Origin of the sequence: Psychroflexus salis, assembly GCF_014640175.1 — a bacterium.
In the GTDB taxonomy this organism is placed as follows: Bacteria; Bacteroidota; Bacteroidia; order Flavobacteriales; family Flavobacteriaceae; genus Psychroflexus; species Psychroflexus salis.
This window is the reverse complement of record NZ_BMGL01000004.1, coordinates 173,014-225,382: the sequence shown is the minus strand read 5'-3', so window position 1 is coordinate 225,382 and position 52,369 is coordinate 173,014. Positions and strand designations below refer to the sequence as shown.

General features: G+C 32.6%; 52 protein-coding genes, 1 tRNA gene and 1 riboswitch (1 of these 54 cut by a window edge). Of the genes, 26 read left to right on the top strand and 27 right to left on the bottom strand.

Features of this window, described 5'->3' with window-relative positions:
- Nucleotides 1-275 precede the first annotated feature (275 nt).
- The 3 genes from murA to IEV63_RS04690 are packed head-to-tail and all read right to left on the bottom strand — an operon-like array spanning nt 276 to nt 2,540.
- Nucleotides 276-1,589, bottom strand: coding sequence for a UDP-N-acetylglucosamine 1-carboxyvinyltransferase (gene murA, locus IEV63_RS04700; RefSeq protein WP_188405632.1), 1,314 nt, complete (start codon nt 1,587-1,589; stop codon nt 276-278).
- Nucleotides 1,589-2,218: a DUF4290 domain-containing protein gene (locus IEV63_RS04695; RefSeq protein ID WP_188405631.1), complete on the bottom strand. Its 630-nt coding sequence runs from the start codon at nt 2,216-2,218 to the stop codon at nt 1,589-1,591. Before IEV63_RS04695 ends, murA begins: the two co-directional genes overlap by 1 nt.
- 31 nt (nt 2,219-2,249) lie before the next feature.
- On the bottom strand, nt 2,250-2,540 hold the full coding sequence (locus IEV63_RS04690) for a DUF493 family protein (RefSeq protein ID WP_188405630.1): 291 nt from the start codon (nt 2,538-2,540) through the stop codon (nt 2,250-2,252).
- A 68-nt stretch (nt 2,541-2,608) separates the two neighbouring features.
- On the opposite strand from IEV63_RS04690, the gene IEV63_RS04685 reads away from it, so the two are divergent.
- The 5 genes from IEV63_RS04685 (at nt 2,609) to IEV63_RS04665 (ending at nt 7,112) form a co-directional block, all read left to right on the top strand.
- Complete coding sequence (locus IEV63_RS04685; protein WP_188405629.1) at nt 2,609-3,148, top strand: AAA family ATPase; 540 nt, start codon at nt 2,609-2,611, stop codon at nt 3,146-3,148.
- 1 nt (nt 3,149) lies between these two features.
- Nucleotides 3,150-5,054 (top strand): RecQ family ATP-dependent DNA helicase, encoded by a 1,905-nt coding sequence (locus IEV63_RS04680; protein ID WP_188405628.1) that lies wholly within the window; start codon nt 3,150-3,152, stop codon nt 5,052-5,054.
- Nucleotides 5,051-6,007, top strand: a complete 957-nt coding sequence (gene fmt, locus IEV63_RS04675) for a methionyl-tRNA formyltransferase (protein ID WP_188405627.1) — start codon at nt 5,051-5,053, stop codon at nt 6,005-6,007. Before IEV63_RS04680 ends, fmt begins: the two co-directional genes overlap by 4 nt.
- 166 nt (nt 6,008-6,173) lie before the next feature.
- Complete coding sequence (locus tag IEV63_RS04670) at nt 6,174-6,446, top strand: HU family DNA-binding protein (RefSeq protein ID WP_188405626.1); 273 nt, start codon at nt 6,174-6,176, stop codon at nt 6,444-6,446.
- A gap of 105 nt (nt 6,447-6,551) precedes the next feature.
- A complete protein-coding gene (locus IEV63_RS04665) occupies nt 6,552-7,112 on the top strand; it encodes a YqgE/AlgH family protein (protein ID WP_188405625.1) in 561 nt (186 codons plus the stop codon).
- Nucleotides 7,113-7,119: 7 nt separating this feature from the next.
- Here the strand turns inward: IEV63_RS04665 and IEV63_RS04660 are convergent, their stop codons facing one another.
- Together IEV63_RS04660 and IEV63_RS04655 are read right to left on the bottom strand one after the other, a co-directional pair.
- The gene (locus IEV63_RS04660) at nt 7,120-7,965 is read right to left on the bottom strand and encodes an aminotransferase class IV (protein WP_188405624.1); all 846 of its coding nucleotides are present in this window, start codon (nt 7,963-7,965) and stop codon (nt 7,120-7,122) included.
- Nucleotides 7,966-7,975: 10 nt separating this feature from the next.
- On the bottom strand, nt 7,976-8,362 hold the full coding sequence (locus IEV63_RS04655; protein WP_188405623.1) for an START-like domain-containing protein: 387 nt from the start codon (nt 8,360-8,362) through the stop codon (nt 7,976-7,978).
- A gap of 136 nt (nt 8,363-8,498) precedes the next feature.
- Here IEV63_RS04655 and IEV63_RS04650 point away from each other — a divergent pair.
- Nucleotides 8,499-8,572, top strand: a tRNA-Met gene (locus IEV63_RS04650).
- A 58-nt stretch (nt 8,573-8,630) separates the two neighbouring features.
- Here the strand turns inward: IEV63_RS04650 and IEV63_RS04645 are convergent.
- The 3 genes from IEV63_RS04645 to IEV63_RS04635 form a co-directional block, all read right to left on the bottom strand.
- Nucleotides 8,631-9,440, bottom strand: a complete 810-nt coding sequence (locus IEV63_RS04645) for a T9SS type A sorting domain-containing protein (RefSeq protein WP_229737177.1) — start codon at nt 9,438-9,440, stop codon at nt 8,631-8,633.
- Nucleotides 9,441-9,639: 199 nt separating this feature from the next.
- Nucleotides 9,640-10,155 (bottom strand): DinB family protein, encoded by a 516-nt coding sequence (locus IEV63_RS04640; protein ID WP_188405621.1) that lies wholly within the window; start codon nt 10,153-10,155, stop codon nt 9,640-9,642.
- Nucleotides 10,155-11,348 (bottom strand): proline dehydrogenase family protein, encoded by a 1,194-nt coding sequence (locus IEV63_RS04635; RefSeq protein WP_188405620.1) that lies wholly within the window; start codon nt 11,346-11,348, stop codon nt 10,155-10,157. Before IEV63_RS04635 ends, IEV63_RS04640 begins: the two co-directional genes overlap by 1 nt.
- Before the next feature lie 93 nt (nt 11,349-11,441).
- Here IEV63_RS04635 and aroB point away from each other — a divergent pair, with 93 nt between their 5' ends.
- Nucleotides 11,442-12,512, top strand: a complete 1,071-nt coding sequence (gene aroB / locus IEV63_RS04630; RefSeq protein WP_188405619.1) for a 3-dehydroquinate synthase — start codon at nt 11,442-11,444, stop codon at nt 12,510-12,512.
- Here aroB and IEV63_RS04625 read toward each other — a convergent pair.
- Together IEV63_RS04625 and IEV63_RS04620 are read right to left on the bottom strand one after the other, a co-directional pair.
- Nucleotides 12,497-14,566: a TonB-dependent receptor family protein gene (locus IEV63_RS04625; protein WP_188405618.1), complete on the bottom strand. Its 2,070-nt coding sequence runs from the start codon at nt 14,564-14,566 to the stop codon at nt 12,497-12,499. The genes aroB and IEV63_RS04625 overlap by 16 nt on opposite strands.
- A 224-nt stretch (nt 14,567-14,790) precedes the next feature.
- On the bottom strand, nt 14,791-15,672 hold the full coding sequence (locus IEV63_RS04620) for a T9SS type A sorting domain-containing protein (protein WP_188405617.1): 882 nt from the start codon (nt 15,670-15,672) through the stop codon (nt 14,791-14,793).
- Between the two features lie 48 nt (nt 15,673-15,720).
- On the opposite strand from IEV63_RS04620, the gene IEV63_RS04615 reads away from it, so the two are divergent.
- Entirely contained in the window at nt 15,721-17,451 is a 1,731-nt protein-coding gene (locus IEV63_RS04615) for a M14 family metallopeptidase (protein WP_229737176.1), read from the top strand.
- Here IEV63_RS04615 and IEV63_RS04610 read toward each other — a convergent pair.
- Nucleotides 17,429-18,046 carry an NUDIX hydrolase gene (locus IEV63_RS04610; protein WP_308419931.1) on the bottom strand — a complete coding sequence of 206 codons (618 nt, stop codon included), beginning with the start codon at nt 18,044-18,046 and terminating at the stop codon, nt 17,429-17,431. The two genes, IEV63_RS04615 and IEV63_RS04610, sit on opposite strands and share 23 nt — an antisense overlap.
- A gap of 2 nt (nt 18,047-18,048) precedes the next feature.
- Here IEV63_RS04610 and pyrE point away from each other — a divergent pair, with 2 nt between their 5' ends.
- Together pyrE and IEV63_RS04600 are read left to right on the top strand one after the other, a co-directional pair.
- Nucleotides 18,049-18,699, top strand: coding sequence for an orotate phosphoribosyltransferase (gene pyrE, locus IEV63_RS04605; RefSeq protein WP_188405616.1), 651 nt, complete (start codon nt 18,049-18,051; stop codon nt 18,697-18,699).
- Between the two features lie 4 nt (nt 18,700-18,703).
- The gene (locus IEV63_RS04600) at nt 18,704-19,102 is read left to right on the top strand and encodes an SRPBCC family protein (protein WP_188405615.1); all 399 of its coding nucleotides are present in this window, start codon (nt 18,704-18,706) and stop codon (nt 19,100-19,102) included.
- Between the two features lie 129 nt (nt 19,103-19,231).
- Here the strand turns inward: IEV63_RS04600 and IEV63_RS04595 are convergent, their stop codons facing one another.
- Nucleotides 19,232-19,969, bottom strand: coding sequence for a biotin--[acetyl-CoA-carboxylase] ligase (locus IEV63_RS04595; protein WP_188405614.1), 738 nt, complete (start codon nt 19,967-19,969; stop codon nt 19,232-19,234).
- A 90-nt stretch (nt 19,970-20,059) separates the two neighbouring features.
- Between IEV63_RS04595 and rsfS the strand changes: the two genes are divergently transcribed.
- From rsfS to IEV63_RS04565, 6 genes are all read left to right on the top strand, one after another.
- Complete coding sequence (gene rsfS, locus IEV63_RS04590; RefSeq protein WP_188405613.1) at nt 20,060-20,425, top strand: ribosome silencing factor; 366 nt, start codon at nt 20,060-20,062, stop codon at nt 20,423-20,425.
- 20 nt (nt 20,426-20,445) lie between these two features.
- The gene (gene ftsH / locus IEV63_RS04585; protein WP_188405612.1) at nt 20,446-22,539 is read left to right on the top strand and encodes an ATP-dependent zinc metalloprotease FtsH; all 2,094 of its coding nucleotides are present in this window, start codon (nt 20,446-20,448) and stop codon (nt 22,537-22,539) included.
- A gap of 76 nt (nt 22,540-22,615) precedes the next feature.
- A complete protein-coding gene (locus tag IEV63_RS04580) occupies nt 22,616-23,218 on the top strand; it encodes an LUD domain-containing protein (RefSeq protein WP_188405611.1) in 603 nt (200 codons plus the stop codon).
- A 3-nt stretch (nt 23,219-23,221) separates the two neighbouring features.
- Nucleotides 23,222-24,025 (top strand): phosphatidate cytidylyltransferase, encoded by an 804-nt coding sequence (locus tag IEV63_RS04575; RefSeq protein WP_188405610.1) that lies wholly within the window; start codon nt 23,222-23,224, stop codon nt 24,023-24,025.
- Nucleotides 24,015-24,668 carry a phosphatidylserine decarboxylase family protein gene (locus tag IEV63_RS04570; protein ID WP_188405609.1) on the top strand — a complete coding sequence of 218 codons (654 nt, stop codon included), beginning with the start codon at nt 24,015-24,017 and terminating at the stop codon, nt 24,666-24,668. Before IEV63_RS04575 ends, IEV63_RS04570 begins: the two co-directional genes overlap by 11 nt.
- Nucleotides 24,669-24,670: 2 nt before the next feature.
- Entirely contained in the window at nt 24,671-24,967 is a 297-nt protein-coding gene (locus tag IEV63_RS04565; protein ID WP_188405608.1) for an acyl-CoA-binding protein, read from the top strand.
- On the opposite strand, the gene IEV63_RS04560 is transcribed toward IEV63_RS04565, so the two are convergent.
- Together IEV63_RS04560 and IEV63_RS04555 are read right to left on the bottom strand one after the other, a co-directional pair.
- Nucleotides 24,964-27,597, bottom strand: a complete 2,634-nt coding sequence (locus IEV63_RS04560) for a valine--tRNA ligase (protein ID WP_188405607.1) — start codon at nt 27,595-27,597, stop codon at nt 24,964-24,966. The two genes, IEV63_RS04565 and IEV63_RS04560, sit on opposite strands and share 4 nt — an antisense overlap.
- Before the next feature lie 59 nt (nt 27,598-27,656).
- Nucleotides 27,657-29,018 (bottom strand): aspartyl protease family protein, encoded by a 1,362-nt coding sequence (locus IEV63_RS04555; protein WP_188405606.1) that lies wholly within the window; start codon nt 29,016-29,018, stop codon nt 27,657-27,659.
- Nucleotides 29,019-29,107: 89 nt separating this feature from the next.
- On the opposite strand from IEV63_RS04555, the gene IEV63_RS04550 reads away from it, so the two are divergent.
- The 4 genes from IEV63_RS04550 (at nt 29,108) to IEV63_RS04535 (ending at nt 33,034) form a co-directional block, all read left to right on the top strand.
- Complete coding sequence (locus IEV63_RS04550) at nt 29,108-30,298, top strand: pyridoxal phosphate-dependent aminotransferase (protein WP_188405605.1); 1,191 nt, start codon at nt 29,108-29,110, stop codon at nt 30,296-30,298.
- Nucleotides 30,299-30,303: 5 nt separating this feature from the next.
- Nucleotides 30,304-31,317, top strand: coding sequence for a UDP-N-acetylmuramate dehydrogenase (murB, locus tag IEV63_RS04545; RefSeq protein ID WP_188405604.1), 1,014 nt, complete (start codon nt 30,304-30,306; stop codon nt 31,315-31,317).
- Between the two features lie 289 nt (nt 31,318-31,606).
- Entirely contained in the window at nt 31,607-32,338 is a 732-nt protein-coding gene (locus IEV63_RS04540) for a DUF547 domain-containing protein (protein WP_229737175.1), read from the top strand.
- A 6-nt stretch (nt 32,339-32,344) separates the two neighbouring features.
- Nucleotides 32,345-33,034, top strand: a complete 690-nt coding sequence (locus IEV63_RS04535) for a TIGR04283 family arsenosugar biosynthesis glycosyltransferase (RefSeq protein WP_188405602.1) — start codon at nt 32,345-32,347, stop codon at nt 33,032-33,034.
- Nucleotides 33,035-33,133: 99 nt separating this feature from the next.
- On the opposite strand, the gene trxA is transcribed toward IEV63_RS04535, so the two are convergent.
- The 4 genes from trxA to IEV63_RS04515 form a co-directional block, all read right to left on the bottom strand.
- Nucleotides 33,134-33,451 carry a thioredoxin gene (gene trxA, locus IEV63_RS04530; RefSeq protein WP_188405601.1) on the bottom strand — a complete coding sequence of 106 codons (318 nt, stop codon included), beginning with the start codon at nt 33,449-33,451 and terminating at the stop codon, nt 33,134-33,136.
- A 92-nt stretch (nt 33,452-33,543) separates the two neighbouring features.
- Nucleotides 33,544-34,500: a transketolase family protein gene (locus tag IEV63_RS04525; RefSeq protein ID WP_188405600.1), complete on the bottom strand. Its 957-nt coding sequence runs from the start codon at nt 34,498-34,500 to the stop codon at nt 33,544-33,546.
- A 25-nt stretch (nt 34,501-34,525) separates the two neighbouring features.
- Nucleotides 34,526-35,371 carry a transketolase gene (locus IEV63_RS04520; RefSeq protein WP_188405599.1) on the bottom strand — a complete coding sequence of 282 codons (846 nt, stop codon included), beginning with the start codon at nt 35,369-35,371 and terminating at the stop codon, nt 34,526-34,528.
- A 92-nt stretch (nt 35,372-35,463) separates the two neighbouring features.
- The gene (locus IEV63_RS04515; RefSeq protein ID WP_188405598.1) at nt 35,464-36,288 is read right to left on the bottom strand and encodes a thymidylate synthase; all 825 of its coding nucleotides are present in this window, start codon (nt 36,286-36,288) and stop codon (nt 35,464-35,466) included.
- Between the two features lie 183 nt (nt 36,289-36,471).
- Here IEV63_RS04515 and IEV63_RS04510 point away from each other — a divergent pair, with 183 nt between their 5' ends.
- The 3 genes from IEV63_RS04510 to IEV63_RS04500 all read left to right on the top strand — a co-directional run bounded on the left by IEV63_RS04510 (nt 36,472) and on the right by IEV63_RS04500 (nt 39,217).
- The gene (locus IEV63_RS04510; protein WP_188405597.1) at nt 36,472-37,188 is read left to right on the top strand and encodes a hypothetical protein; all 717 of its coding nucleotides are present in this window, start codon (nt 36,472-36,474) and stop codon (nt 37,186-37,188) included.
- A gap of 1 nt (nt 37,189) precedes the next feature.
- Nucleotides 37,190-37,837 (top strand): hypothetical protein, encoded by a 648-nt coding sequence (locus IEV63_RS04505; RefSeq protein ID WP_188405596.1) that lies wholly within the window; start codon nt 37,190-37,192, stop codon nt 37,835-37,837.
- A 27-nt stretch (nt 37,838-37,864) separates the two neighbouring features.
- A riboswitch (Fluoride riboswitch) is annotated at nt 37,865-37,925 on the top strand.
- Nucleotides 37,926-37,945: 20 nt separating this feature from the next.
- Complete coding sequence (locus IEV63_RS04500) at nt 37,946-39,217, top strand: voltage-gated chloride channel family protein (protein WP_229737174.1); 1,272 nt, start codon at nt 37,946-37,948, stop codon at nt 39,215-39,217.
- 197 nt (nt 39,218-39,414) lie between these two features.
- On the opposite strand, the gene paaZ is transcribed toward IEV63_RS04500, so the two are convergent.
- From paaZ to IEV63_RS04485, 3 genes are all read right to left on the bottom strand, one after another.
- The gene (gene paaZ / locus IEV63_RS04495) at nt 39,415-41,925 is read right to left on the bottom strand and encodes a phenylacetic acid degradation bifunctional protein PaaZ (RefSeq protein WP_188405595.1); all 2,511 of its coding nucleotides are present in this window, start codon (nt 41,923-41,925) and stop codon (nt 39,415-39,417) included.
- Between the two features lie 51 nt (nt 41,926-41,976).
- On the bottom strand, nt 41,977-43,182 hold the full coding sequence (pcaF, locus tag IEV63_RS04490; RefSeq protein ID WP_188405594.1) for a 3-oxoadipyl-CoA thiolase: 1,206 nt from the start codon (nt 43,180-43,182) through the stop codon (nt 41,977-41,979).
- A gap of 84 nt (nt 43,183-43,266) precedes the next feature.
- Nucleotides 43,267-45,528, bottom strand: a complete 2,262-nt coding sequence (locus IEV63_RS04485) for a TonB-dependent receptor (protein ID WP_188405593.1) — start codon at nt 45,526-45,528, stop codon at nt 43,267-43,269.
- A gap of 100 nt (nt 45,529-45,628) precedes the next feature.
- Between IEV63_RS04485 and IEV63_RS04480 the strand changes: the two genes are divergently transcribed.
- Both IEV63_RS04480 and IEV63_RS04475 read left to right on the top strand, forming a co-directional pair.
- A complete protein-coding gene (locus tag IEV63_RS04480) occupies nt 45,629-46,288 on the top strand; it encodes a metal-dependent transcriptional regulator (RefSeq protein ID WP_188405592.1) in 660 nt (219 codons plus the stop codon).
- Nucleotides 46,288-47,109 carry a ZIP family metal transporter gene (locus IEV63_RS04475; RefSeq protein WP_188405591.1) on the top strand — a complete coding sequence of 274 codons (822 nt, stop codon included), beginning with the start codon at nt 46,288-46,290 and terminating at the stop codon, nt 47,107-47,109. Before IEV63_RS04480 ends, IEV63_RS04475 begins: the two co-directional genes overlap by 1 nt.
- A 364-nt stretch (nt 47,110-47,473) precedes the next feature.
- Here IEV63_RS04475 and frr read toward each other — a convergent pair whose 3' ends face one another.
- The 6 genes from frr to rplM form a co-directional block, all read right to left on the bottom strand.
- Nucleotides 47,474-48,028 (bottom strand): ribosome recycling factor, encoded by a 555-nt coding sequence (frr, locus tag IEV63_RS04470; RefSeq protein ID WP_188405590.1) that lies wholly within the window; start codon nt 48,026-48,028, stop codon nt 47,474-47,476.
- A gap of 18 nt (nt 48,029-48,046) precedes the next feature.
- Nucleotides 48,047-48,754 carry a UMP kinase gene (gene pyrH, locus IEV63_RS04465; protein ID WP_188405589.1) on the bottom strand — a complete coding sequence of 236 codons (708 nt, stop codon included), beginning with the start codon at nt 48,752-48,754 and terminating at the stop codon, nt 48,047-48,049.
- A 377-nt stretch (nt 48,755-49,131) separates the two neighbouring features.
- On the bottom strand, nt 49,132-49,959 hold the full coding sequence (gene tsf, locus IEV63_RS04460) for a translation elongation factor Ts (RefSeq protein WP_188405588.1): 828 nt from the start codon (nt 49,957-49,959) through the stop codon (nt 49,132-49,134).
- 72 nt (nt 49,960-50,031) lie between these two features.
- Nucleotides 50,032-50,862 (bottom strand): 30S ribosomal protein S2, encoded by an 831-nt coding sequence (rpsB, locus tag IEV63_RS04455; RefSeq protein ID WP_188405587.1) that lies wholly within the window; start codon nt 50,860-50,862, stop codon nt 50,032-50,034.
- Between the two features lie 160 nt (nt 50,863-51,022).
- Nucleotides 51,023-51,409, bottom strand: a complete 387-nt coding sequence (gene rpsI, locus IEV63_RS04450; protein ID WP_188405586.1) for a 30S ribosomal protein S9 — start codon at nt 51,407-51,409, stop codon at nt 51,023-51,025.
- The gene (gene rplM / locus IEV63_RS04445; protein WP_188405585.1) at nt 51,410-51,865 is read right to left on the bottom strand and encodes a 50S ribosomal protein L13; all 456 of its coding nucleotides are present in this window, start codon (nt 51,863-51,865) and stop codon (nt 51,410-51,412) included.
- Between the two features lie 312 nt (nt 51,866-52,177).
- On the opposite strand from rplM, the gene IEV63_RS04440 reads away from it, so the two are divergent.
- Nucleotides 52,178-52,369, top strand: partial view of a cell division protein FtsX gene (locus tag IEV63_RS04440; protein ID WP_188405584.1) — the 5' end (the start) only. It continues 687 nt past the right edge of the window; only the first 192 of its 879 coding nucleotides appear in the window; it begins with the start codon at nt 52,178-52,180; the stop codon falls past the right edge of the window.

Below are 52,369 nucleotides of genomic sequence, written 5' to 3'. Positions count from 1 at the left end.
TGCCGAAATTATATCCCAAAATCAATAAAATAAATCTGAACTTGCGGGGCGCAAAAATACAACCTTTTTTTAAATAATAAACAAAAAAATATAACGAAAATTAAAAATGATTTAAAGAACTGTTTAAATACATTTTAAGTCGTAAAAAGCAAATAATACATCAAAATTTAAACAAATACAACTTTATTATGGTCTATTGTTTTACTGAAAAACATGATTAAAATCTTGTAAACATAAGAGTGCACACAAATAAAATATTATTTGAAACTTAGCACTTAATCTAATCGTGTTATTTTGGCTCCAATTTTTCTCAATCTCACATCAATTTCTTCGTATCCTCGATCAATCTGCTCAATATTATGTATTGTAGATGTCCCTTTTGCAGATAATGCAGCGATTAGCAAAGAAATTCCAGCTCTAATATCTGGGCTTGTCATTGTAGTTGCTTTTAACTGAGATTCGAAATTGTGACCAATAACTGTTGCACGGTGTGGATCGCATAAAATTATCTTGGCACCCATGTCTATTAGTTTATCAACAAAAAACAGTCTACTTTCAAACATTTTTTGATGAATTAGCACACTACCTTTGGCTTGGGTAGCTACAACTAACATAATACTCAAAAGATCGGGAGTAAATCCTGGCCAAGGTGCATCACTAATATTCATGATAGAACCGTCTATAAAACTTGCAACTTCGTATCCACTTTTATGACTAGGAATGTATATGTCGTCCTCTTTTTTTTCGATTTTAATCCCTAATTTATTAAAAGTAACTGGAATTAAACCTAAATTATCCCAGCTTACATTTTTAATAGTCAGTTCGCTTTTAGTCATTGCAGCAAGTCCAATCCAAGAACCAATTTCGATCATATCTGGCAAAACAGTATGCTCGCAACCCTTTAAAGATTCTACACCATGAACACGAAGCAAATTAGATCCAACACCATCAATTTTTGCTCCCATAGAGATTAGCATTTTACATAATTGTTGCAAGTAGGGTTCGCAAGCTGCATTATAAATGGTTGTAGTGCCTTTTGCGAAAACGGCCGCCATTAAAATGTTAGCTGTTCCTGTAACCGATGCTTCTTCAAGCAACATATATGTTCCTTTCAAGCCGTTAATAGCTTCAACTCCATAAAATCGCTCTTCTTTATTGTAACGAAATTCTGCTCCTAATTTAATAAATCCTTCAAAATGAGTATCTAACCTTCTTCTTCCTATTTTATCTCCACCTGGTCTTGGAATATAACCTTTACCGTATCTTCCTAAGAGTGGACCTACTATCATAATAGAACCTCGCAGACCACTACCTTCATTTTTAAACTGTTCGCTTTCTAAGTAGTCTAAGTTTAATTCATCACTTTTAAAAGAATACTTCCCATTGCCAAGTTTTTGAATTTTAACGCCTAAATTACTCAATATATCAATTAGCTTATTAACATCTCTAATATTAGGAATATTATTAATAACCACTTTTTCAGGAGTTAACAAAACGGCACATAATATTTGTAATGCTTCATTTTTAGCACCTTGTGGCTTTATTTCACCTTTTAGTTGGTGTCCACCTTCTATTTGAAATATTCCCATTATCGATTTCTTTTTTTGCGATTATTTTTAACTGGTTTTTTAGTATTTGTCCTAGGCTTTTTCTTAACTAAATCTGAAGCTTGTTTAAGCTCTTCTTCTTCCGTTTTCAATTTTATTTTACCACCGCTTAATTCTACAAGATGTTGAAATATAACATCGTCTTTTACTGAATCTTTGTTCCAATTTAAGTAGCATTTTTTCATATGGTTAGCTATATTCAAAACTAATGCTTCTTTTAAATCACCATCTTCCATTTTAATAGCTTCATTTATCATAAGCTGAATGTTATTTCCATAAAAACGATACTTGGGATGATTTTGTGGATAGTCTAAAGCATCAGGGCTCTTAAATAGCTCCTCTTTTGTAGGAATTGGAAATGGTGCGTCTACATCTAATTGAAAGTCACTTATAATAAAAAGCTGGTCCCAAAGTTTATGCTGAAAATCTGGCACATCGCGTAAATGTGGAGACATATTCCCCATTACATTTATAATCTCTTTTGCAATTGTGTTTCTTTTGGACTTATCATCTACTGTTAGGGCATGTTCTACCATTTTTTGAACATTTCTGCCATATTCAGGTATCCGTAGTTGAGTTCTTGCCGAATTGTATTCTAAATCTTCTATCAAAATATTTATTTTAAGTTTGCAAATTAAGCATTTATAGAGAAATAACCCCGTCTATTTTGTCTCCAACTTCTTTGTATTTTTCAATTACACTTTTTGGAGTGCGCATTGTTAATTGAATTGAGACGCTCGTAAATTTTCCTTTAGACGACTGTTTTGTTTTTATTACAGCACCTAGATTGTCGAATAATTCAACTAGCTTCTTTATCTTTGCTTCTGAAGTTGGAACAATAAACTTGTATAAATAAGATGATGGCCAACTAGATGTTTTTGCTAATTTTTTTTCTAAATTAGTATAGAAATCGGCATCATTTTTAGAGAGCATATCTTGTTTTTTTTTTACAAATATACTTAATGATTTTTACTTAAATTTACTTAGAATTTTAATACTTCATGAAACAAAAAACCAAAAAGCACTTATTGATTGGTGGGCCAGGCACAGGCAAAAGCTCAACTTTAGATTATATTGAAAAACTAGGTTTTAAATGTTTTCCTGAAATAGCTAGAGAAATTACTTTAGCTGCTCAACAGAAAGGTATTGATCAGCTTTTTTTAACAGACCCATTGGCTTTTAGTAACGCGCTGCTAGATGGTAGAATTGAACAATTTAACCAAGCTGGTTTATTACAGAACAAAGTAGTTTTTATAGATCGTGGCATACCAGATATAAGTGCTTATTTAGATTTTGCGAAACAAAACTATCCTAACAATTATAAAATTGCCAACCAAAAATACATCTACGACAAAGTTTTTCATTTTCCTATTTGGAAAGAGATTTTCATGAATGATAATGAGCGTTATGAAGGTTTTAAAGAATTAAACCAAATTGATTTGTGTCTTAAAAGCACGTATAAAAACTTAGGTTATAACTTAATTGAAGTTCCTAAAGCCAGTATTAAAGAGCGAGCAGATTTTATAATTCAACATTCATAAAATGCATAATGCTTTATCTGTTTTAAAAAAGTATTGGGGTTTTTCTTCCTTTAGAAATTCACAAAGTGAAATAATTACCCACATTTTAAAAGGTAAAGATGTTTGTGCTTTTTTACCGACTGGCGGAGGCAAATCTATTTGTTTTCAAATACCTTCACTTTGTAAGGAAGGTATCTGTATTGTAATTTCTCCTCTAGTTGCTTTAATGCAAGATCAGGTTAATAACTTAAAAAACAAAGGTATTCCTGCTACTTTTTTAAAAGGCGGAATGTCTTTTAGAGATGTTGACCATGAACTTGATAATTGCATTTATGGTAAAACTAAATTTTTATACATTTCACCTGAACGGCTTCAACAAGAAATAGTACAAGAACGTATTAAGCAAATGAATGTTTCGCTTTTCGCTATAGATGAAGCACATTGTATATCTCAATGGGGGCACGATTTTAGACCATCTTACAGAGAACTAACTATTTTAAAAGAATTAAAACCTGAAACCAATATTGTTGCCCTAACTGCTACTGCAACCAAAGAAGTTCAGGCAGACATAATAAAACAATTAGAGCTTAACAAACCAGTAATTAAAAAAGAGAGCTTTAAACGTGAAAATATTGCATTACAAATTTTATTTGAAGAAGATAAGCGTTACAAATTACTACAATTATTAAAGAAATGTAATCAAAGTACAATTGTATATGTTAGGAGTAGATTAGTTACAAAGGAAATAAGTTTTTTTTTAAATAAAAATGGAGTTACCGCTATTGCTTATCATGGTGGAATGCCACATGAAGAAAGGAAATTAGCTCTTCAAAATTGGATTACAGAAAAAGCAAATGTTGTGGTAGCAACCAATGCTTTTGGAATGGGTATTGACAAAGCTAATGTAAGACTTGTGGTTCACTTTCATTTACCTGAAAGCTTAGAAAGTTACTTTCAGGAAGTTGGCCGATGTGGAAGAGACGGAAGTGAATCGACAGCTGTAACTCTATACAATAAAAGTGATTTTATTCGACTTAAAAATCAATTTATAGATGTTATACCAACACTAGATGAAGTTATAAGTATTTATTTGAAGTTAACGCAGTTTTTCAAAATTGCATACGGTGAAGGTGAAAACGAAACTTACGGAATTAATTTGTTTCAATTCTGTAAAAAATATCAATTTCACCATCATAAAGTTTATCAAACGCTTCAAATATTAGAACGACTTAGCATTTTACAACTCAACTCTTATTTTCAGCAAAACACTAAAGTACAATTTATAAGTCATCAAAGAAATATTTTTGAACAATTACAAAACGATTCTAATGAAAGTAAAATTTCACAAATTTTACTACGTACGTATGGCGGTATTTTTGATAATTTAACCCAAATAGACATAAATTTACTTAGCGAAACTGCTTCCTTTAAAAAAGAAGAAGTAATCTCCATTCTTAAAAATTTAGAAAATAAAGAATTTATTAGACTCGATTTACAAACTAAAGATTTGAGCATTACTTTTAGTGTCCCCAAAGAAAACGAACGAACCATATTTAGGCATGCTAAGTACATTAAACGGTATAAACAACAAAAACTAGAAAAAGCAAAAGCAGTTGTAAATTATATTCAAAAGAATACTATTTGTAAAAGCATGCAATTAATGCAATATTTTGGTGAAAAGGAATTAATTAAATGTGGTAAATGTTCAGTATGTATTGAAGCAAAAACTTCAAAAAAAGACAATCGCATTGCAAATGTTGCTGAATTTGTTCTTCAATCTTTAAAAAAGGAAGAACTATCAGCAAGGTCATTAATAAATTTAGACCTTTACAGCAAAGAAGAAATTATTGAAAGCATTCAAAAATTATTGCAAATTGGTAAGATAGAACTTAGCCAAAGCAATACATATAAAATAAAAAAACAATGAAAAAAGCTTTAAAAGTCTGTTTTATGGGAACCCCAGAATTTGCTGTTTCCAGCTTAGCAAAAATTAATAGTTCTGAACATGAAATTGTGGGTGTTGTTACCGCAATAGATAAACAAGCAGGAAGGGGGAGAAAGATAAACCAATCTGAAGTTAAGAAATATGCCATTGAAAACGGTTTACCTGTATACCAACCAAGCAATTTAAAATCGGATGAATTCTTAGAGCAAATAAAGAAAATGAATCCTGATGTAATTGTGGTAGTAGCATTCCGAATGCTTCCAAAAGTAATTTGGAATTATCCTAAATTTGGAACCTTTAATTTACACGCTTCGCTGCTACCAAAATATCGAGGTGCAGCTCCTATACATTGGGCTATTATTAATGGTGAAAAAGAAACTGGTGTAACAACTTTTTTTATTGATGAAGAAATAGATACCGGGAAAATTATATTAAATAAAAAGCAACCTATATCGGAAGAAGATAAGCTCGGGAGTTTGTATAAAAAACTTATGGTAATTGGAAGTGATTTAGTAATTGAGACTTTAAACTTAATTACCAATGATGGTAAAAAATTAAATGTAAAGAGTCAGTATATAAATGAAGATGTACCTTCTGCACCAAAATTAACACGTGAGAATACAAAAATAAATTGGAATAATTCAGCTAAAGAAATCTATAATTTTGTCCGCGGCTTAAATCCTTTTCCTCTAGCTTGGACACAACTTTCTGAAAAAGGAGAACAAATCCAAATAAAAATTTATGGAGCAACATACCAAATAACAGAACATAATAAACGACCAGGAGAGATCGATCTAGAAAAAAAGAGATTAGGTGTTTATGTAAACAATGGTATTATTTATATAGAGGAGTTAAAAGCTGAAGGAAAACGAAAAATGAATATTGCAGATTTTCTAAATGGTTACCAACTTAGCAATGATGCTGTATTCGTTTAAATTTAGTAGGTTGACTCTTTTTTAGTTTCAACAGCTAAAAGTTATCAACATTTTAATATAGTTATTAACAATTAATGGTAAAATACTGCTTGAGCCTTGCGTGGTAAGGAATTCCGTATAAATTTGTAAAGAATAAATATTCGTTTAACCATAATTAAATTTAATCATGAACAAAACAAACTTAATTGATGCAATGGCTGAAGATGCTGGCATCTCAAAAGCAGCAGCAAAAAAAGCATTAGAATCTTTCTTAACTAATGTAGAAGGAGCATTAAAAAAAGAAGAGCGTGTTTCTTTAGTAGGTTTCGGTTCTTGGTCAGTATCTAAAAGAGCTGCAAGAGAAGGAAGAAACCCTCAAACGGGAAAAACAATTAAAATTGCTGCTAAAAACGTAGTGAAATTTAAAGCTGGGTCTGAATTACAGAAAGCTGTAAATTAATTTTTATTAGATATTCTATAGTAAAAAGACCTTTTTTAAGGTCTTTTTTTTTGATTTCTTGTGTAGTTTGAAAATTCAAGTTACTTTTAATAAAACGATTTTATAATGAGAGAATTTAAGCCAAACAAAGGTAGTTTGCTTGTAGCGGAACCTTCTATAATTGGAGATGTTTCTTTTAATAGATCGGTTATATTGCTATCTCACCACAACCAAAATGGATCGGTAGGTTTTATACTTAACAAACCTTTAGACTTAAATTTAAAAGATTTAGTTCCAGAGATTTCAGTAAACTTTAAACTATATAACGGAGGACCTGTTGAGCAAGATAATTTATATTTTATACATAATGTACCTCAGCTAATTCCAGGAAGTGTAGAAATAATTGAAGGTATATTTTGGGGTGGATCTTTTAATGCTATTATTGATTTAATTAATGAAAATAAAATAACAGAAAATCAAATTAAATTCTTTTTAGGATATTCAGGTTGGGACGCCCAACAACTTTACAATGAGATAGAGTCTGAAACCTGGATTATTGCACAAGATGTTAATTACAAACAAGTAATTGAAGCAGAAGATTCGTTTTATTGGAAAAAAGAAATTCAAAAAAAAGGGGGTGACTACTTGATATGGCAAAATGCTCCAGAAAACCCAAATTACAATTAAAATAAAATTACTCAATTCTAGCTTTTGCATTTAATTTGCCGATTAATTGGGTAGAAAAATCAGTTTTAAACTCTTTTTTTCTATATTTATTAATCGAAACTATACCTTGTATTGCATTGGTATAAAATAATTCGTCTGCTTTTTGAAGCTCGAAGGGCGAAATTGAAGCTTGCTCTATCTCGTAATTATCTAAATCTTCAACAATTTTAATAATCTGTTTTCTAATAACACCATTTAAAGGACCGTCATCCAAGGCTGGAGTTTTTAATTTATTTCCACTCAAAATGAACAGGTTTCCATTAGTTGTTTCTATAACAGATTTATTTTCGTTAAGCAACAAGCAATTATCATAGTCATTTTCTTTCGCAAAAATACTTGCTAAAATTTGAATAATTTTATTATTGGTTTTTAGTGTAGATAACAAACCACTATTTATGTAATGATCCTTAAAAAGCTCAACTTCAATAAAATTTGTACTTTTAATAAAAAACGGAGATGATATTGGAGTTGTACTAATTACATATCCGATTTCGTTAGAGTTTGGCATATATAAACCACCTGTATTTCTAAACACATTAAACTTTACTTTTACAGCTTGATTTGTGTGTTGATTTGCGTCAATAAGTTCTAAAATAAATTGTTCTAGGTTTTCTGGTGAGAACGAGTTAGGTATTTCCATTCTTAAAATCCGCATTGAAGACATTAACCTAAAGTAATGAGCTTCCCAAAACATAATTTTCCGGTTTACTACACGAATGCTCTCAAAAAGTCCGTCTCCATATTGAAAACCGCGATTATACACATTTAGTTTTGCTTCATTTTCTTGAACTAAATGACCATTTAAATGAATCATATAAAATAAATTATGCTGAACCTAAAATTTGTTTTAATTCAGACACCATGTTTTTCCATAACATTTTACCCTCGTCAATTTCATCGTCGTAAGCAAAATCTGTAATCATTAAGGAAACATCTTTAGTAATTTCGTCTACTTGTATTCGCATTTCAAAATAGGCTTGAGCATCTTCATCTTCGACCCATTTTAATTTGATTTTTTCATCAGATTTTTTAGTAACTAATTTAGCTTGTTCTTCGCTTCCTTCCCAAATAAACGTGAACAACTCTCCTCTCGAGTTTACATTATCGGCAAACCATTCGCTTAAGCCAGATGGCGTAGAAATGTATTGATATAAGAGCGATGGCGACACCTGAATGGGAAACTCCATCTCGTATTTTACTTTTTCACTCATTATCTTTAAGTATAATTTTATATATAATTGAGCAATATAAAAAATAATTCTCGAAGCATTAAATTTTTTAGTTCGAAAAAATTAAAATGTGCATTGTTTTAAAGACTTAAGATTGTATATTTGCAAACTCAAAAATGGCGTGATAGCTCAGTTGGTTAGAGCGTCGGATTCATAACCCGGAGGTCGCCAGTTCAATTCTGGCTCACGCTACAAAAAAGGGAAAGCATCAAATGCTTTCCCTTTTTTTATAAAACAACTATAACAGTATTTAGCGTTTTATTACTTTTTGTGTGAATGTATTAGCTTCTTCATCTGTAACTCGTAAAATATAAGTGCCAGCATTAAAATTTAAATTATTTATAGATAATTTCCCTGCATTAGATCTCATTGTTTCTTGATGCATTTTTTTACCTAGAATATCAAAAATTTGTAGTTCAACTTCTCCCTCATATAGATTGGGAAGAATTACTTGTAAGTCTCTCTCTACTGGATTTGGATAAACTCGTAAGTCTTCTTTTTTAAAGACTTCATCATTGCTTAAAGTTGTGTTCGAAAACACAATATTAAATCGATTAAAAGCTTTCGAAGCATTAACATTGCTATTCACACTAAAGTAAATTTCATTTTGCTCACCCACCGTTAATAAATGATGTTCGTTGGTATACTGATCTTCTAAAAACACATTCATATCTGGGTCAAAGCCATCTAAATCTAGAGTAAACACATAATCTGTAGTTCGGTAATGATCTACAAACAAGGGTAAAACATCTCCACTAGAAGGCAAACTTCTTTGCTCTATGGTTAGAAGCTTACCTTGATGTATAGTAGCCAAATTTTCATCTACATTTTCTAATTTAAATACATCTTTAGCATCTATGATATTAGAATAATTATCAGAAAATTTAATTTTGATAGCATCTCTAGATGAATCATTTAAAGCATAAGACTGCTCATCGTACAGCCTCATCTTGATGCTTGAAATTTCTTTTGGCTGCGAAAATATGGTTTTTTGATCTAGACTTAAATCTTTAAAGCTTTCTTGAAATTCTACATCTATAGCACCATTACCGTTTGGCACCACATAAAAAGGCTTGTTTAGGCATTAAAAAAAATCTTCATTCCCATAAAAAAGATAAAACTTAATTATAAAATCTGCAAAAACTCTTCAATAAGAAACTAATTAAAGTATCATTTTCTAAGCCATTAATATCCACTCATTTTTTTATTAAAAATTTGTATTTTAAGACCTACTAAATTTTATGTTACTTGGTAACAAACTAATATCGATCTTTAATAACTTGTATATGGTGTAATTCATGTCCAATTAAAATAAAAGGTATTGCTCTAACGCTAATAGGGCTTCCACTCGCTTTACCTAGTTTTGTTAACATTGCTTTGTTAAAACCTTTGTACAAACTAATACTAGCTTTTTTTAAGCTTGAAAATTCATCTAGAAGTTGACTCAAGTTTTTTTGATTGGCTTGCGATGGGGGAACATAGGCATTTTCATCAAAACCCGGCAGTTCTGTGGTATCATTTCTAGAAATTCTTAAGGCTCGGTAAGTAAAAATACGTTCAGTATCGATAATGTGTTGTAAAATTTCTTTGGGTGTCCATTTATCTTCTGCATACCGATGCCGTAATTTATCTTTAGGTAAACTTGCAAAGAAAGTAGTGGTAGAAATTAGGCTGCTTTCAAGACTTACTAAAAGTTGAGTCGAAGCATCTACTTTTTTTAAATAAGTTTCATAGTATGGATGATATTCAGATGGTGTAAGGTCACTTTTTTTCATTATTCAACACGTTTTACATACTGTCCTTCCCTTCTCTGTTTCTCTTCTTTTAGTAAGGCTAATTCTCTTCCAGCTTCACCTTGAACAGACGAGTTTTCTTCTGCTCTTCTAATTAAATACGGTACAACGTCTTTTATTGGGCCAAAAGGCAAAAGTTTAATGGCATTGGAGTTTACCCCTGCAATATTGTAACTAATATGATCGCTCATTCCGTAAAGCTGGCCAAACCAAATTCTATCGTCGTTAGATTTAATTTCTTTTTGTCCCATAAGCTGCAAGGCCATATAACTACTTACTTCGTTATGGGTTCCAATAAACATCCAAATATCTTCTACATTGTCCAAGCAATAAGTCATTACTGCATTAAAATTAACATCGGTAGCTTCTTTATCTTCGCAAATTGGTGTGGAATAACCTTTGCGCTTAGCCCTTTTGTTTTCTTTTTCCATGTATGCACCACGAACAATTTTAAAACCTAATTTATAATTACTTGCATTTGCATTATCATGCATTTCTTTTACATAAGAAAGCCGATCCCATCGGTAACATTGCAATGTGTTGTAAATAATAACTTCCTTTTGATTGTATTTTTTCATCATTTCTTCGCACAAATCATCAGCTGCATCTTGCATCCAGGATTCTTCAGCATCGATTAACAATTTAGTGTTGTGTTGATATGCTGCTTCGCAAACACTTTCAAAACGAGCTTGGATGCGTTTCCATTCCTTTTCTTCTTCATCAGACAGCGGTTCTTTACTTGTTACTTTTTCCCAGATTTCAAACCTACCTAAACCCGTAGGTTTGGCTACAGCAAAAGGAATTTCTTTAGCTTTAGAAGCAAACTTTATAATATCAATTTTGTTTTTAGCAGCCTTATCAAACTCATCTTCTGTGCTTTTTCCTTCAACCGAATAATCCAGCACACTATGAACTTTTTTAGTATACATAAGTTTTACCAAAGGAAGGCTTTCCTCTTGCGATTCGCCACCACAAAATTGGGCGAAAATCGTTTTTCGAATGACCCACTCTACAGGAAGCTTTAATTTTAAAGATAAATTGGTAAAAAAAGTAAGTAATGGTACCAAAAAAGGAATGCTCATTAGCCTAAAAATGAACAAAGAGCGGTCTAAATCTGAATCAGATTTTAATGCAAAGGCATCCTTTGTATTATTAAATATTTTAGTATCGATCATATTTTAAATTTTGCGTTTCAAATATATTAATAGAATTAAGTATAATTAGCATTATTGGCCTTATTTTAGCAACATTATTTCAAGTTTATAATTATGAAATCTTTGCAATTAGGCGAAAGCAAAATTTACTTTGGTGATGAAATTTATAAAGCGCTAAACCTTCAGCTTCAGAATGGTAGTTATTCTTCGGTTTTTATTTTTACTGATACCAACGTTCATCAAAAAGTGGCTTATCTACTTTTAGAAAAATTATCGACCAATTTAAAAATTGAAGTCATAGAAATTGAACCCGGCGAAGAATCTAAGAACATATCCGTTTGCAACGAAACTTGGAAAGCTTTGTCTGATTTAGGAGCAGACCGCAATAGTTTAATCCTTAATTTAGGCGGTGGTGTTGTTACCGATTTAGGTGGATTTATTGCGAGTACTTTTAGGCGTGGTATCGATTTTATTCATGTCCCTACTTCACTTTTAGGAATGGTAGATGCTTCTTTAGGTGGTAAAAATGGAATTGACTTGGGGCACCTAAAAAACCAAATTGGCACTATTGTCTTACCTAAAATGGTGCTGATTCATACTGATTTTTTAACTAGTTTACCCATTGAAGAATATAGAAGTGGTTTAGCTGAAATGATTAAGCACGGTATAATTTACAGCCAACCCTATTTTTCTTATTTTGAAAAATTACATAATTATGATGCTGCATTTTTAATGCAATTAATATACGATTCTGTACAGATTAAATGCAATATTGTTGAAGCGGATCCTTTTGAAAAAAATGAACGCAAAACCTTAAACTTTGGCCATACATTAGGGCATGCTATCGAATCTTACTTTATGTTAAATGAAGATAAAAAAAGATTGTTGCATGGCGAAGCTATTGCTATAGGCATGGTGCTAGAAAGTTATTTATCACACAAAAAGCTTCAATTAAACAAAAATGAATTAGAACAAATTTCTAAAGTAATTTCAACTACCTATAAAGCGGTTCAATTCAATGCTAAAGATATAGATGAAATTATTCAACTTCTTAAATTTGACAAAAAAAACAAAGGAGCTCAAATTAATTTTGTGCTGTTAAACAACATTGGAAATTGCAGCATAGACCAACAAGTAGAAAACGATTTAATTTTAGAAGCTTTTAATTATTACTCAAAATTATAATTAATCTGTGCGCCAAAAAAATAATTTCGGGGTAAACCAGGATAATAAAAACGAGCTGGTGAATTGCCAAATCCAACAGCATTTGGTAAAATACTTGCCGCATATTTTTCGTTTAAAGCATTATTTATTCCTGCATTAAATTGAATTTCGAACAAATCCTTAATATCTAATTGATAAGCTACTTTAAAGTTTAGCAGTCGGTAAGAATCAGCATATAAAGAATTAGCATCATTTAAAGGAATTTCACCCACATAACTCCAATTGGTGAAGACTTGAAGATTTTTCCAAGATAAATCTACACCCAAATTTAACTGCATATTGGGAATTCCGGTTAGGTCGTTTCCACTAAAGTTGTTTTCTCTATCTATAAATTCATCAAACTCAAAAAAATTGAAAGTACCAGAAAAGTAGGGTTGCAAAATAATTTCAGCATAATTTATATTGCCTTTTAGTAAACTTTCTAAACCATTATGAATAGTTTTTCCTGCATTGATTCCTAGAAATTGATCTTCTGCAGTTCTTCTGGCAACCAGTAAATTATCTACTTGCAAACTAAATAGGTTTAGTTCTGTATACACACTATTGTTTAAGAAATTTAACCTTGTCCCTACTTCGTAATTCCAAGCATTTTCTGGCTTTAAATCTGTATTTAATATTCCGCTAGGCGTTAGGCTTTCTGCAACTGTAGGCACTGAAAAACCTCGACTTATATTGGCAAACAGAAATTGATTTTGCACAAATTGATAATTAAGCCCAAGTCGTGGATTAAATGTAGTTTCATAACGATGCTTACTAGTTTGGTCTATTCCGTTGTTTAAAAAACGGTCTTTTATTTCGAAGGAAGTAGAGTTAATACTCAATCCTGTTTCTAGGTTAAGTTTAGGATTAAGCTCTATAACTAATGCTGCAAAATAGTTTTGATAATTTCGAATTTGATCGATGTTGAAAAACAAATTGCCTTGAACACTACCTTGATTTGGAAAATCTTCATATAAATTTTCGTAGTTTGATGTAGCGTGCCACTCTTGCATTAATTCTAGCCCAAAGTTTAATTTGGATGGTAACTGAATTAAACTAAAATCTAATTGAAAATTGGTTCGTAAGCCCAGGCCAAAAGTACTTTCGTCTAAAATATCGAAAGGTCGTGGTTCGTAAGCTTCTTTAAAATTTGTAAATAAACTAGTTTCATTTTGCAAACCTTCTGTAATTTTTTGTTCGGCAGTTATGCCAAAAAGTCCACGTTTATAGGATTCAAATCCTTGTGCAGCGCTCCAATTAGATGCGGCTACACTAGGGTTGTTTTCTAAATCTTCTTGTGTTATTGAGCTTGGTATAAAAGCTTTTAAATCGGTAAACACTCCTATAAATTTAAAACTTGTATTTGGGTTGGTATAGAATTCGCTCATCAAATTTAAAGATTCTCTTTTATAGTCGCTATTTGCCCTAAATCCATCTTGTTGCAAATTGTGATAACTTACTAAAAATTGTTTATCCTTACTTTTATGCCCAGCTTGTAAGCTTTGCTTTTCTAATCCATAACTCCCCAACAAATTAGCGTAACTAAGAAAATTTTGTTCCTTAGACAATTGTTTGGCTTTTAGTTGAATTACACCACCTACATCGGCACCAAATTGAGTATTATTAGGCCCTTTCGAAATTTCTATATTTTCCAATATTGCTAAATCTAAATCGTCTAAAATAGTTTCACCGTTAGCAGAAGTTAGTGGTATGTTATTTAAATATGCTTTTAAACGATTCGTTGAAAATTGTGATCGCGCACCAACACCTCGAATCGTAATTCGATTAGTATTTAACGCCCCTTGTTGCATATAAACTCCTGGAACTCGATTAAGAATAGGGGTAATTATTGTTGGGTCTGTACGGTTAATTTCTTGGCTATTTATAAAATGTAAGGGTAAAGAAGATTTTTGAATTTCATTTATTCTAGATTTACCTTGTACAACAACTTCACTAATTTGTGTAGTATCTTGCTGTTGTGAAAAACAAAAAATTGTAAAGAGCAATCCACAAAAAAGCATGTAATAATTCTTCATTTATTTTTTATTCAAATGTAATTTTCAAATACTCATAATTCATTAAATAAATAATAAAAAAACCTGTTGTGGCCAACAGGTTTTTTATTAAAAATGAATCGATCATTCATGTTCGATAAAATTTCTAAACTTACTTTAGGTTTTTAATGATCTAACCTAAAAATTAATCTTGTCTCTCTTGTCTCTCTTGTCTCTTTTATAAGACAACAATGTAAATCAATCTTTTATTTCTTCAAAAGTTTGTGAGTGTAACTTCCAGCACTTGTTTGTAGCGTTAATATATATTGGCCACTTGCTAAATGAGAAGCATCTAAAACTCCGTTGGTAAATTGAGCTGGTCTTAGTTTACCACCCATGTCGGTAAGGCTTGATCGCTCTAAAACCATTCCAGCTGGTAAATTTAAATGTACTTGGTTAGCAACTGGATTTGGATAAACTTCAATTTTATCTAATTCAGTTTGATTTATAGATAAGGTTTCTTGCCCAACAATATTAATTAGATAGGCTTGATCGCCAAGACCAAAGGTAGAGATATCTACGTATTCATTAATTTGGCAGCCTGGAGCTTTTAAAAAAGGTGGTCCGGTTTGTCCTGATGTGTTTGTACCTATAAAAAACTCTTCATCTGTAGCGGTACCGCTATTAGGAGCAAAAATTTCTACAACTACAATTTCACCTGCTTCAATTTCTATATTCGTAGGCACAAACAAAACTGTACCATTGGCTTGTTCAATAATAAATATGTCTTCAGATTGCAATAAAGTAAGAGACAAATTTTCGTCAGTCAAATCTGTAGTATTCGCAGTATAAACATTTATTTCGACTTGAATATTTCTTCCAAAACCTTGACCTACTTCGATAGAAGTAATTGTAAAATCTGTATCAATGCCATGGTCGTTCTCTAAATCAAACGCTCTAGCAAAATAATTATCAAAAAACATTCCTAAAAATAAGCCTGCATCTTCATCAACTTCAGTTTCGTTTACACGACAAGCTACTCCGGAGTCTTCCACAATATTAGGATTATTATTTTGAGAAATGGTTATACTTTGAGCATAGGCAGATACGCCTAAAATTAAAAAAAATAAGAGTAATTTTGCTTTCATCTTGTTGGTTTTATTAATATTACAAAACAAATCTACAAATAATATATTTTGAAATATATCTATCTTAAAAAAACATTTATAATTTTTACAACCTTACTTCTAGGCTCTTGCACTTCAGAAATTGATTTCACCTTTTCAACTTCTTTTGAAAAATCAGCGGGAAAACAAACAGCTACTTATGAAGAAGCCATAGATTTTTACAAAAAAGCAGCTGATTTTAGCGATCGAGCAAGTCTTCAAAAATTTGATGAAACCGACTTAGGTAAACCTCTACATTTATTTACAATCAAGCCCGAAAAACCGGCAAAAGAAGCTTTATCTATTTTAATTCTTAATGGTATTCACCCTGGCGAACCTGATGGCATTGATGCGAGTATGTTACTGGTAAAAAGGATTTTAAATGCAAGCTTTGTTTTACCTGAACATATAATTTTACATATTGTACCTGTTTACAATATTGGTGGTGCGCTTCATCGAAATTCTACGAGTAGAGTTAACCAAAAAGGTCCTGAAAACTATGGATTTCGTGGAAATGCTTTGAATTATGATTTAAATCGCGATTTTATTAAATCAGATACTAAAAACTCGAAAGCTTTCTACAAAATTTATCATCAGGTAAACCCAAGTGTTTTTATAGATACACATGTTAGTAATGGAGCTGATTATCAATACACCTTAACCCATTTATTTACGCAAACAGAACAGCTTGGCGGTACCTTAGGCAACTTTATTAAAAACGAATTTATTCCCGCAACAGAAAAGGATTTACAAACTAAAAACCTTCCTATTACTCCATATGTAAATGTGTTTAATCGCTCTCCATCTAACGGATTTACACAATTTTTAGATACTCCAAGATATTCAACTGGTTATACTAGTTTATGGAACTCTTTAGGACTTATGATTGAAACACACATGCTTAAACCCTACCCAGAGCGTGTTCAAGCAACCTTGGCAATGCTAGAAAGCTTAACAGAACAAACTGCTAAGTACAAAGATGAGATTCAACTAAAACGGAAACAAAATTTTACTCATTATAATAGCCAAGACCAATACCTTTTTAATTACAGAGTAGATTCTACCCAGTTTAAAACCTTTCAATTTTTAGGCTACAAAGCAAGCCAGAATAAAAGTGAAGTTACTCAACTAAACAGGCTTAAATATCATACAAATCAGCCAACAACTTATCCTGTAAAATATTACAATACATTTAAAGCAAGCGATTCTGTTATTATTCCAAAAGCCTATGTTATTCCAAAAGCTTACACCAAAATAATTGAACTTTTGCAGATTAACCATATAAAAATTAGTCCACTAAAAAAAGATCAAGTAATTAATGCAGAAGTATACCATATTGCAAACTACCAAACCAGTAACACTGCTTACGAAGGCCATTACTTACATTACAATACCCAAGTAAACAGGCAGAATGAAGAAGTTGTAGTAAAAAAAGGAGATTATTGGGTAGAAACTAACCAAAAAGGAATTCGATATCTCTTGGAAACGATAGAACCTGCAGCTGTCGATTCATTTTTTAACTGGAATTTTTTTGATAGCATTCTTCAACGTAAAGAAGGTTTTTCTCCCTATGTTTTTGAAGATATTGCTCTTCAATTTTTAGAGAAGCACCCCAATATAAATGAAGCATTTTTAGCAAAAAAGCTAAAGGATTCTGTGTTTGCAAACAATGCCTATGCACAACTAAACTGGATTTACCAACAAACCAATCATTACGAAAAATCTCACTTACGTTATCCTATATATCGGATTCTAAAATAGTTTGGTCTTTAAATAATTCTTTAATATTAGCATAAGATTTTTCTAAAGCCTTTTCTGTTTTTGTTGGATTTTTCCATTTTACTTTCGTAATTCCTTCTTCCATTTGCGGTGTTAATTCTCCTGTGTATGAAGTCTTCATTTTATACCAATAAGTTTCCTTTAACCGGTATTTCCCTTTTCTCTTCATAATATGGTAAGTAACTTGTAAAAACTTATCAATTTCTAAGTTTTTCACCTTGGTTTCTTCTTCAACTTCTCGAATAGCCGCATCTTGTACTTTTTCAAAACGTTTTTTTCCACCCTTAGGCAAATCCCATTTTCCATTTCGGTAAATAAATAAAGCTTCACCTTTTTGGTTATAAACTAAGCCGCCGGCTGCTGTAATTACTTTTAACTTTCGTCGCAGTTGCTTAATTAGCTTTTTTTCGTTTGTATGATATAAGTTTACATACAAGACAGCACCTAGTTTAATTTGGCGAATAAGCCATTTTAAACTAATCTTTTTGATATGAAAATTAGTATACTTTTCACCATAATTTGGTGTAGTTGATAAAATAATAGGAAGGTCGTTAAGAAAAACTTTATACATTTGCATTTATGATTTTTGACAAACACACCAGCCAAGAGACTGCAAAATTACTCTTACAAATTAACGCAATAAAATTGAAACCACAAGAACCGTTTACTTGGGCTAGTGGATGGAAATCTCCTATTTATTGCGATAACCGAATTATCTTATCCAATCCGCAAATTCGAAATTATATTGCCGAAAACCTAGCAAGACAAGTCGAAGACATCTATGGCAAGCCAGATGTAATCGCGGGAGTAGCAACCGGTGCAATTGGCATTGGTACTTTAGTAGCACACTGGCTAGGTCTTCCGTTTGTTTATGTTAGGCCCGAACCCAAAAAGCACGGTCGCAAAAACCAAATTGAAGGTGAGATTTCACCAAACCAAACTGTTGTAGTTATTGAAGATTTAATAAGTACAGGAAAAAGTAGTCTACATGCTGTTAAGGCTCTACAAACAGAAGCACAAGCCCAAGTTAAAGGAATGTTGGCTATTTTTAGCTATGGCTTTGACCTTGCTAAATCTAATTTCGAAACAGCCAATGTTAAACTACACACCTTAAGCAACTACCAAACACTTATTGAAGAAGCGCACAAACAAAGCCATATTTTTGAAAAAGAAATAAGTTTACTTAACAAATGGAGAGAAAATCCTGCCGAATGGACTCCAAATACATAAAAACATGAATTTAGAAAGCCCTAAAATAAAACTCGAAAAAAGTCAATTAGAAGTATTTAATTTTTTAGCTAAAGTTGAAAATTTTGAAAAAATAATGCCAGAAAGCATCGAAAAATTCGAAAATTTAGATGAAGATAGCTTTTTATTTCAGCTAAAAGGCATGCCGGTTTTGAAATTAATTTTGAAAGAAAAAACAGCATCTAGCCAGATTATCTTAGGCGCTAAAAGCGATAAACTTCCGTTTAAGTTAATTGCTAATATTGAAGAAGTAGATGCTTCAACAAGTGAAATGCAACTCTTATTTGAAGGTGAATTTAATGCTATGATGAGCATGATGATTAAATCTCCTATCCAAAAGTTTATTAATAGTCTTTCAGAAAATCTAAAGAAAGTGTTAGCGTAGTAACAATGTAAGCATCAAATACTGCTATTAAATACTTTAGTGTTAGATACTTACGGATACTAGCCTGCTACTGGCAGATTTTTTAAAAATTTTGCGAGTTGGCATACATTTAAACACGTTCAGTATACATCAATAAATTAATTTTATTTCTTTTAAATCGAAAGTAGATTCTTTTTCATCTTCAAAAAGTACGTTTAGCAATCCACTTTTAGTTACTCCTTTAATAATTCCAGGTTGCATAGTGCCGTTTTGGAACTGAAACATCGATGCTTGGTTTTTTCTAAACAAAGATTTTTGATATTGTTGTATAACTTCTGTAATTGTCCTAGTTTTTAATTGAATGGGGATTTTTTCCATTTCGATTAAAATAAAATGCAATACTTCTTCTAAAGCATAATGAACTCCAGAAATCGATTTTAAAGATGAAGCATTAGGTAATTTTGAAAATGCTATTTGGTTAACGTTTAAACCAATTCCAATAATGGCTGTATTTACAAATTTGTTTTTTATGATGGTTTCAATTAAAACACCTGCTATTTTTTTTCTTTCAGAAATAACATCATTCGGCCACTTCAATTCAACTTTATAAAATCCCATTTTTTTTAAGGCGGTAAGCAAGTTTAATGAAACTAAAGCACTTAATTTAAATTGCTCATTAACATCAAACTTTAAATTCTGAAAGACCAAACTAAAGGTAAGATTTTTGCCCGCTTCTGTTTCCCAAACTGCGCCGAGCTGTCCTTTTCCCGAAGTTTGATGATGTGCTACTACACAAAAATTAGCTGTGTTTTTTTGTTCTAAACACATACGCCTAGCATAATTATTAGTCGATTCGGTTTGTTTTATATGTATTTGCTCGATTTTCATGGATAAGCATCAATAAATGTTTTGTTAAGTGCCTTATTAAAAGACTAAAAAAAGCTAGATTTGCACATTCTAATTAAATAAAATTTAGCATTGAGTAAAAATAATACCGATCAACTTATTTCGCTTATTATAAAAGGCGTCGAAGATGTAAAAGGCAAAGATATAAACATCTTGGATTTACGAGACATAGATAACACAATTTGCGACTACTTTATTATATGTGGTGGAACTTCAAACACTCAGGTTGATGCTATTGTTAATTCCATTCGAAAAAACGTTAGTAAGGAAATTCAAGAAAAACCTTTAAATGTAGAAGGCTTAAATAATTCTGAATGGGTTTTAATGGATTATGTAAATATTATTGTTCATGTTTTTCAAAAACACATTAGAGAACATTATGATATTGAAAGTTTGTGGGGAGATGCTAAGCTTACAAAAATAGAGACTAATTATTAATTTGGTGCATAATTTTTAATATGACAAAACATACAAAACAAAATAAAAACACTTCACCCAAAGGGAAAGGTCCAAATAAACCTAAATTTAATTCTTATTGGATTTACATTGGGATAATTGCATTGTTTATCGGAGTACAATTTTTCGGTGGTAGTAATTTTAACAATACTTCAGAGACTAGTCCGAGTGAATTTGAAAATTTCTTAAGAAACGGCGATGTAGAACGTTTAATTATATACAAAAACACCCGAATTGCAGAAGTATACTTAACGGAAGAAGCAAAAGAAAAACCCGAACATCAATCCGTGTCTAAAGACGATGCATTTGGTGGGCAAAGTCCAGATTATCAATTTGAGTTTGGCGATCTCCAAAATTTTGAAAACAAAATTAACGAGATTAAAAGAGAAAATGATATTCAATTAAATCCCCGCTACGAAACCAAAAACGATTTTTGGGGAGATATCTTAATTGGATTATTGCCTTTTATTGTAATTATCGGTATTTGGATATTTATAATGAAGCGAATGAGCGGCGGTGCTGGTGGTGGTCCTGGTGGACAAATATTCAACATCGGTAAATCTAAGGCAAAATTATTCGACGAAAAAACAGAGGTTAAAACATCGTTTAAAGATGTAGCAGGCTTAGAAGGAGCTAAAGATGAAGTACAAGAAATTGTAGACTTTTTAAAGCATCCTGATAAATACACTAACTTGGGTGGTAAAATCCCGAAAGGAGCTATACTTGTTGGCCCACCAGGAACTGGTAAAACACTTTTAGCAAAAGCAGTAGCAGGCGAAGCCGGAGTTCCATTTTTTTCTTTATCAGGTTCAGATTTTGTTGAAATGTTTGTTGGAGTTGGAGCATCTCGAGTTAGGGACTTATTTAAACAAGCTAAAGAAAAATCGCCATCTATCATTTTTATAGATGAAATTGATGCAATTGGTAGAGCTCGTGGAAAAAGTAATTTTTCAGGCTCTAACGACGAAAGAGAAAACACCCTAAATCAACTCCTAACAGAAATGGATGGATTTGGCAGCAAAACCAATGTAATTGTTTTAGCAGCAACAAACCGTGCAGATGTTTTAGATAAAGCTTTAGTTAGAGCTGGACGCTTTGACCGTCAAATCTATGTTGATTTACCCGATTTAAATGAGCGTAAAGAAATTTTTGATGTGCACTTACGTCCACTTAAAAAAGTAGCAGACGAACTGGACACAGACTTTTTAGCAAAACAGACTCCAGGCTTTTCTGGTGCTGATATTGCTAATGTTTGTAACGAAGCGGCCTTAATTGCAGCAAGAAATGGACATTCTGCTGTAGGAAAACAAGATTTTTTAGATGCAGTAGATCGAATTATAGGTGGTTTAGAAAAGAAAAACAAAATCATGACGCTAGAAGAGAAAAAAGCTATTGCGTACCACGAAGCTGGTCATGCAACTGTTAGTTGGCTTCTAGAGTATGCTGCACCTTTAGTTAAAGTAACCATCGTACCAAGAGGACAATCCTTAGGTGCTGCTTGGTATTTACCAGAAGAACGCCTTATTGTTAGAACTGAACAAATGTTGGATGAAATGTGTGCAACTATGGGAGGAAGAGCTGCCGAAAAAGTTGTATTCGATAAAATTTCGACAGGTGCTTTAAGCGATTTAGAAAAAGTTACTAAACAAGCTAAAGCCATGGTTACCATTTATGGCTTAAACGAAAAAATCGGGAACTTAACGTACTACGACTCCCAAGGCCAAGAACCAAATTTCACAAAGCCTTACAGCGAAAAAACATCAGAATTAATCGATGAAGAAATTTCTAAATTAATTGAAATTCAATATGAACGCGCAATTGATATTTTAAGGAAAAATATTGATAAGCTACATAAGCTTGCTGAAATCCTTTTGGAAAAAGAAGTTATTTTTAAGGATGATATGGAAGATATATTTGGGAAGAGGCCTTTTGTTAAACCAAAAATGTCAGAACGCAACGGAAGCACTTCGGCTAAGGCAAATGCACAAAGCAAAAAAGATGCGGAAGAAATTCAAAACAATGTTACAAGCTCAGATGAAGCTTCACCCGAAAGCAAAGAAGATAAAGAAAATGAAAAAACAAGCTCAAACGAATAAATTAAATAGTATTTATTCATAAATAGAGATTTAATTTAACTAAATTCATATTTTTGACACTAATGCAAATAATTTTATGAATATTTTTAATCGTCTTTTTGGTAATAAAAAAAAGAAAGACAAGCAAAACTTACAAAAAGACCCTGCCGAAAGTAAGTTTATGCCTGAAAAGCGATTACCTATCGACGAAATGTTCATGACTAACTTTAAAGCCAACGGAGGTAAATTTTTGTATTGTGAAGATGAAAATGATGTTCTTACTCTTTTTCATCAAATTTTAAAAGAAAACAACTGGGCAAAAGAAAATGTTTTTGTGAAAGACCCACAACTTTTACAGCGTTTTAAAATACCAACATCTACAACAAAACCTTTAGAAGCTGACTATTTTTTACTCTCAACCGAATATTTAATTGCGAATACGGGAGCACTGCTAGTTAACTCCGATCAAATTGGCGAAAAAAAATTAAACGATTTACCTTATAATTTTGTAGTTATTGCTACCACAAGCCAATTACTAGAAACCATAGGTGAAGGTTTGCAACTAATTAAGAGCAAGAAGAGTACGATACCAAGCAACATAACAACCATGAAAACTTTTGAAGGAAAAGTAGAATCTGATTTTATGAGCTACGGTAGTCCTTCAAAAAACTTATATTTGCTTCTTCTTGAAGATTTATAATTAATGAATGAAACTATAAAACGCGCTTTAGCTGGCGTAGTTTATATACTAATTATTGCTGGTTCTGTAATTGCAGGTGAAAAAACCTTGATACTGGTTTTTTTAATTTTAGGCATTATTTCAATTTACGAATTGCAACGTTTATTGAAGTTTAAAAACCTTATCGGTTATTTATTATTAGCTAGTTTACTGTATAGTTTAACAAATTTCCCTACCTACTTTACGTACGTTTACTTACTTATTCCGTTTGTTTTACTAGTAAAAATACTGCTGCTAAAAGACTTGTTTTCTAAAAAAGATTTTGTAATTATATCAGATAAAAAGCCATTAATTTCTTGGCTCTACATCGTACCATCTTTTCTGTTTTTATGTTTATTACCGAGTGTTAACGGAACTTATCAACCCTATCTACTCATCGGCTTTTTTGTGCTAATTTGGGTAAACGACTCGTTTGCTTATTTAATTGGTAAAAATTTTGGAAAACATAAACTATTTCAACGTGTATCGCCTAAAAAAACTTTTGAAGGCTTTTTTGGTGGTTTAATTGCTTCATTAATTTTTGGATATATTATTTATACAATAACCGATTTATATAATATATTTGTTTGGTTCGGAATTGCATTAATTGTATGGGTTACTGGAAGTTTAGGCGACTTAGTACAATCTAAATTTAAAAGAGTTGCTAAAGTAAAAGATAGCGGCAGTATAATGCCAGGGCACGGAGGCGTTTTTGATAGAATGGATAGTACCATTTTTTCCATTACATTTGTATATACTTTTTTGTTAATAATTGAATATGTTTCATAAAGAAGGCTTTAAAATATTATTAGTATCCTTGATGCTATTTATCGCTCTAAACCTAGCGACCAGTTTTATAACTAATTTAATATGGGTAAAATATACTGTATTTGGCATTAGTTTTATTTTCTTCATTTTAGTAGCCCAATTTTTTAGAAACCCTAAACGTGGCATTCTTCAAAATGAAAACTTCGTAGTTGCTCCTGTAGATGGTAAGGTAGTTGCTATTGAAGAAGTTGAAGAAAAGGAATATTTTAAAGATAAACGCCTATTAGTTTCTATTTTTATGTCGCCTTTAAATGTGCATGTAACGCGATATCCCTCAAGTGGTGAAGTTAAATATAGCCAATATCATAAAGGAAAATATTTAGTTGCTTGGCATCCTAAGTCTTCAGAAGAAAATGAACGCACAACTGTAGTAATTGAAACTGCTAAATTTGGTGAAATTTTATATCGTCAAATTGCTGGTGCAGTTGCAAAACGAATAGTTAATTACGCTGTAGTTGGGCAAAAGATTAATCAAGGTGATGATAGTGGTTTTATTAAATTTGGATCGCGAGTAGATGTTTTCTTACCAATTGGAACACCAGTAAATGTTCAAATAGGTGAAAAAGTACGTGGTGCAGAAACCAAATTAACCGAATTAATTTAGTCGTGAATTATACAGACCTTACAGATCAAAAGTTAGAAGAAGCTTTTTTTGAAGCTTACAAAAAAGTAGGCGAAACCCAAAAGAAGTTTCCACAAGATATATTATTGCACTTTTACTCTTACTATAAACAAGCAACAAACGATAACCGCTTACAAGTTTACCATCAACCCGAAAGTGGTGAAGAATTGGTTAACGCATTTAAAGCTAATGCATTATTCCAAATTAAAACCATGTCTCAACGAGAAGCCAAAATTAAATACATTCAACTTGCTAAACAGCAGCTTAATGGCGAATTTTAGTTTAATGCTTCTAAACTAGTTTTTACAGTTTCTATTTTTGCTAAAGCATCTTCTTGCTTTTGTTTTTCGATAGCTACTACTTTTTCTGGAGCATTTGCCACAAACTTTTCATTACCTAATTTTTTCTCAACCGACTTTAAAAAGCCTTGCAAATAAGTTAGTTCTGCAAATAGTTTTTCTTTTTCAGCTTCAACATCTACAGCACCTTCTATTGGAATAAAGTACTCGTTAGCTAATACTCGGAAAGAAAAAGCCCCTTCTACCTGTTCGTTAACTTCCTGAAGTGGTTGTAGGTTACATAATTTTTCTACAACAGTATTAAATTTAGCATCAAAATTTTCGTTATTAATTAGCTTAAGTTGTAAGCTTTCTTTAAAAGCTATATTTTTCTCTTTTCTTATATTTCGAACACCACTAATTACATCTTTGGTAATCTCAAAATCTTTCAAAAATTGAACATCAAAATTTGCTTGTTCTGGCCATGTAGCTACAATAAGCGCTTCATTTGTAGTACGTTTTTTAATGTTATGCCAGATTTCTTCAGTTACAAATGGCATAAATGGATGCAATAATTTTAAATTATCTTCTAATAAAGTTAGTGTGCTTTTTAAGGTTTTAGCATCAATTGCTTGCTGGTAAGCTGGTTTCACGATTTCGAGCAACCAAGAACAGAAATCATCCCAAACAAGTTTATAAGTTTGCATTAAAGCGTCAGAAATTCGATATTTACTGAAGTGGTCTTCAATTTCACTCAATGTAGCTTGAAATTTAGCTGCATACCAATCTAATGCAAGTTTGCTATGCTCAGGCTGTTCAATTTCAGTTGAAACTTCCCATCCTTGAATTAAACGAAAAGCATTCCAAAGTTTATTAGCAAAGGCTTTACCTTGTTGACAAAGAGCTTCGTCGAACAACAAATCATTTCCTGCAGAATTACTTAATAGTAAACCAACACGAACGCCATCGGCTCCGAACTCTTCAATTAATTTTAATGCATCTGGAGAATTCCCTAAAGATTTAGACATTTTTCGCCTTTGCTTATCTCTAACAATCCCTGTTAAATAAACATTTTCGAATGGTTTTTGATCGGTGTATTCGTATCCAGCCATAATCATTCTGGCTACCCAAAAAAACAGAATATCTGGACCTGTAACTAAATCTTTGGTTGGATAATAATAATTAAATTCTTCATTTTCTGGATTCCGAATACCATCAAAAACGCTCATTGGCCATAACCAAGAAGAAAACCAAGTATCTAACACATCTTCTTCTTGATGAATGTCGGCATGACTTAAAGTTGGATTGCCTGTTTTTTGAATAGCTAACTCTAATGCTTCATCTGCATTTTTAGCAACGACAAAATCATTTTTGCCTTCGCCAATATAATAAGCTGGAATACGATGCCCCCACCATAGTTGTCTTGAAATATTCCAATCGCGAACATTTTCTAGCCAATTTTTGTAGGTATTTTCAAATTTTTTAGGAAATAATTTTACTTCTTTATTGGTTAAAACAGCATCTAAAGCAGGCTTAGCTAAGTCTTGCATTTTTAAAAACCACTGGTCTGAAAGTTTGGGCTCAATTACAGCGCCTGTACGCTCGGATGTGCCGACTTTATTAATGTGATTTTCAACTTTTATAAGATGGCCTTTTTGCTCTAATTCCTTTGCAAATAATTTCCGAACTTCGAAACGATCTTTGCCTTGATAGTCTAAACCATAATGATTAAGTGTGGCATCATCGTTAAAAATATCGATTACTTCTAATTGATGTTTATCGCCCAACATTTTGTCATTCTCGTCGTGCGCTGGAGTAACTTTTAAACAACCTGTTCCAAATTCTAAATCTACATATTCATCCTGTATAATAGGAATACTCCTATTAACAACTGGAACGATGGCACGTTTATTTTTTAAATGTTGGTAACGTTCGTCTTCGGGGTGAATACAAATTGCTGTATCACCAAACAAAGTTTCTGGTCGAGTAGTAGCAATACAAAGTGTTTCGTCTGTGCCTTCTACATGGTAATTAATGTAGTATAACTTACCTTGTTTTTCTTGGTGAATAATTTCTTCATCGGACAGAGTGGTTTTAGCTTCAGGATCCCAGTTCACCATGCGGTATCCACGGTAAATTTTTCCTTTATTATACAGATCAATAAACGTATGAATTACCGATTCGTATAAATCATCATCCATTGTAAATTTTACACGATCCCAATCGCAAGATGCACCTAGTTTTTGTAACTGATTCAAAATCTTGCCTCCATACGTATTTGTCCAATCCCAGGCATGGTTTAAAAATTCATCTCTAGATATTGAAGATTTTTCTACACCTTCACTTTTCAGTTTTGCTACCACTTTTGCTTCGGTAGCAATCGATGCATGGTCCGTACCCGGAACCCAACATGCGTTATAGCCTTTTAATCTTGCTTTGCGTATTAACACATCTTGTATAGTGTTGTTTAACATGTGTCCCATGTGTAAAACTCCCGTAACATTAGGTGGTGGAATTACAATGGTGTAAGAAGGTTTTTCACTAGGCTGAGATTGAAAAAATTTATGTTCTAACCAATAAGAATACCATTTATTTTCAACTTCTTTTGGAGAATATTTTGTAGCTATGGACATTTGGGTTTATTTATGGCTGCAAAAATACCATTTAAGCGCATAAACAAAAGACTAAAGCATTAGTTTTTTGAGTTTTGAATTAAATCTTTAAAACGATCTCTTAAATAGATTTCTTTTTTAAGTATTTTTCCTTTTCTATTAAGCTCTAATTTTACTTTTTTGCCTTCTTCTTCAGACAATATTTGTTGAATTTGTTTTAATTTTAATTGGTATACTTCTTTCGAATTTATTTTAATCAACTCGTCTCCCACTTTAATTGAAGCATCTGCAGCTGGCGAGTCAAGTCGAATATCTGAAATAATTAACTTGGGTTGAATTTCAACGCTTAATATAAAATCGTTTCTAGATTTGGGGTTTAATTCTTCATTAAATTGAGTATATTTTTCAATATTCATTTTTACACTTTTAATCCGCTTAACCATTTTAATACCATCAAACTCTAAAACTAATCCGCTCATATCATACCCAAATGTTTCGTTGTAATTAGAATTCGACTTAAAATAAATTCTTTTATTTGGGTAATCTATAAACCATTTAAAACGCCTTAATATTTCTGCTCCAATGGTACCATCGCGCATTACATTTTGTTCAATTTGAATTATTTGGTCTACATTAGGATAGGCAACTGTGGGCTGATTTATACGATATTTACCCAATACAACTTCTTGCACTCTAGAACGCTTACCTTTAATAGTAGAATTAAAACCATAGCCCAAAATATCTTTAAAATATAATTGTGGTACTTGTATGTATTCTTTTTCTAAAAGCCAAAAACTTGACCCAGAGCCAGTATCGAATAATAAATTTAAATTTGGTTTTGTAATACTGCTATCTTTAACCTTTAAATTTAGGTAAGGTTTTCGTTTATAAAAAAGTAATGGTAGGGCTTCAAAACTGCGTAATTTTCTATTAAACTTTTCTGGATTATATAATTTAATCAAGTTTCTTTTATAATCAATTCGAACAATAAAATCTTTAAAAAAATCGTAGCCAATTATTCCATTAATTGGCAAGCCTAAGCGTTTAGTGAGCTTGTTATCCTTATCGATTATAAAATATACATCTTTATTGTTATGAATTGCGCTTCCGATTTGCAATGTGTTTTCTATGGATTGGTAAGCCACGAAGTTATCGTCTATACCCAAGCCGCGTATATTAACCTGATTGGCTTTATTTAGCTCCATGCTTTCGCCAGCTTCTAAGGCAATGAGTAAGGTTTTATCAACACCCGTATCTAATAAAAAAGAAAGTTCTACGCCATTAAGTTCTACAGGAATGATAATAAGATTATTTAATTGTTCAAATTTAATTTTTATTGCTCTTTGGTTCGGATTTACAAAATGAAATCCAGGATCTGGTTGGGCAAAAAAACTTGCAGAAACCAGTAATAAGATTAAGATTGGAGTAAACTTTTTAAGCATAAGTTAAAAGTAATAAAACCTTATTAAATCGATTATATGAAGCTACTTATGTAACATATATTTTGCATTTTTGTAAAAAATAAATTGAAATGCCGAAAATATCGCAAAAGGGTCTGGCAATGCCAGAATCTCCAATTCGTAAATTAATGCCGTATGCAGAGATTGCTAAAAAATCAGGTAAAACTATTCATTATTTAAATATTGGTCAACCCGATATAGAAACCCCTAAAGTAGCTTTAGATGCAGTAAAAAACAACGATTTATCTATATTGTCTTACAGTCCATCGCAAGGTTTTGAAACTTACTTAGAAAAACTTTCGGCTTATTATAAAAAAAATCAGATTCCTTTACATCCAGACGAAATATTGGTTACAACTGGTGGGTCTGAAGCCTTGCTATTTGCTATGGGTTGTATAACAGACCCTGGAGATGAAGTAATTATACCCGAACCTTTTTACGCAAATTACAACGGATTTGCAACTGCATCTGGTGTTCGCGTACGTGCGGTTGAATCTAAATTAGAAAATAATTTTGCACTGCCACCAATTGCTGAATTTGAGAAACTAATTAATCCAAACACAAAAGCAATTTTAATTTGTAATCCTGGAAATCCGACAGGTTATTTATATACTAAAGATGAAATTGAGCAATTAGCAGATTTAGCTTTAAAACATGATATTTTTATTTTAGCAGACGAAGTTTATAGAGAGTTTGCTTACGATGGTGCAAAACATTATTCAATTATGCAAGTGGAGCGTTTAGCAGAACATGCTATTATGATCGATTCTGTTTCTAAACGATACAGCATGTGTGGAGCTCGAATTGGGTGTATAGCTTCTAAAAACAAAGAACTAATAACAAATGCAATGAAGTTTGCACAAGCAAGGTTAAGTCCGCCAACTTTTGCACAAATTGCTGCTGAAGCTGCCTTAGACACCGATGATGCTTATTTTAATGAAGTTATTTCTGAATATGTAGAACGCAGAAACACCTTGGTTGAAGGTTTAAAGAGCATAAAAGATGTAAAAGTTGCAGTGCCTAAAGGGGCATTTTATTGTACTGTAGAGTTGCCAGTTGAAGATTCTGAAGATTTTGCTAAATGGTTACTTTCTGAATATGAAGTTAATGGTGAAACAATCATGGTTGCTCCAGCTGCAGGTTTCTATTCCACCCCAAATACAGGTATAAACCAAATTAGAATTGCGTATGTACTTGAAAAAGAAATCATTTTAAAAGCAATTCATATTTTAAAGTTAGCTTTGCAAGATTATCCTAATTAGTTGTAATGCAAATACAAAAAGATGCTCCGCTTAAATCGCACAATACATTTGGCATAGATGTGCGTGCTAAACAATATATTGCTATTTATTCTGAAAAAGAACTAAAGCATATATTAAAACGCTTTTATGCTGAAGAGCTTTTTGTTTTAAGCGGCGGCAGTAATATGTTGCTAACCAGCGATGTTGACGCAACGGTTTTACATATAAAAATCAATGGAATTCGTGTTGTTTCAGAAGACCAAGATGAAGTGGTTATCGAAGCTAAAGCTGGCGAAAACTGGCATCAATTTGTACTCTGGTGTATTGATAAAAATTATGGTGGTTTAGAAAACCTATCGCTAATTCCCGGACTTGTAGGCACTTCGCCCATTCAAAATATAGGTGCTTACGGAGTTGAGTTAAAAGACCACTTTGTAAGTTGTACCGCAATTCACAAACAAACCTTAGAAGAAAAAGTTTTCAGCAAAGAAGAATGTAAGTTTGGTTATCGTGAATCTGTTTTTAAAAATGAATACAAAAACCTTTATATTATAACTTCTGTTCAATTTAGGCTTACAAAAAGAAAGCATAAGTTACAAACTTCGTATGGAGCTATTCAAGCTGAGCTTTCCAAAAAAAACATAAGTAAACCAAGTATTAAAGATGTATCCGATGCTGTAGTTTATATCCGAAAAAACAAATTACCCGATCCTAGAAAAATTGGAAATTCGGGAAGCTTTTTTAAAAACCCAATTGTAGATGCTAGTTTTTTTAAACAGATTAACGAAAAGTATCCAGAAATGCCTTTTTATGAATTAGCTGATGGAAATTATAAAATCCCAGCAGGTTGGTTGATTGAAAAATGTGATTTTAAAGGTTTTACAAAAGGCGATGCAGGTGTACACAAAAACCAAGCACTTGTACTTGTTAATTACGGAAAAGCAACCGGAAAAGAAATTTTAGATTTAGCTAAAGCTATACAATATAAGGTTCAACAGGTATTTAATATTCAATTAGAAACGGAAGTGAATATTTTTTAAACTTTACTTTTTCATAAGTTTTGATATAAATTTTTCATTTTTTCAGTTTTAATTCCAATTACAAGCACATTATATGTTACTTAAACGTACTATTCCATTTTTATCAAATTTAGCTTTATTTTTATACATTTGAGATTTAAGCAGTTTTGTATATTTCATACTAATTCATGCTTTAATTTATAAGATTGGTATCATGTTAATGCGTATTTGAAGCTATATTTAAACTAAATGTAAATTAAACTTGTTTACAATGTAAGTATCATTTAAGTCTCACTACCAATTTAAAAAAATGATTTATTCAAAAAAATTGTTTGCTATATTAACTTTTGTATCATTCATGGGGTTTTTCCAAGATACAAAGGCGCAAATAAGCCACAAAAGCTTCACCGAAATTCTTGAAAAACACGTTTCGGAAGCTGGTTTTGTAAACTATAATCTACTTAAAAAAAACGAACAAGACTTAGACCATTATTTAAACATATTGGCCAAGCATACTCCCAAATCTAATTGGACGCGGAATGAAAAAATGGCTTATCTCATCAATACTTATAATGCTTACACTTTAAAACTAATTTTAAAAAATTACCCTGTAGAAAGCATTAAAGATATTGGAGATATTTTTAGTAATCCGTTTACAACTAACTTTATTCCTTTTGAAAACGAATTAATTTCATTGGATGATGTAGAAAAAGGAATGTTGCTAAAAATGAACGATCCTAGGATTCATTTTGCTATTAATTGTGCTTCTAAAAGTTGTCCTAAATTGCAAAATGAAGCTTTTGAAGCTAAAAAATTAAATGATCAACTTGAAAAAGCAACTAAAGAATTTATTCTTTCTAATGAAAATAGCATTACTAAAAACAAGCTTCAGCTTTCAAAAATATTTAAATGGTATACATCCGATTTTGAAGCTCAATCAGGTTCTATACAGGATTTTATAGATAATTATGTAGATGAAAAGATTTCTGCTGATGCTGAAATTTTATTTACTAATTATAGTTGGAAGCTCAATGGTAAATAAACGTGTATGATTAGCATTATTATTCCTGTTTACAATGAAGCTAAAATAATTAAAAGTCAACTACTGTTGCTTCAACAAAAACTAAGTAAACATAATTATGTGCGTGAGATTATCGTAGTAGATGGAGGTAGTACTGATCAAACTTTTCAAATAGCTTCAACTTTAGACTTCATCAAATTAATTAAAGCCAAAAAAGGAAGAGCAAAACAAATGAATACAGCGGCGAAAATTGCAAATGAAAAAGTCTTGTATTTTTTACATATCGACTCTACTCCACCCAAAGATTTTGATTATTACATCGCTCATCAAATACAGCAGAAAAAATATGCAGGTTGTTTTTGTATGAAATTCGATAGTGCCCATCCTTGGCTGATGTTAATGAGTTGGTTTACCAAACTTAACCATAAAGCCTGTCGTGGTGGTGACCAAAGTTTGTTTATAACTAAAAAATTATTTAATGAAGTTGGTAGATACAATGAAACTTATCAAATTTATGAAGATAATATCTTAATAGGAAAGTTGTACAACAAGAAACAATTTACAGTTATACAAAAATGGATTACTGCTTCACCTCGACTGTATCGAAAACTAGGAGTTTGGAAACTACAATGGATTTACCTAATGATTTACTTCAAAAAATGGCGTGGTGCGAAACCCGATGAAATTTACTCGTATTTCCAATCTAAATTGAAATGATTTTTTAAAATCTAAATTATGTTTTCAATTAAAAAAATTAGTTGAAAACAAAAAAGCCCAAGTAATACTTGAGCTTATAATTTGTTTGCCTGTAATAAACTACATAGCTGAGTCTATTGCGTCTGTATATGTATCTTTTGAAGCTACACCTACTTGACGGTTTACCAACTCGCCATCTTTAAATAACAAAACAGTTGGGATATTTCTTACTCCATATTTAGCAGCAAATTCTTGGTTAGTATCTACATCTACTTTACCAACAACAGCTTTACCGTCATAATCTTTGCTTATTTCGTCTATAATTGGTCCTACCATTCTACAAGGTCCACACCAAGCAGCCCAAAAGTCAACTAAAACAGGTTTGTCACTTTTTAAAACTACTTCTTCAAAATCTTTATCGGTTATTTCTAATGCCATAATTATATTTTTTTCAAATTTAAGTTAACTATTTCTATGGTTGTACAAAACTAAATTAATTTACACAATACTACTATGTATTTAGTTAATCCTTAAGCTTTTCGTTGTATAACTTTTTTAACTTTTTCTACTATAGAAGCTGCGTTTAAGCCATATTTTTCCATGAGTTGAGCAGGTGTACCGCTCTCGCCAAAGGTATCTTGAGTTGCAACAAACTCTTGTGGAGTTGGATAATGTTGTGCTAAAGTACGAGCTACGCTTTCTCCCAAACCACCTAAAAAGTTATGTTCTTCGGCGGTTACAACTGCTCCAGTTTTTTTAGCTGATGCAATAATCGCTTCTTCGTCTAGTGGTTTAATGGTGTGAATATTTATTACTTCAGCTGAAATTCCAGCTTCATTTAAAACCTTAGCAGCTTCTAAAGCTTCCCAGACTAAATGACCTGTTGCAATAATACTTACATCTTTTCCTTCTTGTAAATGAACTGCTTTTCCAATTTCAAAAGTTTGATTTTCAGGGGTAAAATTGGCTACTTTTGGTCTTCCAAATCGTAAATATACTGGACCATCGTATGCTGCAATAGCCAACGTAGCTGCTTTTGTCTGATTAAAATCGCAGGTGTTAATTACCGTCATTCCCGGTAACATTTTCATAAGTCCAAGATCTTCTAAAATTTGGTGAGTTGCTCCATCTTCACCTAAGGTAATTCCTGCATGCGAAGCACAAATTTTTACATTTTTTCCAGAATAAGCTATACTTTGTCTTATTTGGTCGTAAACCCTTCCTGTAGAAAAGTTAGCAAATGTACCTGTAAAAGGAATTTTTCCGCCAATGGTCATTCCTGCAGCAATCCCTATCATATTGGCTTCAGCAATCCCAATTTGAAAAAATCGTTCGGGATGGTTTGCTTTAAATTCGTCCATTTTTAGGGAACCTGTTAAATCTGCACACAAAGCAACAACATTAGGATTAGATTTTCCTAATTCGGCTAAGCCTACTCCAAAACCGCTTCTTGTATCTTTATTTCCTGTATTCTCGTAAATTTTCATGATTTATTTTTTTGTTGAAGTAGTTTTAATAGTCGCCTAATGTTTCTGGGTTTTGTGCCAAACCTGAAGCCAATTGTTCATCGTTAGGAGCTTTACCATGCCATGCATGTGTATGCATCATAAAATCAACTCCATTACCCATTACCGTATGCAATAAAATAACAATTGGTTTTTGGTTACCCGTTATTGTTTTTGCTTCTGTTAGAGCATTTTTAATAGCTTCTACATTGTTTCCTTCTTCCACTTCTAAAACATCCCATCCAAAAGCTACAAATTTATCTTTTAAGTTTCCTAAAGGTAAAACATCGTCTGTTGAACCATCTATTTGTTGTTTATTATAATCTACTGTTGCTATTAAATTATCAACTCCTTTTGCGCCTGCATACATTATAGCTTCCCAGTTTTGGCCTTCTTGCATTTCGCCATCACCGTGTAGAGTATAAACCAAATGCGAATCTTTATTTAGTTTTTTGGTTAATGCAGCACCAATAGCGACAGACATGCCTTGGCCCAAAGAGCCCGATGCAATTCGAATTCCAGGTAAGCCTTCATGAGTTGTTGGGTGTCCCTGCAAACGCGAATCTATTTTTCGGAATGTGTTTAATTCTTCAACAGGAAAATAACCTGTTCTTGCCAAAACGCTGTAATAAACTGGAGAAATATGGCCATTCGATAAAAAGAATACATCTTCATCTTTACCATCCATGTTAAATTGCGCTTTGGTTTGCAAAACTTCTTTAAATAAAACACTAAAAAATTCGGCACATCCTAAACTTCCGCCTGGGTGACCTGAGTTTACTTGGTGTACTTGTCTTAAAATATCTCGCCGTACTTGCGAAACGAAATCTTCGAGTTGTTGTGTTGTAGACATTTAATTATAATTAATTTCGTGCAAAAGTAACTTTTTAAATATGCTTAAACAAGTTTTTATGCCATACTAAGGCTCAAATCTTTAAGTAATGATTATACGGCTACTTTGCCTTTAATATGCGGATGTGGATTGTAATTTTCTAAGGTAAAATCTTCAAAATTAAAATCGAAAATATCTTTTACATCGGGATTCAACCTCATTATAGGAAGCGGTCTTGGCGCACGAGAAAGTTGGAGTTCAACTTGCTCCATATGGTTGTTATATATATGTGCATCGCCAAAAGTATGTATAAATTCGCCGGGTTGAAAATTGCAAACTTGAGCTAGCATTAATGTAAATAAAGCATAAGATGCAATATTAAAAGGAACTCCTAAAAACACATCGGCACTGCGTTGATACAACTGGCAAGACAATTTACCGTCGGCCACATAAAACTGAAAAAAGGCATGGCAAGGTGGTAAAGCTGCTTTTCCATTTGTAACATTTTCTTCAAATGAAACGGATGTATCTGGCATTACACTAGGATTCCAAGCCGAAACCAGCATTCTGCGTGAGTTAGGATTAGTTTTTAAAGTGCTAATTAAATCTTTTATTTGATCGATTTCTTCGCTATTCCAATTACGCCATTGATGTCCATATACGGGACCTAAATTACCATTTTGGTCTGCCCATTCATTCCAAATCCGAACACCATTTTCCTGCAAATACTTCACATTGGTATCGCCTTTTAAAAACCATAATAATTCGTAAATAATCGATTTTAAATGAATTTTTTTAGTAGTAACCATAGGAAAACCTTCGGCTAAGTCAAAGCGCATTTGGTAGCCAAAAACCGATTTGGTTCCTGTGCCAGTTCGGTCTCCTTTTTGAACACCGTGATCTAAAATATGCTGAATTAAATCGTGATACTGTTTCATTTGTTTTTTTATAATTGTTTCAAAAATAAGGACTAGAATTTATTTGAGCTTAATTATTTAGGTTATTTATTAGCATTTATTAACGCCCTGTTTAATCCTTATTTATATATAACTGAACAAGTCTTGAATATTAAAATAACATTAGCTTTACAAACAAGCTAAAATTATACCTAAATTTACTAAATGAAAAATACAGTACTTTTATTATTAATTTTCAGCTTTTGTAACAGTTGCACTAAACTATACAACTTAAAAGAACGATTAACCATAGATGTAACCTTGGTAAACGAAAATAATTTACCACTTTCGAATGTAAATATAGATGTGTTTGCAGATAACTACCGCAGTATCTTTTTTCCTGAAATAATTCAAGGTCGGAGTGCTAAATTTCAATTCCCTGATTACAATAACGACTTAATCACTTTTAATGAAACAGGGCAAGATGGAAAAGCTCGATTACATTTTCCTAGAGATGGCGGTAATAGCAAAAATAATGACTACCAAGTTATTTTATCGAAAGATGAAGAAGAAAGAAAACCACTAAGTATTTTCCTAAAAATTGATGATTTTGAAGATTTTTATGTTGAAATACCACCGCAAAAATTGTATTTACAAGCTCATCTAACTTCGTTTTTTGTTTCTACAAATTTAAGTGCTGAATACAGTTTATTAGATTATGAATTAATAGGAGAAGTAGCTCATAATTTCATTACAGTTGAAGAATTTTCAACCCCTAAAATTTACAAGGAACCACAAATTATAAATGTTAGAAAAAACCAAACACTTCAACTCAATTATACTTTAGTTGAAAATCTATCGGGTGGCTCAAATACAATTAGCAATCAAGTGTTTATTGAAATTGGCGAAAATCAAGTTGAATATATTATCGAAAACTTATAAAATGAAGCACACACTTTTTATGATAATGATTTTAATTTCATTTTGGGCAGATTATACTTTCGCTCAACATAAAACCGATTTTAATCGCGATGAAGTCACTATCCGAAAAAATGATAATGATGTTTTTGAATTGGGCTATTTAGACTTTAGAATCATTTCACCTACCGCTTTAGGAAATCATTTTTTAAGTGAAGCATACGAACAAGATGCAGCTGGATTCGAATTGTATATGAACATTTATAAAATCTATAATTTTAGAATTGGTTTTGGACTTTCCCGTTTTGGTTCTTCACTAACCGATGCTTCTTTAGCTGGAAACTTTGAGAAAGTGAATTACCGAAGTTATTATGTTCAAGTTTCTTATGTCGTCTATCAGACAAACTTATTTGAAACTGGCTTAAATTTAGGTTATGGTATCAACTATTTTAGGCAGCGTACTCGAGATACCCGTCGTGGAAGTTACAACACTGGCGAATTAAGAGCGGGGATTTACGGACGTTATCAATTTGGTAAAAATTTAGGGTTAAGTTTCGGAGCAAATTATTTAACTACAAATAAAGACATTAAAAGCTCAAATGTTGGTAAAGATTTATTTGGAAGAACGCACGTAATTTATCCTTATATTGGTTTATATATCAATTTTGAATAGCATTTTATAATTTAATTTTATATTTGCTTTAAAATAGGCAATGATGTCTGCCTCGAACCGCCCAAACGCTAATGACGTCTACTTAACAAACTATATAAAGTAGTCATTTTGCGTACACAACAATTTTATCCGTATTTAAAAAAAGTAATTCCATATCTTTTAAAATGGACTTTGCTGAGCTTACTAGTTGGCAGCCTTGTTGGTAGTGCTTCCGCTTTTTTCTTAGTTGCCTTGAGTTGGGCAACTCAATTCCGGGAAATGAATATCTGGGTAATTGTATGCTTGCCTTTGGGTGGTTTGTTAATTGGTTACATTTATTATTGGTTAGGCAAAGGAATTGAAAAAGGAAATAATTTGGTTTTGGAAGAATATTACCAACCCAATAAAACCATTCCTTTCAAAATGGCTCCTTTGGTATTATTTGGAACCATCGCTACCCATTTTTTTGGTGCATCTGCAGGTCGTGAAGGAACAGCAATACAAATAGGCGCTTCTATTGCAGACCAATTTAAATACAGGTTTAAACTGAACAATGCCGACCGTAAAATTTTACTCATTATGGGAATTAGTGCTGGTTTTGCTTCGGTTTTTGGGACTCCTTTGGCTGGTTTTATTTTTTCTTTAGAAGTAATTAAAACCAAAAAGATGAATTACAAAGCTATTTTTCCAAGTTTAACTATTGCTTTAATTGCAGAGTGGATTTGCACCAATTTTTGGGGTGTACCACACACACATTATTACATTACTGAAATTGCTAGCTACAGTTTAGAAAATTTGAGTTGGACTATTTTAGCTGGAGTCGCATTCGGATTAACTGCCATGTCTTTCTCTTTGTTGAAAGCATATTTTAAAAAGCTCTTTGGTAAGATAAAATTCCCACCGCTTCGACCTTTTGTTGGTGGCATTGGTATTGCAGTTTTTGTATTTCTTATTGGAAGCACAAAGTACATCGGTTTAGGCATTCCTATTATTGAAGCATCATTCACAAATCAAATGTTGCCTTACGATTTTGCCATTAAAGTAATTTTAACTGCTTTTACTTTAGGTACAGGATTTAAAGGTGGCGAAGTTACGCCCTTGTTTTTTATGGGCGCTACCTTGGGTAGTGCGTTGTTTTTAATATTACCGCTTCCCATGTCTTTATTAGCAGGAATGGGATTTCTAGCTGTTTTTGCTGGAGCAACCAATACTCCACTAGCTTGTATTGTTATGGGTATGGAATTATTTGGTGTGGAAGGTTTTGTATATATCGCAGTTGCTTGTGTTGTGGCTTATTTTGCTTCGGGACAAACTAGTGTGTATAGCTCACAGGAAAAGAGCAAACTTAAACATTGGTTATATGCATTTTTAAAAGTGAATAAGTTGTTTGTTTTTAAATAAAAAATTGTAAAACAAATTTGAAAGCTTGGTTAAATATGAAAGAAGGTAAACAAAAATGATTGTGGGTACTAAAAGAACTAAGGATAAATCATTTTGATTAATACACCTTTTAATTCTCAATTTTGCCACTAATGCGCGAATTATTATTAGTGCATTAGTGGCATAAGAGATGTTACAAGCAATTTTTGAAATTTACTTTACAGCAATCCAAACTGCTCAAAATGATGATTGAAATGTTTCCGGTTTAGGAGCTTCCATTCAAAAACAGTCAATTCACCAAACACTGCATTTTTGGTGGTGGTATCTGGGTTTTCTCTAATGAACACTTCGTAAGTTTCATAAGCTTCTAAAAGTGCTTTTTTGGCTTCATCTAAATTTTCGTGCTTCAAATCTTCCAATTCATCTTTCTTCATCAAAGGCATTTTGTAGCCTTGGGGCATTTTCTCGTAATTGTACAAAGTTTCTTGTACTTTCTCTAAATATTCTTCGGGTGTAGACACTTCGAAATTTGAGATTTCGCCAGTAGCTATGCGAAGCCCCATCTCCAAATGTTCCACCATATGTTGTGGTGTCATCATTCCCCATTTGGGTTTGGCCTTTTCATCAAGATTATTCAGTTTGTTTTCAATAAAAACTTTATCTACTTCATGAAAAGTTTCTTGTTTTTTCTGAACCATAGTTAAAATGGTAGCAATAGCGACTAACTTTTCATCTTCTTCGGTAGCTTCTACATCAAAAACCTCAACGTACCATTTTACAATTCCACTAGGTAGTTCTTTTCCTTTTGGGTCACGATCTACTTTTTCTTTACAAGTTAATCGCACGTTGATGGTATCATTGTGATACAATGGTCGCAAAAAACGAATTTCTTCTAAACCATAATTGGCAGCAACAGGTCCTTTATTAGGATACACAAACAATCCCGCTGCTGCTGAAATAATAAAATAACCGTGCGCTGTGCGTTGTTCAAAGATGCTTCCTTCTAAAGAAGTAATATCGGTATGCGCATAGAAATGATCCCAAGTTAAATTTCCGAAATTAATGATGTCTGTATCCGTTAAAGTGCGGTTATGCGTTTGTAATGACATACCAGGTTGAATATCTTCCCAATGGTAAGCAAAAGGATGCTTCTCAGCTTCTTTATATTTTGCCTTTGGCTGATAAATGCCTGTTATCTCTGTTAATGTTGTTGGACTTCCTTGAATGGCACAACGCTGCATGAAATGTTTGATGCCGCGTTTTCCGCCCATTTCTTCACCACCTCCAGCTCTACCTGGTCCACCATGCACTAAATTAGGTAATGGCGATCCATGACCTGTACTTTGTTTTGCCGATTCTCGGTTTATGGATAAGATTCTACCATGGTGAGAAGCTGCATTTATGGTATACTCACGAGCAACAGCATCATCATTGGTAAAAATAGAACTCACCAGTGAGCCTTTTCCTTTTTTAGAAAGCGCAATCGCTTCATCTAAGGTTTTATAAGGCATCAATGTACTTACTGGTCCAAAAGCTTCTGTAATGTGTGCGGCTTCATTTTTAAAAGGATTGTTTTCTCGGAGTAAAATCGGTTTAATGAAAGCTCCTTTATCAAAATCTGCATTAATGGTTTCAGCAGCATTAAAATCACCATATACAATTTCTGCAGTTTTTGAAATTTCGGTTATAGCTTTTTTAACTGCTTCCACTTGCTTTTTATCAATCAAACTTCCCATGCGTACTTCTTTTAAGCGTGGATCGCCTAAAGTAATTTTAGCTAAAGCTTTGCCTAGAGCGATTTGTACATCTTCTAGTAAAGATTCTGGAACAATCGCTCTGCGAATCGCGGTACATTTTTGTCCACATTTTACGGTCATTTCGTTGCGTACTTCGCGAATAAACAAATCGAATTCTGGTGTTCCTGGCACTGCATCTTCACCCAATATACAAGCATTCAATGAGTCGGCTTCCATGGTGAATGGAATAGATTCTTCTAATAATCGCGGATGATTTTTAAGCATTCGCCCAGTTGAAGCTGAACCTGTAAAGGTGACTATATCTTGCGACTCTAGACTGTTTAAAATATTTTTTTCAGTACCTGAAATCAGTTGCAATGCACCTTCAGGCAAAATTCCTGAAGCAATAATTTCTTTTACTACTGCTTCGGTTAAATATGCCGATTGTGGTGCTGGTAAAACTACCGCCGGAACACCCGCCATCCAGTTTACAGCACATTTTTCGAGCATTCCCCAAACTGGAAAATTAAATGCGTTAATATGAACGGCTACGCCTTCTTTAGGGACTAATATATGATGCGCCATAAATCGACCCCCACGTGATAAATCGATAGGATCTCCTTCTACGTCGAACGGTTGATTAGGGAATAATTTTCTTAAAGATGCATTGGCAAATAAATTCCCAAAACCACCATCAATATCAAACCAAGAATCCATTTTCGTAGCACCTGTTCGGTAGCTTAATTCATAAAAAGCTTTTTTCTTTTTTTGAAGATAAAAAGCTAAAGATTTCAACATATTTCCACGTTCTTGGAAGGTCATTTTTCGTAAAACATCTCCTTTTTCTCTACCGTAGGCCAAAACTTCTGGAATATTGAAACCTTCCACATTTATAGAAGTAAATTGTTCTCCAGTAATGGAATCATAAATCGGTAGACCTTCACCTTTTCCTTTAGTCCATTTTCCTTGTATATAGCTTTGCGTAGTTTGCATAATATTCTAACTAATGATTTATAATTATTTATTTTAAATAAGCTTCAATTCTTAACTCACATTCTCAATAACAGCTGCATAACCTTGACCGACGCCGACGCACATGGTTACTAATGCATATTTTTTATAAGTCAGTTGAAGTTGTAAAGCTGCGGTATGAGCTAATCTTGCACCAGTAACACCAAGCGGATGCCCAATTGCAATGGCACCACCATTAGGATTAATTCTAGGGTCATCGTCTTTTAATCCCCAAGAACGAATACAAGCTAAGGCTTGTGCTGCAAACGCTTCATTTAACTCTATAATATCCATATCTTCCATAGACAAACCTGCTTTTGCTAGCGCTTTATTGGATGCTTCAACAGGACCAATTCCCATAATTCTTGGCTCAACACCAACCACAGCTGAACTTATAATTCTAGCCATTGGTTTTAAATTATACTTTTCTACTGCCTTTTGTGAAGCGATTATTGTGGCAGCAGCGCCGTCGTTTAATCCAGATGAGTTCCCTGCAGTTACACTTCCATCTTTACGGAAAGCTGGGCGCAATTTTCCAAGAATTTCTAATTTGGTTTGTGGTTTTATAAATTCATCTTGTGCAAAAACTAAATCGTCTTGCTTTCTACGTGGAATGTTTACTGCTACAATTTCTTGAGCTAATCTTCCATTTTCTTGAGCTTTTACAGCTTTCATTTGAGAATGGTAAGCAAAAGCATCTTGATCTTCTCGAGAAATTTTATGCATATCTACCAAATTTTCGGCTGTCATGCCCATAGCATCTGTTCCGTACATTTCATGCATTTTAGGATTCACAAAACGCCAACCAAAACTGGTATCGTACATTTTGGCATCGTTGCCGAATGCAGACGATGTTTTTGAAATTGCATAAGGTCCACGTGTCATATGCTCTACTCCTCCGGCGATAAATACATCACCATCGCCAGCTTTAATAGCTCGGTTTGCATGAATAACAGCTGAAAGACCGCTACTACACAAACGATTTACCGTTTCACCTGGAACGGAATGCGGCAATCCTGCTAAAAGTGAACACATTCTGGCTACATTGCGATTGTCTTCTCCAGCTTGGTTAGCACAACCTAGAATTACATCATCAAAAGCTTCAACAGGTATTGTAGAATTTCGTTTTACAATTTCCTTGATAACTAATGCGCCTAAATCGTCGGTACGAACTGTTGAAAGTGTGCCTTTGTAATTTCCGATTGGAGTTCGTATTCCGTCTATAATATATGCATCCATTACGTATTCTTTAATTTTAGTTCAAAAATGAATTATTGATTTGCTAAAATTAAAATATTTAGACCAAAAACTGATAATTTTCAATTAAAATCTGTAACGTAAATTCAATAGGATATTTCTACCAGGGCTAGTAACTTGGTTGGCTCTTAAAACCGACATATGGTCTACATAAGTTTCGTTAAGTAGATTATTTGCCGTAACGCCAATTTCTAATTCTTGTTTTCCAATGTCGAAATAATAAGAAGCTCCCAAACTAACTAAGTTATATGCATCGGTTACTTCTTCATTAAAACCTGGTCGGTTTTGCTCACCTATTATTCGCAATGCTGCAAAAAAAGTAGTTGGTGTATTAAAAGGCAGCCAATTTACTTTAAAATTTAAATTATCGGGAGGAATAAACGTTAGTGGTTCTTTAAAATCTAAATTATCGCCTCTAACAATTGCTCCAGACATACTTAAATTTAATTGATTGTTTGCAAATAATGAATATTGAAGATTAAATTCGGCACCATACAGCCTAGCATCGACTTGCTGGTAATTCCAAATGTTCATTCCCGTTTCTGGTTCAGTTTGGCCTGATGATGAAAAAAAGATATAATTATCTACCAAACTTCCAAAAACAGATAGCGATGCAGAAAATTTTTGATTTGTGTATTCATAGTTAACATCTGCTTGATAGCTTTGTTCTCTGTCAAAATTAGCATTTCCAATTTCGAAGCGAGTGGTTCCAGGATGCGGCCCGTTCGAAAATAATTCGGCTAAATCTGGAGTTCTAAAACCTGTTGACAAGTTTGTTTTTAATTTATGTTTATCTAAGGTTTTACTAACTCCTAAAGAGCCCGTAATTCCATCAAAAGAAGAAGTAAGTTTTCTGTTTTCTGGTTCACCGGGTAATATAAAACCATCGTTAATTAAAGCCTGAGAACTTGCATCTGCAGTAACTTCACGAAAGTCGTAACGCAATGCTCCCTGAATAAAATAATCTTTCAATTTATATTCTGCTAAATAGTAAACACCCGTTTCGAAAAAACGAGCATCTGGAATTAAAAATTCTTGAGCTTCATCTAAGTTTTCATTATTTAAGAAACTTCCTTGTAAACCTAAACTATGTTTAATTTTTGTATTTGTTAAACTTACTCGACCATTGTAAAAAGTATGGGTTTGTCTAAAACCCAAATCTACTTCGTTGAAAGCTTCTTCTATTTCTTTGCGGGTATTGATATGGTGTGAAAGATGCAAGGAAGTTTCAAAATTTTCATGTTGTGTACTTTGTTTATAGGATAATAAATAATCTTTTACTTCTTGAAAAGGAAGCTGCATAGAACGATCGTTTCTAGATGTAGCTAAAGATAGAGCATCGTCCATTTCATCTTCACTGATAATACCTAAATTTTGGTCGTGAAAAGTAAAAGACAACTTATTTTGAAATTGTTTTTTATCTATTCCTGAATGCAGGCGCAATGAAGTAGTATTAAAACGTGAATTTCCGATTATTCTATCATTCCCATCCTTATAATCTGCATGATTTTCGTAAGCCAAGTCGGCTGCAAAATAAAAATCGTTTGCTTGTTTTTTACCTATTGAAGCAAATGTTCTATACCCATTAGAAACTGAATTATAACTCGTACCAAAACTTCCTGTCCAATCGGTAGATTTTAAATAATCTTCACTGTCTTTTATTAATAAAACTCCACCCAAAGCACCTGAACCATAGAGAATTGAAGCTGGGCCTTTAATTACATCTACACGATCTACACCTAGGTCGTTTACGCCTAAACCATGATCTGCACCCCATTGTTGATTTTCTAATTTATTGCCTTGGAAAACGGTAACAACACGAGAAAAACCTAAACCACGGATAAATGGTTTTACAATACCTTGACCAAATTCCGCTCCGTAAACACCAGGTACTTCTCTTAAGCTTCCCATAAGTCCGTTTGGAGAACTTTTTTGTTGAATTGAGTTTATTGAAATACTTGTAAAACTATAAGGCGTATCAGAACTAATCCCAAGTTGTTCGTCTAAGATAATAACCTCGTCTAAAGCATTTTCCTGCACACGAAGCACAATTTCAATTTGTAGTGTTTGTTTAGGCTTTAGTTCAATTTCTTTTTGAAATGTTTCATAGCCTATTGCTTGAACTTCTAAGGTATAATTGCCTGGAGAAATAGCTGAAAAACTAAACCCATTTGGAGAAACATCTGCTCGAGCAGAACTACCAACTAAATTAACTGTAAAGAAAACTTCAAAATCGTCTTCGGTTGAAACCTGAGCTCTGATTTTTGCATCTTGAGCGTAAGTAGCTAATTTTAATAGCATAAAAAAGAATACTAAGCTATATTTCATAATTCATAAATATATTTTTAGGCAAACCTAAATATTTTATATTATTATAACAAGTATTATTTTAGTTTTATAAAAATATTATATTTGTACAAAAAAATTGATGTTTAGTTTATCAGAAGAAAATTACTTAAAAGCCATTTTTCATTTACAAAGAAATAAAAATGAAGAAGTAAGCACCAATGCGCTTGCCCATGAAATGAAAAGCAAAGCATCTTCTGTTACAGACATGCTTAAGAAAATGGCTGATAAAGAATTGGTAATTTATAAGAAATATCAAGGTGTTAAGTTAAGTGAGCTTGGTAGAAAAACAGCTTTAGAAATTATACGCAAACATCGATTATGGGAAGTTTTTTTGGTTGAAAAATTAAATTTTTCTTGGGATGAAGTCCACGAAGTTGCCGAAGACTTAGAACATATTAAATCTAAAAAATTAATAAGTGAGTTAGATGAATTTTTGGGGAACCCAAAAAGGGATCCACACGGAGATCCAATTCCCGACGCCAACGGAAATTTTTTAGTGATCAATAAAGCTTTACTCAACCAATTAAATGAAGGAGATGAAGGCGTTTTTGTTGGAGTAAAAGATTCTTCAACCGAATTTTTACAGTACTTAGATAAAAATAATATTGCATTAGGAAAGCGCATTCAAGTAGTGGAAAAAGAATCGTTTGATTCATCAATGCAAATAAAAATCGAAAATAAAGCTACTGTTAATATTTCTAAACAAGTTTCAGAAAACCTTTTTATAAAATCAATTTAATGGAAGAAATTATTCAATTTTTTAGTGGCCTTAACCCTATATTAGCTGCACTTTATGCAACTATATTTACATGGCTGCTTACTGCAACTGGTGCATCTACTGTATTTTTTATTAAAAAAATGAATCGGGTGTTTTTTGATGGAACTCTAGGTTTTACGGGAGGTGTTATGGTGGCGGCTAGCTTTTGGAGTTTACTCGCTCCTTCATTAGAAATGAGTAAAGGAGAAGGTTTTACAAAAGTGTGGCCAAGTGCTATTGGTTTTGCGTTAGGTGCAATTTTTATTTTCGGTTTAGACAAAGTCTTACCGCACTTACATGTAAATTTTAGAGAAAACAGAAAAGAAGGCATTAAGACGCCATGGCATAAGTCTGTTTTATTAACATTGGCTATTACTTTGCATAATATTCCAGAAGGTTTAGCCGTAGGTGTTTTATTTGGTGGTGCAGCAGCAGGGATTGAAGGTGCAAGCATTGGCGGAGCAGTTGCATTAGCTATTGGTATTGGAATACAAAATTTACCAGAAGGCTTTGCTGTTGCAGTTCCATTGCGCGGATTAGGATTAAGTAAAATAAAAAGTTTTAATTACGGACAACTTTCTGCTATTGTAGAGCCATTTGCTGCAGTACTTGGTGCATGGGCCGTTCTTAGTTTTACTGAAATCCTTCCTTATGCCTTGAGCTTTGCTGCTGGAGCTATGATTTTTGTTGTTATTGAAGAAGTAATACCAGAATCTCAACAAGAGCGAAATACAGATATTGCCACCTTAGGTTTTATAGGTGGATTTATCTTAATGATGGTTTTAGATGTAGCTTTAGGATAAAAATTAGTACATAACTACTTAAAAAAACAAACAAAAAAATATTAATATTTTTTGAAAAAGCAACTTTTCAATTTAAACATATTCTTTATAGAGTTTCTTGTTCGTAATTTTAATAATCCAACTTTTATAAACTAGTACTACTTATTAATTTTAATTTCTCTTGAATATACAAGGTTCTTAAAAGCACTTAACATCTGCTAGAAATCGAATTGGCGTATCTTTCAACTAAAGTTGACACTTAATCTATATAATTTATTTATAACAGTATACATTCAAAATAGATATGTAGGATTTTTCGCAAAACAAAAAGCCGTTTCAATTGGTATTGAAACAGCTTTTTTAATAGACAGTATTTTTAATAAAATTATACCTTCATAATTTCGACATCTTTAGCTTCATAAACCTTGTCGATATCGCTTATGTATTTATCTGTAAGCTTTTGAACTTCATCTTCAGCATCTTTTAGCATATCTTCTGAAAGATCTTGTTTTTTTAATTCAGCATTTGCATTTCTACGGGTATTACGAACACCAATTTTAGCTTCTTCAGCTTCAGATTTAGCTTGCTTAGAAAGTTCTCGTCTTCTCTCTTCTGTTAAAGGTGGTACATTAATAATTACGCTTTCTCCATTATTCATAGGGTTGAATCCTAAGTTAGCATTCATAATGGCCTTTTCAATTTCTTGAATCAAAGATTTTTCAAAAGGCTGCACCGAAAGTGTTTGAGCGTCGGGCGTATTAATATTACTTACTTGACTTAAAGGTGTCATACTTCCATAATACTCAACAAGCACCCCACTTAACATAGATGGATTTGCTTTTCCAGCTCTAATATTAATGTATTGTTTTCTAAGGTGCTTAACCGCTCCTTGCATATCATCTTCTGTAGATTCTATTATTAGTTCAACGTCTTCATTCATGGTTAAAAATGTTGTATATTATAAATTTACTTTAGTTCCTATATTTTCTCCTGAAATTATCTTTTGTAAATTCCCTTTTGTATTCATGTCAAAAACAATAATGGGTAGCTCATTTTCTTGACTTAGGGTAAATGCAGTTGTATCCATTACTTTTAATCCTTTTCTAAGCACATCATCAAAGCTAATGAAGTCAAATTTGGTAGCTTCAACATCTTTTTCAGGATCTGATGTATAAATCCCGTCTACACGTGTTCCTTTTAATATTACATCTGCTTCAATTTCGATAGCTCTTAAGACAGCTGCTGAATCAGTTGTAAAATAAGGGTTACCTGTTCCACCTCCAAAAATAACAACTCTACCTTTTTCTAGATGACGCATAGCTTTTCTTCTTATAAAAGGCTCCGCAACTTCGTTAATTTTAATGGCTGTTTGTAAACGAGTTTGAATTCCTGCATCTTCGCAAGCGCTTTGCAAAGCTAATCCGTTAATAACAGTTGCTAACATTCCCATATGGTCACCCTGAACACGATCCATACCTTTACTTGCACCAGATATACCACGAAATATATTACCGCCGCCAATTACTATAGCAACCTGTACACCTTTATCTACTGCAGCTTTAATCTCGTTAGCATATTCAGATAAACGGTCAGGATCTATCCCGTAATTACGGTTTCCCATTAAGGCTTCTCCAGATAATTTAAGTAAAATACGTTTGTAGTGCATAAATTGGGATTTGCAGACAAAAATACATTATTTTTTAAATCTGAAATCATTACCTTACGATAAAAGATACATAAACACTATTGTTAGATTTAATTTACAACTAACAATTTAAAATCTTGATTTGTATAGTATCAAATCTTATTTTAAATGGCTGAACTACTCATAGAGTCTTTAAAATAATTACTGGTAGTAAACAGGTAAGTTGATATTAACATTCGAGTATTAAATAACAACATTATATTATCAAAACAATATACTTTAGCGTAAAGTAAGTTTTATTCTAATTAACCTAAAAAATATCTTTGAAGTTATAATTTAACATAAAAAAACCCATTTCAGATGAATGAAATGGGTTTTTTAAATTAGAAAAGATTTTATTAACCTAAAGCAACTCTTTCGAAAGCAGTTATTTCTACATCTTTACCAAGACTATTTTGAACGTGTTTCGCAACACTTATTTTATTATCTTTAATAAAAGCTTGATGCACTAGAGTATTGTCTTTAAAGAAACGTTGAATTTTACCCTTAACAATATTGTCTAACATTTCTTCTGGTTTTCCTTCTTGGCGTAATTGATCTTTGGCAATTTCTGTTTCACGTTCGATAGTTTCTGTATCTACACCATCTTCATTTAGAGCAACAGGATTCATTGCTGCAGCTTGCATAGAAACTTCTTTGGCCACTTCTTCTGCATTATCAGCTGCTTTAGATAAACCAGTTAAAACTCCAATTTTATTACCTGCATGAATGTAAGATCCAACAAATACAGCTTCTAAAATTCTAAAATCACCTATTTCGATTTTTTCACCGATTACACCCGTTTGTTCAGTCAATTTTTCTTCAACTGAAATACCGTTGTAGTCTAATTTTAATAAATCTTCTTTTGTTGCCACACCTAATGCTAATTCAGCGAAATCATTAGCCATTTTAACGAAATCGTCGTTTTTAGCTACGAAATCGGTTTCACAATTTAAAGAAACGATAACTCCTTTATTAGCTTCTGCGTTAACCTTAGCTATAACTGCTCCTTCGCTAGACTCTCTGTCCGCTCTTTTAGCAGCTACTTTTTGACCTTTTTTACGAAGTACTTCAATTGCTTTATCAAAATCGCCATCAGCTTCAACTAAAGCTTTTTTACAATCCATCATACCAGCACCAGTACTTTTTCTTAATTTGTTTACTTCTGCAGCAGTTATTTTTGCCATAATTCTGTATTTTTAAAGAAAGCCGTTTAGCAAAAGCTAAACGACTTGAAGTATTATTGTTTTATTTAAAACTTATTCGGTTTTTGCCGACTTATCTTCAGGAGTAGTTGTTTTAGCTTCATCAGCTTGTTTTGCTTCTGTTACTTCTTTCTCCTTTTCAGCTTTAGCAGCTTTTTTAGCTTCTTTCTCTTGCTCTTTAGCTTTAATATCTTCTTTTCTAGATGTAGCACCTTCGATAATTGTATCTACTACATAAGAAACCACTTTTTCAATAGATTTAGACGCATCATCGTTCGATGGGATTGCAAAATCTACTTCACGAGGATCTGAGTTAGTATCGACCATTGCGAAAATTGGAATGTTTAATTTCTGTGCTTCTTTTACAGCAATGTGTTCACGAAGTGTATCTACAATAAATATTGCACCAGGAAGTCGAGTCATGTCTGAAATTGAACCTAAGTTTTTTTCTAACTTAGCTTTCATACGGTCTACTTGTAAACGCTCTTTTTTAGACAGAGAGTTAAAAGTCCCGTCTTTTTTCATACGGTCTACTGCAGCCATCTTTTTAACCGATTTACGAATGGTTACAAAGTTAGTTAACATACCACCAGGCCAGCGCTCAGTAATGTAAGGCATGTTAGCACGTTCAGCCTGCTGAGAAACGATTTCTTTAGCTTGTTTTTTGGTAGCAACAAAAAGGATTTTTCTGCCACTAGCAGCAATTTTTGAAAGTGCAGCACCTGCTTCTTCCATTTTAGCTACTGTTTTGTATAAATTAATAATATGTATACCATTACGTTCCATGTATACGTAAGGCGCCATATTTGGGTTCCATCTTCTGGTTAAGTGACCAAAGTGAACACCTGAATCTAGTAATTCTTTTACATCGATTTGTTTTGCCATTTTTTTAATAGTTTACGTTCTGTTGAGATAGCAATAAATAAGTGACAATATTTTGGCCTTATTTATTTAGATGCTAAACTAACTTCCGCATTATACGGAATAACAACAACTTTATTATTATTGATTGAACTTAAATTGCCTAAAGGCAACCACCAATTGATTAACGTTTTGAGAATTGGAATTTCTTTCTCGCTTTTTTCTGACCGAATTTCTTACGCTCTACCATTCTTGGATCTCTAGTAAGTAATCCTTCAGGTTTTAAAACAGCTCTATGCTCAATATCAATATGGCATAAAGCTCTTGAAATTGCAAGACGAATAGCTTCAGCTTGACCAGTAATACCACCGCCCAATACATTTACTTTTACATCGTAACTCCCCTCGGTATCAGTTAATAAAAACGGTTGATTTAATTTATACAACAACTGTGCTGTTGTAAAATAATCGTTTGCTTTTTTTCCATTTACCTGAACCTCACCCTTACCTTCAGAAAGATAAATACGAGCTACAGAAGTTTTTCTACGACCAATTTTGTGAATTGTTTCCATCTACACGAGTTCGTTTAAATTAATTTTTTTAGGTTTTTGAGCTTCTAAATTATGCTCTTCACCTACTACTACTCTTAGGTTTCTAAATAAAGCAGAACCTAATTTGTTTTTGGGAAGCATTCCTTTAACCGACTTTTCAATAAGGCGCTCAGGCCCTTTTCCAAACATTTCGGTTGCATTCATACTTCTTTGTCCTCCTGGGTAGCCAGTGTAACGCAAATATTCTTTGTCATCCCATTTTTTCCCCGTTAAGTTGATTTTTTCTGCATTGATAACAACTACGTTATCGCCACAATCAACATGCGGAGTGAAATTTGGTTTGTGTTTTCCACGAAGAAATTTGGCTACAACAGAAGCTAGACGTCCTAATGACTGTCCTTCTGCATCTACTAACAACCATTCTTTATCTACGGTTTTAGCATTGGCAGAAACTGTTTTGTAACTTAATGTATCCACACTTTTAAATTTACTAATTAAACATTCCTTTCCTAAAAAATTTTAGGAGTGCAAATGTACAATTAATAATTTTAATTTCAAGTTGTTGCTTATATAATTTTAAATTGCCTACAACCAAAGCTATATCCTTGTTCAACTTACATAACTTAAATCGACTTATCCTCATCTAAATCTATTTTAAAACAACAAAGTTTGGCTTTATTCGTTAATTAATATGGCATAACTTAGTTTTATATTTAAAACAAATTCGAAAGAATAAAAAATTGCTTATCATATTCATTTAGTTTTTTATTTTTACCAAAAACAAAATCAATGGCTTCTTCGTTTGAACGTTATCAACGCCGAAGATTAATTTCTTCCTATTTTTCTGTTGTTATTAGTATTGCACTGGTACTTTTTATATTGGGCAGTTTAGGTTTAATTGTTCTCAACACCAAAAAAGTTGCCGATTACTTTAAAGAACAAGTAGCATTAAGCGTCTTTTTTGATGAAACTGCCAAAGAA

What these genes read in the sequence shown, in the direction of transcription:
- IEV63_RS04540 (WP_229737175.1), top strand. Translation starts at nt 31,607, where the DNA reads ATGATTTATTCAAAAAAATTGTTTGCTATATTAACTTTTGTATCATTC.
- rpsI (WP_188405586.1), bottom strand. Translation starts at nt 51,409, where the DNA reads ATGGAAACAATTCACAAAATTGGTCGTAGAAAAACTTCTGTAGCTCGT.
- IEV63_RS04480 (WP_188405592.1), top strand. Translation starts at nt 45,629, where the DNA reads ATGTTTAGTTTATCAGAAGAAAATTACTTAAAAGCCATTTTTCATTTA.
- IEV63_RS04475 (WP_188405591.1), top strand. Translation starts at nt 46,288, where the DNA reads ATGGAAGAAATTATTCAATTTTTTAGTGGCCTTAACCCTATATTAGCT.
- IEV63_RS04525 (WP_188405600.1), bottom strand. Translation starts at nt 34,500, where the DNA reads ATGAAAATTTACGAGAATACAGGAAATAAAGATACAAGAAGCGGTTTT.
- IEV63_RS04685 (WP_188405629.1), top strand. Translation starts at nt 2,609, where the DNA reads ATGAAACAAAAAACCAAAAAGCACTTATTGATTGGTGGGCCAGGCACA.
- aroB (WP_188405619.1), top strand. Translation starts at nt 11,442, where the DNA reads ATGAAATCTTTGCAATTAGGCGAAAGCAAAATTTACTTTGGTGATGAA.
- IEV63_RS04535 (WP_188405602.1), top strand. Translation starts at nt 32,345, where the DNA reads ATGATTAGCATTATTATTCCTGTTTACAATGAAGCTAAAATAATTAAA.
- pcaF (WP_188405594.1), bottom strand. Translation starts at nt 43,182, where the DNA reads ATGGATGCATATATTATAGACGGAATACGAACTCCAATCGGAAATTAC.
- IEV63_RS04660 (WP_188405624.1), bottom strand. Translation starts at nt 7,965, where the DNA reads ATGATTCATTTAAATGGTCATTTAGTTCAAGAAAATGAAGCAAAACTA.
- IEV63_RS04610 (WP_308419931.1), bottom strand. Translation starts at nt 18,046, where the DNA reads ATGCAAATGTATAAAGTTTTTCTTAACGACCTTCCTATTATTTTATCA.
- rpsB (WP_188405587.1), bottom strand. Translation starts at nt 50,862, where the DNA reads ATGGCAAAACAAATCGATGTAAAAGAATTACTAGATTCAGGTGTTCAC.
- paaZ (WP_188405595.1), bottom strand. Translation starts at nt 41,925, where the DNA reads ATGCAAACTACGCAAAGCTATATACAAGGAAAATGGACTAAAGGAAAA.
- IEV63_RS04570 (WP_188405609.1), top strand. Translation starts at nt 24,015, where the DNA reads ATGTTTCATAAAGAAGGCTTTAAAATATTATTAGTATCCTTGATGCTA.
- IEV63_RS04555 (WP_188405606.1), bottom strand. Translation starts at nt 29,018, where the DNA reads ATGCTTAAAAAGTTTACTCCAATCTTAATCTTATTACTGGTTTCTGCA.
- IEV63_RS04665 (WP_188405625.1), top strand. Translation starts at nt 6,552, where the DNA reads ATGAGAGAATTTAAGCCAAACAAAGGTAGTTTGCTTGTAGCGGAACCT.
- IEV63_RS04560 (WP_188405607.1), bottom strand. Translation starts at nt 27,597, where the DNA reads ATGTCCATAGCTACAAAATATTCTCCAAAAGAAGTTGAAAATAAATGG.
- IEV63_RS04505 (WP_188405596.1), top strand. Translation starts at nt 37,190, where the DNA reads ATGAAGCACACACTTTTTATGATAATGATTTTAATTTCATTTTGGGCA.
- IEV63_RS04635 (WP_188405620.1), bottom strand. Translation starts at nt 11,348, where the DNA reads ATGATCGATACTAAAATATTTAATAATACAAAGGATGCCTTTGCATTA.
- murA (WP_188405632.1), bottom strand. Translation starts at nt 1,589, where the DNA reads ATGGGAATATTTCAAATAGAAGGTGGACACCAACTAAAAGGTGAAATA.
- IEV63_RS04515 (WP_188405598.1), bottom strand. Translation starts at nt 36,288, where the DNA reads ATGAAACAGTATCACGATTTAATTCAGCATATTTTAGATCACGGTGTT.
- IEV63_RS04510 (WP_188405597.1), top strand. Translation starts at nt 36,472, where the DNA reads ATGAAAAATACAGTACTTTTATTATTAATTTTCAGCTTTTGTAACAGT.
- IEV63_RS04690 (WP_188405630.1), bottom strand. Translation starts at nt 2,540, where the DNA reads ATGCTCTCTAAAAATGATGCCGATTTCTATACTAATTTAGAAAAAAAA.
- murB (WP_188405604.1), top strand. Translation starts at nt 30,304, where the DNA reads ATGCAAATACAAAAAGATGCTCCGCTTAAATCGCACAATACATTTGGC.
- tsf (WP_188405588.1), bottom strand. Translation starts at nt 49,959, where the DNA reads ATGGCAAAAATAACTGCTGCAGAAGTAAACAAATTAAGAAAAAGTACT.
- pyrE (WP_188405616.1), top strand. Translation starts at nt 18,049, where the DNA reads ATGATTTTTGACAAACACACCAGCCAAGAGACTGCAAAATTACTCTTA.
- frr (WP_188405590.1), bottom strand. Translation starts at nt 48,028, where the DNA reads ATGAATGAAGACGTTGAACTAATAATAGAATCTACAGAAGATGATATG.
- ftsH (WP_188405612.1), top strand. Translation starts at nt 20,446, where the DNA reads ATGACAAAACATACAAAACAAAATAAAAACACTTCACCCAAAGGGAAA.
- IEV63_RS04520 (WP_188405599.1), bottom strand. Translation starts at nt 35,371, where the DNA reads ATGTCTACAACACAACAACTCGAAGATTTCGTTTCGCAAGTACGGCGA.
- trxA (WP_188405601.1), bottom strand. Translation starts at nt 33,451, where the DNA reads ATGGCATTAGAAATAACCGATAAAGATTTTGAAGAAGTAGTTTTAAAA.
- IEV63_RS04575 (WP_188405610.1), top strand. Translation starts at nt 23,222, where the DNA reads ATGAATGAAACTATAAAACGCGCTTTAGCTGGCGTAGTTTATATACTA.
- IEV63_RS04600 (WP_188405615.1), top strand. Translation starts at nt 18,704, where the DNA reads ATGAATTTAGAAAGCCCTAAAATAAAACTCGAAAAAAGTCAATTAGAA.
- pyrH (WP_188405589.1), bottom strand. Translation starts at nt 48,754, where the DNA reads ATGCACTACAAACGTATTTTACTTAAATTATCTGGAGAAGCCTTAATG.
- IEV63_RS04485 (WP_188405593.1), bottom strand. Translation starts at nt 45,528, where the DNA reads ATGAAATATAGCTTAGTATTCTTTTTTATGCTATTAAAATTAGCTACT.
- IEV63_RS04620 (WP_188405617.1), bottom strand. Translation starts at nt 15,672, where the DNA reads ATGAAAGCAAAATTACTCTTATTTTTTTTAATTTTAGGCGTATCTGCC.
- IEV63_RS04670 (WP_188405626.1), top strand. Translation starts at nt 6,174, where the DNA reads ATGAACAAAACAAACTTAATTGATGCAATGGCTGAAGATGCTGGCATC.
- IEV63_RS04550 (WP_188405605.1), top strand. Translation starts at nt 29,108, where the DNA reads ATGCCGAAAATATCGCAAAAGGGTCTGGCAATGCCAGAATCTCCAATT.
- IEV63_RS04655 (WP_188405623.1), bottom strand. Translation starts at nt 8,362, where the DNA reads ATGAGTGAAAAAGTAAAATACGAGATGGAGTTTCCCATTCAGGTGTCG.
- fmt (WP_188405627.1), top strand. Translation starts at nt 5,051, where the DNA reads ATGAAAAAAGCTTTAAAAGTCTGTTTTATGGGAACCCCAGAATTTGCT.
- IEV63_RS04595 (WP_188405614.1), bottom strand. Translation starts at nt 19,969, where the DNA reads ATGAAAATCGAGCAAATACATATAAAACAAACCGAATCGACTAATAAT.
- IEV63_RS04680 (WP_188405628.1), top strand. Translation starts at nt 3,150, where the DNA reads ATGCATAATGCTTTATCTGTTTTAAAAAAGTATTGGGGTTTTTCTTCC.
- IEV63_RS04625 (WP_188405618.1), bottom strand. Translation starts at nt 14,566, where the DNA reads ATGAAGAATTATTACATGCTTTTTTGTGGATTGCTCTTTACAATTTTT.
- IEV63_RS04640 (WP_188405621.1), bottom strand. Translation starts at nt 10,155, where the DNA reads ATGAAAAAAAGTGACCTTACACCATCTGAATATCATCCATACTATGAA.
- IEV63_RS04580 (WP_188405611.1), top strand. Translation starts at nt 22,616, where the DNA reads ATGAATATTTTTAATCGTCTTTTTGGTAATAAAAAAAAGAAAGACAAG.